Origin of the sequence: Sneathia sanguinegens, assembly GCF_001517935.1 — a bacterium.
Classification (GTDB): Bacteria; Fusobacteriota; Fusobacteriia; order Fusobacteriales; family Leptotrichiaceae; genus Sneathia; species Sneathia sanguinegens.
Genome location: NZ_LOQF01000009.1, coordinates 1 through 57,671 on the forward strand (window position 1 = coordinate 1; position 57,671 = coordinate 57,671).

The 57,671-nt window shown below is 25.3% G+C and carries 70 protein-coding genes and 1 riboswitch (1 of these 71 running past the window's edge); of the genes, 60 read left to right on the plus strand and 10 right to left on the minus strand.

What is annotated here, in order from left to right:
• Positions 1–280 (minus strand): hypothetical protein (locus tag AWT65_RS04575; protein WP_157055056.1); only part of this gene is annotated, 280 nt, incomplete at its 3' end.
• Positions 281–372: 92 nt separating this feature from the next.
• Here AWT65_RS04575 and AWT65_RS04580 point away from each other — a divergent pair.
• From AWT65_RS04580 to AWT65_RS04650, 17 genes are all read left to right on the plus strand, one after another.
• A complete protein-coding gene (locus tag AWT65_RS04580; protein WP_066729818.1) occupies positions 373–1,623 on the plus strand; it encodes a glucose-1-phosphate adenylyltransferase in 1,251 nt (416 codons plus the stop codon).
• Positions 1,620–2,960 (plus strand): glycogen synthase, encoded by a 1,341-nt coding sequence (locus tag AWT65_RS04585; protein WP_066729819.1) that lies wholly within the window; start codon positions 1,620–1,622, stop codon positions 2,958–2,960. The genes AWT65_RS04580 and AWT65_RS04585 overlap by 4 nt, the downstream gene beginning before the upstream one ends.
• Positions 2,961–3,062: 102 nt before the next feature.
• Positions 3,063–4,214, plus strand: a complete 1,152-nt coding sequence (locus AWT65_RS04590) for a DUF819 family protein (protein WP_066729820.1) — start codon at positions 3,063–3,065, stop codon at positions 4,212–4,214.
• Between the two features lie 13 nt (positions 4,215–4,227).
• Complete coding sequence (locus AWT65_RS04595) at positions 4,228–4,590, plus strand: hypothetical protein (RefSeq protein ID WP_066729821.1); 363 nt, start codon at positions 4,228–4,230, stop codon at positions 4,588–4,590.
• An 80-nt stretch (positions 4,591–4,670) separates the two neighbouring features.
• The gene (gene rph / locus AWT65_RS06630) at positions 4,671–5,366 is read left to right on the plus strand and encodes a ribonuclease PH (RefSeq protein WP_066729822.1); all 696 of its coding nucleotides are present in this window, start codon (positions 4,671–4,673) and stop codon (positions 5,364–5,366) included.
• 8 nt (positions 5,367–5,374) lie between these two features.
• Positions 5,375–6,442, plus strand: coding sequence for a dual-specificity RNA methyltransferase RlmN (gene rlmN / locus AWT65_RS06635; protein ID WP_066729824.1), 1,068 nt, complete (start codon positions 5,375–5,377; stop codon positions 6,440–6,442).
• On the plus strand, positions 6,408–8,414 hold the full coding sequence (locus AWT65_RS04610; protein WP_308545147.1) for a transglycosylase domain-containing protein: 2,007 nt from the start codon (positions 6,408–6,410) through the stop codon (positions 8,412–8,414). The genes rlmN and AWT65_RS04610 overlap by 35 nt, the downstream gene beginning before the upstream one ends.
• A gap of 8 nt (positions 8,415–8,422) precedes the next feature.
• On the plus strand, positions 8,423–9,307 hold the full coding sequence (gene era / locus AWT65_RS04615) for a GTPase Era (protein ID WP_066729828.1): 885 nt from the start codon (positions 8,423–8,425) through the stop codon (positions 9,305–9,307).
• 464 nt (positions 9,308–9,771) lie between these two features.
• Entirely contained in the window at positions 9,772–9,996 is a 225-nt protein-coding gene (locus AWT65_RS04620; RefSeq protein ID WP_066729830.1) for a hypothetical protein, read from the plus strand.
• Between the two features lie 28 nt (positions 9,997–10,024).
• The gene (locus AWT65_RS06390; RefSeq protein WP_083497828.1) at positions 10,025–10,120 is read left to right on the plus strand and encodes a polymorphic toxin type 50 domain-containing protein; all 96 of its coding nucleotides are present in this window, start codon (positions 10,025–10,027) and stop codon (positions 10,118–10,120) included.
• Positions 10,121–10,131: 11 nt separating this feature from the next.
• Positions 10,132–10,329, plus strand: coding sequence for a hypothetical protein (locus AWT65_RS04625; protein ID WP_066729832.1), 198 nt, complete (start codon positions 10,132–10,134; stop codon positions 10,327–10,329).
• A 234-nt stretch (positions 10,330–10,563) separates the two neighbouring features.
• On the plus strand, positions 10,564–10,794 hold the full coding sequence (locus tag AWT65_RS04630; protein WP_066729834.1) for a polymorphic toxin type 50 domain-containing protein: 231 nt from the start codon (positions 10,564–10,566) through the stop codon (positions 10,792–10,794).
• 14 nt (positions 10,795–10,808) lie between these two features.
• Positions 10,809–11,018, plus strand: a complete 210-nt coding sequence (locus AWT65_RS04635; protein ID WP_046328580.1) for a hypothetical protein — start codon at positions 10,809–10,811, stop codon at positions 11,016–11,018.
• A gap of 91 nt (positions 11,019–11,109) precedes the next feature.
• The gene (locus AWT65_RS04640; RefSeq protein WP_066729834.1) at positions 11,110–11,340 is read left to right on the plus strand and encodes a polymorphic toxin type 50 domain-containing protein; all 231 of its coding nucleotides are present in this window, start codon (positions 11,110–11,112) and stop codon (positions 11,338–11,340) included.
• Between the two features lie 15 nt (positions 11,341–11,355).
• The gene (locus tag AWT65_RS04645) at positions 11,356–11,553 is read left to right on the plus strand and encodes a hypothetical protein (protein ID WP_066729836.1); all 198 of its coding nucleotides are present in this window, start codon (positions 11,356–11,358) and stop codon (positions 11,551–11,553) included.
• Positions 11,549–11,647 (plus strand): polymorphic toxin type 50 domain-containing protein, encoded by a 99-nt coding sequence (locus AWT65_RS06880; RefSeq protein ID WP_083497835.1) that lies wholly within the window; start codon positions 11,549–11,551, stop codon positions 11,645–11,647. The genes AWT65_RS04645 and AWT65_RS06880 overlap by 5 nt, the downstream gene beginning before the upstream one ends.
• 1 nt (position 11,648) lies before the next feature.
• Entirely contained in the window at positions 11,649–11,843 is a 195-nt protein-coding gene (locus AWT65_RS04650; RefSeq protein ID WP_066729838.1) for a hypothetical protein, read from the plus strand.
• 39 nt (positions 11,844–11,882) lie between these two features.
• On the opposite strand, the gene AWT65_RS06505 is transcribed toward AWT65_RS04650, so the two are convergent.
• The 5 genes from AWT65_RS06505 to AWT65_RS04665 all read right to left on the minus strand — a co-directional run bounded on the left by AWT65_RS06505 (position 11,883) and on the right by AWT65_RS04665 (position 13,511).
• Positions 11,883–12,029 carry a DUF2513 domain-containing protein gene (locus AWT65_RS06505; protein ID WP_157055058.1) on the minus strand — a complete coding sequence of 49 codons (147 nt, stop codon included), beginning with the start codon at positions 12,027–12,029 and terminating at the stop codon, positions 11,883–11,885.
• Between the two features lie 366 nt (positions 12,030–12,395).
• Positions 12,396–12,647 (minus strand): hypothetical protein, encoded by a 252-nt coding sequence (locus tag AWT65_RS04655; protein ID WP_066729840.1) that lies wholly within the window; start codon positions 12,645–12,647, stop codon positions 12,396–12,398.
• Positions 12,648–12,764: 117 nt separating this feature from the next.
• The gene (locus tag AWT65_RS06510; protein ID WP_157055059.1) at positions 12,765–12,902 is read right to left on the minus strand and encodes a hypothetical protein; all 138 of its coding nucleotides are present in this window, start codon (positions 12,900–12,902) and stop codon (positions 12,765–12,767) included.
• A complete protein-coding gene (locus AWT65_RS04660) occupies positions 12,892–13,143 on the minus strand; it encodes a hypothetical protein (RefSeq protein ID WP_066729843.1) in 252 nt (83 codons plus the stop codon). The genes AWT65_RS06510 and AWT65_RS04660 overlap by 11 nt, the downstream gene beginning before the upstream one ends.
• Positions 13,128–13,511: a hypothetical protein gene (locus AWT65_RS04665; RefSeq protein ID WP_066729846.1), complete on the minus strand. Its 384-nt coding sequence runs from the start codon at positions 13,509–13,511 to the stop codon at positions 13,128–13,130. The genes AWT65_RS04660 and AWT65_RS04665 overlap by 16 nt, the downstream gene beginning before the upstream one ends.
• A 577-nt stretch (positions 13,512–14,088) precedes the next feature.
• Between AWT65_RS04665 and AWT65_RS06400 the strand changes: the two genes are divergently transcribed.
• The 16 genes from AWT65_RS06400 (at position 14,089) to thyA (ending at position 24,553) form a co-directional block, all read left to right on the plus strand.
• The gene (locus AWT65_RS06400; RefSeq protein ID WP_083497829.1) at positions 14,089–14,337 is read left to right on the plus strand and encodes a YadA-like family protein; all 249 of its coding nucleotides are present in this window, start codon (positions 14,089–14,091) and stop codon (positions 14,335–14,337) included.
• Positions 14,338–14,502: 165 nt separating this feature from the next.
• Complete coding sequence (locus AWT65_RS04670; protein ID WP_066729848.1) at positions 14,503–15,369, plus strand: substrate-binding domain-containing protein; 867 nt, start codon at positions 14,503–14,505, stop codon at positions 15,367–15,369.
• Positions 15,366–16,217 carry a phosphate ABC transporter permease subunit PstC gene (gene pstC, locus AWT65_RS04675; protein ID WP_066729850.1) on the plus strand — a complete coding sequence of 284 codons (852 nt, stop codon included), beginning with the start codon at positions 15,366–15,368 and terminating at the stop codon, positions 16,215–16,217. Before AWT65_RS04670 ends, pstC begins: the two co-directional genes overlap by 4 nt.
• Complete coding sequence (gene pstA, locus AWT65_RS04680) at positions 16,214–17,029, plus strand: phosphate ABC transporter permease PstA (protein WP_083497830.1); 816 nt, start codon at positions 16,214–16,216, stop codon at positions 17,027–17,029. Before pstC ends, pstA begins: the two co-directional genes overlap by 4 nt.
• A gap of 2 nt (positions 17,030–17,031) precedes the next feature.
• A complete protein-coding gene (pstB, locus tag AWT65_RS04685; RefSeq protein ID WP_066729855.1) occupies positions 17,032–17,778 on the plus strand; it encodes a phosphate ABC transporter ATP-binding protein PstB in 747 nt (248 codons plus the stop codon).
• Between the two features lie 11 nt (positions 17,779–17,789).
• On the plus strand, positions 17,790–18,449 hold the full coding sequence (gene phoU / locus AWT65_RS04690) for a phosphate signaling complex protein PhoU (protein WP_066729857.1): 660 nt from the start codon (positions 17,790–17,792) through the stop codon (positions 18,447–18,449).
• Positions 18,450–18,524: 75 nt separating this feature from the next.
• Entirely contained in the window at positions 18,525–18,656 is a 132-nt protein-coding gene (locus AWT65_RS06820) for a hypothetical protein (RefSeq protein WP_269744843.1), read from the plus strand.
• Between the two features lie 62 nt (positions 18,657–18,718).
• Positions 18,719–19,606, plus strand: a complete 888-nt coding sequence (locus tag AWT65_RS04695) for a hypothetical protein (protein WP_066729859.1) — start codon at positions 18,719–18,721, stop codon at positions 19,604–19,606.
• A gap of 51 nt (positions 19,607–19,657) precedes the next feature.
• A complete protein-coding gene (locus tag AWT65_RS04700; protein WP_066729861.1) occupies positions 19,658–20,089 on the plus strand; it encodes a DUF6705 family protein in 432 nt (143 codons plus the stop codon).
• Positions 20,090–20,480: 391 nt separating this feature from the next.
• Positions 20,481–20,849 carry a hypothetical protein gene (locus tag AWT65_RS04705; RefSeq protein WP_066729863.1) on the plus strand — a complete coding sequence of 123 codons (369 nt, stop codon included), beginning with the start codon at positions 20,481–20,483 and terminating at the stop codon, positions 20,847–20,849.
• Positions 20,846–21,505, plus strand: a complete 660-nt coding sequence (locus AWT65_RS04710) for a peptidylprolyl isomerase (protein ID WP_066729869.1) — start codon at positions 20,846–20,848, stop codon at positions 21,503–21,505. The genes AWT65_RS04705 and AWT65_RS04710 overlap by 4 nt, the downstream gene beginning before the upstream one ends.
• A 164-nt stretch (positions 21,506–21,669) precedes the next feature.
• Complete coding sequence (gene infC / locus AWT65_RS04715) at positions 21,670–22,203, plus strand: translation initiation factor IF-3 (RefSeq protein ID WP_066729871.1); 534 nt, start codon at positions 21,670–21,672, stop codon at positions 22,201–22,203.
• A 13-nt stretch (positions 22,204–22,216) separates the two neighbouring features.
• Entirely contained in the window at positions 22,217–22,423 is a 207-nt protein-coding gene (gene rpmI / locus AWT65_RS04720; protein ID WP_066729874.1) for a 50S ribosomal protein L35, read from the plus strand.
• Between the two features lie 14 nt (positions 22,424–22,437).
• Positions 22,438–22,788, plus strand: coding sequence for a 50S ribosomal protein L20 (rplT, locus tag AWT65_RS04725; RefSeq protein WP_066729881.1), 351 nt, complete (start codon positions 22,438–22,440; stop codon positions 22,786–22,788).
• Positions 22,789–22,833: 45 nt separating this feature from the next.
• Positions 22,834–23,697 carry a bifunctional 5,10-methylenetetrahydrofolate dehydrogenase/5,10-methenyltetrahydrofolate cyclohydrolase gene (locus AWT65_RS04730; RefSeq protein WP_066729883.1) on the plus strand — a complete coding sequence of 288 codons (864 nt, stop codon included), beginning with the start codon at positions 22,834–22,836 and terminating at the stop codon, positions 23,695–23,697.
• Positions 23,684–24,553 carry a thymidylate synthase gene (thyA, locus tag AWT65_RS04735; RefSeq protein WP_066729885.1) on the plus strand — a complete coding sequence of 290 codons (870 nt, stop codon included), beginning with the start codon at positions 23,684–23,686 and terminating at the stop codon, positions 24,551–24,553. The genes AWT65_RS04730 and thyA overlap by 14 nt, the downstream gene beginning before the upstream one ends.
• 20 nt (positions 24,554–24,573) lie before the next feature.
• On the opposite strand, the gene nth is transcribed toward thyA, so the two are convergent.
• Genes nth through rplU form a run of 4 tightly spaced genes read right to left on the minus strand, consistent with a single transcriptional unit; the run spans position 24,574 to position 26,135 of the window.
• Entirely contained in the window at positions 24,574–25,185 is a 612-nt protein-coding gene (gene nth, locus AWT65_RS04740; protein ID WP_066729887.1) for an endonuclease III, read from the minus strand.
• Positions 25,186–25,229: 44 nt separating this feature from the next.
• On the minus strand, positions 25,230–25,514 hold the full coding sequence (gene rpmA, locus AWT65_RS04745; RefSeq protein ID WP_066729889.1) for a 50S ribosomal protein L27: 285 nt from the start codon (positions 25,512–25,514) through the stop codon (positions 25,230–25,232).
• Between the two features lie 2 nt (positions 25,515–25,516).
• Positions 25,517–25,834 (minus strand): ribosomal-processing cysteine protease Prp, encoded by a 318-nt coding sequence (locus AWT65_RS04750; protein ID WP_066729936.1) that lies wholly within the window; start codon positions 25,832–25,834, stop codon positions 25,517–25,519.
• Between the two features lie 4 nt (positions 25,835–25,838).
• Positions 25,839–26,135 (minus strand): 50S ribosomal protein L21, encoded by a 297-nt coding sequence (gene rplU, locus AWT65_RS04755; RefSeq protein WP_066729891.1) that lies wholly within the window; start codon positions 26,133–26,135, stop codon positions 25,839–25,841.
• 156 nt (positions 26,136–26,291) lie between these two features.
• On the opposite strand from rplU, the gene AWT65_RS04760 reads away from it, so the two are divergent.
• The 27 genes from AWT65_RS04760 to nrdE form a co-directional block, all read left to right on the plus strand.
• The gene (locus AWT65_RS04760) at positions 26,292–27,368 is read left to right on the plus strand and encodes a D-alanyl-D-alanine carboxypeptidase family protein (protein WP_066729893.1); all 1,077 of its coding nucleotides are present in this window, start codon (positions 26,292–26,294) and stop codon (positions 27,366–27,368) included.
• Positions 27,369–27,378: 10 nt separating this feature from the next.
• Positions 27,379–29,724: an endonuclease MutS2 gene (locus AWT65_RS04765; protein WP_066729895.1), complete on the plus strand. Its 2,346-nt coding sequence runs from the start codon at positions 27,379–27,381 to the stop codon at positions 29,722–29,724.
• Between the two features lie 13 nt (positions 29,725–29,737).
• Positions 29,738–31,102, plus strand: a complete 1,365-nt coding sequence (gene cysS, locus AWT65_RS04770) for a cysteine--tRNA ligase (protein ID WP_066729897.1) — start codon at positions 29,738–29,740, stop codon at positions 31,100–31,102.
• The gene (mreB, locus tag AWT65_RS04775) at positions 31,099–32,130 is read left to right on the plus strand and encodes a rod shape-determining protein (RefSeq protein ID WP_066729899.1); all 1,032 of its coding nucleotides are present in this window, start codon (positions 31,099–31,101) and stop codon (positions 32,128–32,130) included. The genes cysS and mreB overlap by 4 nt, the downstream gene beginning before the upstream one ends.
• A gap of 1 nt (position 32,131) precedes the next feature.
• The gene (locus tag AWT65_RS04780) at positions 32,132–32,944 is read left to right on the plus strand and encodes a hypothetical protein (protein WP_066729901.1); all 813 of its coding nucleotides are present in this window, start codon (positions 32,132–32,134) and stop codon (positions 32,942–32,944) included.
• Positions 32,944–33,753, plus strand: a complete 810-nt coding sequence (locus tag AWT65_RS04785) for an HAD family hydrolase (RefSeq protein ID WP_066729903.1) — start codon at positions 32,944–32,946, stop codon at positions 33,751–33,753. The genes AWT65_RS04780 and AWT65_RS04785 overlap by 1 nt, the downstream gene beginning before the upstream one ends.
• 1 nt (position 33,754) lies before the next feature.
• A complete protein-coding gene (murI, locus tag AWT65_RS04790) occupies positions 33,755–34,492 on the plus strand; it encodes a glutamate racemase (RefSeq protein ID WP_066729905.1) in 738 nt (245 codons plus the stop codon).
• Positions 34,458–35,045 (plus strand): Holliday junction branch migration protein RuvA, encoded by a 588-nt coding sequence (gene ruvA, locus AWT65_RS04795; RefSeq protein ID WP_066729907.1) that lies wholly within the window; start codon positions 34,458–34,460, stop codon positions 35,043–35,045. Before murI ends, ruvA begins: the two co-directional genes overlap by 35 nt.
• Positions 35,046–35,056: 11 nt before the next feature.
• The gene (locus AWT65_RS04800; RefSeq protein ID WP_066729909.1) at positions 35,057–35,752 is read left to right on the plus strand and encodes a TMEM164-related integral membrane acyltransferase; all 696 of its coding nucleotides are present in this window, start codon (positions 35,057–35,059) and stop codon (positions 35,750–35,752) included.
• Between the two features lie 61 nt (positions 35,753–35,813).
• Entirely contained in the window at positions 35,814–36,368 is a 555-nt protein-coding gene (hpt, locus tag AWT65_RS04805) for a hypoxanthine phosphoribosyltransferase (protein WP_066729911.1), read from the plus strand.
• Positions 36,361–37,131 carry a 16S rRNA (adenine(1518)-N(6)/adenine(1519)-N(6))-dimethyltransferase RsmA gene (gene rsmA / locus AWT65_RS04810; protein ID WP_066729912.1) on the plus strand — a complete coding sequence of 257 codons (771 nt, stop codon included), beginning with the start codon at positions 36,361–36,363 and terminating at the stop codon, positions 37,129–37,131. Before hpt ends, rsmA begins: the two co-directional genes overlap by 8 nt.
• The gene (locus tag AWT65_RS04815) at positions 37,118–37,360 is read left to right on the plus strand and encodes a DUF4911 domain-containing protein (protein ID WP_066729913.1); all 243 of its coding nucleotides are present in this window, start codon (positions 37,118–37,120) and stop codon (positions 37,358–37,360) included. The genes rsmA and AWT65_RS04815 overlap by 14 nt, the downstream gene beginning before the upstream one ends.
• Positions 37,360–37,602 carry a KH domain-containing protein gene (locus AWT65_RS04820; protein ID WP_066729914.1) on the plus strand — a complete coding sequence of 81 codons (243 nt, stop codon included), beginning with the start codon at positions 37,360–37,362 and terminating at the stop codon, positions 37,600–37,602. The genes AWT65_RS04815 and AWT65_RS04820 overlap by 1 nt, the downstream gene beginning before the upstream one ends.
• Position 37,603: 1 nt before the next feature.
• On the plus strand, positions 37,604–38,851 hold the full coding sequence (locus AWT65_RS04825; protein ID WP_066729915.1) for an adenylosuccinate synthase: 1,248 nt from the start codon (positions 37,604–37,606) through the stop codon (positions 38,849–38,851).
• Between the two features lie 38 nt (positions 38,852–38,889).
• Positions 38,890–39,558, plus strand: a complete 669-nt coding sequence (locus AWT65_RS04830) for a deoxynucleoside kinase (protein WP_066729916.1) — start codon at positions 38,890–38,892, stop codon at positions 39,556–39,558.
• Positions 39,546–43,823, plus strand: a complete 4,278-nt coding sequence (locus AWT65_RS04835; RefSeq protein WP_083497833.1) for a PolC-type DNA polymerase III — start codon at positions 39,546–39,548, stop codon at positions 43,821–43,823. The genes AWT65_RS04830 and AWT65_RS04835 overlap by 13 nt, the downstream gene beginning before the upstream one ends.
• 10 nt (positions 43,824–43,833) lie before the next feature.
• Positions 43,834–46,134 (plus strand): ligand-binding sensor domain-containing protein, encoded by a 2,301-nt coding sequence (locus AWT65_RS04840; protein ID WP_066729917.1) that lies wholly within the window; start codon positions 43,834–43,836, stop codon positions 46,132–46,134.
• Positions 46,124–48,808, plus strand: coding sequence for a UvrD-helicase domain-containing protein (locus AWT65_RS04845; RefSeq protein ID WP_066729918.1), 2,685 nt, complete (start codon positions 46,124–46,126; stop codon positions 48,806–48,808). Before AWT65_RS04840 ends, AWT65_RS04845 begins: the two co-directional genes overlap by 11 nt.
• Before the next feature lie 163 nt (positions 48,809–48,971).
• Complete coding sequence (gene uxaC, locus AWT65_RS04850; protein ID WP_066729919.1) at positions 48,972–50,360, plus strand: glucuronate isomerase; 1,389 nt, start codon at positions 48,972–48,974, stop codon at positions 50,358–50,360.
• On the plus strand, positions 50,357–51,409 hold the full coding sequence (gene uxuA, locus AWT65_RS04855) for a mannonate dehydratase (protein ID WP_066729920.1): 1,053 nt from the start codon (positions 50,357–50,359) through the stop codon (positions 51,407–51,409). The genes uxaC and uxuA overlap by 4 nt, the downstream gene beginning before the upstream one ends.
• Positions 51,409–52,218 (plus strand): SDR family oxidoreductase, encoded by an 810-nt coding sequence (locus AWT65_RS04860; protein ID WP_066729921.1) that lies wholly within the window; start codon positions 51,409–51,411, stop codon positions 52,216–52,218. Before uxuA ends, AWT65_RS04860 begins: the two co-directional genes overlap by 1 nt.
• 4 nt (positions 52,219–52,222) lie before the next feature.
• Complete coding sequence (locus AWT65_RS04865) at positions 52,223–53,647, plus strand: MFS transporter (protein WP_198142954.1); 1,425 nt, start codon at positions 52,223–52,225, stop codon at positions 53,645–53,647.
• Positions 53,637–54,437, plus strand: a complete 801-nt coding sequence (locus AWT65_RS04870) for an HAD family hydrolase (protein ID WP_066729923.1) — start codon at positions 53,637–53,639, stop codon at positions 54,435–54,437. The genes AWT65_RS04865 and AWT65_RS04870 overlap by 11 nt, the downstream gene beginning before the upstream one ends.
• 24 nt (positions 54,438–54,461) lie before the next feature.
• Positions 54,462–54,535: riboswitch (Fluoride riboswitch) on the plus strand.
• A 37-nt stretch (positions 54,536–54,572) separates the two neighbouring features.
• Entirely contained in the window at positions 54,573–55,718 is a 1,146-nt protein-coding gene (locus tag AWT65_RS04875; RefSeq protein WP_066729924.1) for a cation:proton antiporter domain-containing protein, read from the plus strand.
• A 99-nt stretch (positions 55,719–55,817) separates the two neighbouring features.
• A complete protein-coding gene (gene nrdF / locus AWT65_RS04880; protein WP_066729925.1) occupies positions 55,818–56,828 on the plus strand; it encodes a class 1b ribonucleoside-diphosphate reductase subunit beta in 1,011 nt (336 codons plus the stop codon).
• A 2-nt stretch (positions 56,829–56,830) separates the two neighbouring features.
• Positions 56,831–57,232: a class Ib ribonucleoside-diphosphate reductase assembly flavoprotein NrdI gene (nrdI, locus tag AWT65_RS04885; protein ID WP_066729926.1), complete on the plus strand. Its 402-nt coding sequence runs from the start codon at positions 56,831–56,833 to the stop codon at positions 57,230–57,232.
• Positions 57,232–57,671, plus strand: partial view of a class 1b ribonucleoside-diphosphate reductase subunit alpha gene (gene nrdE, locus AWT65_RS04890; protein ID WP_066729927.1) — the 5' end (the start) only. 1,690 nt of this gene lie beyond the right edge of the window; only the first 440 of its 2,130 coding nucleotides appear in the window; it begins with the start codon at positions 57,232–57,234; the stop codon falls past the right edge of the window. Before nrdI ends, nrdE begins: the two co-directional genes overlap by 1 nt.

A 57,671-nucleotide genomic window follows, 5' to 3' on the forward strand; every position in this document is an offset into this window, starting at 1 on the left:
AAATAATACCTAATACACAAAATAATAGTAAGAATATACTTCTAAAAAATAAATTTTTTTCTTTTTTTATAATAAAATAAAGCATAGTAATAATAGAAATAAATGACATAAATAAGGCTAAATAAAAGTTAAATGTTGAAAAAATAAGAAAAAAGAAATAGGCAAATCCCATGTATAAGTCAGTTCTTTTATCGGACTTTTTCTTTGAAAAAAGTTCAGAATAATCTCCAGTTGAACAACAAGGACAATGATCTAAATGTTCTTCATGTTTTAATTTCATAATAAACCACCTCGTTAATATTATAACATATATAGACAAAAAATAAATATATGGTAAACTATAATGATAAGTTAATATAGGAGTTGAGAAGTATGGAAATTCTAGTGATGATATTAGCTGGAGGTCGTGGGTCAAGATTGGACATTTTATCAGAGAACAGAGTGAAACCTAGTGTTCCTTTTGCTGGAAAATTTAGAATAATCGATTTTGCTTTGAGTAATTGTAGTAATTCAGGTATGTACAATGTCGCCTTACTAACACAATATTTACCATTATCTTTGAATGAACATATTGGAGTTGGAAAACCTTGGGATTTAGATAGAAGAGATTCACCGATTACTTTATTACAACCTTTTGAAATTGCTGATGGAAGTAGAACATGGTACAATGGGACTGCTGATGCAATAAGAAAGAATATTGAATTTATTGAAAGAAAAAATCCTAAATATATTTTGATTTTATCTGGGGATCATATATATAAAATGAATTATTCTAAAATTTTGGAAACACATAAGAAAAATGGAGCTAGCTTAACAATAGCTGCTCAAGATGTTCCAATTGAAATAGCATCTCGTTTTGGAATATTAGAAGTAAATGATAAAGATGAAATTATTTCATTTGAAGAAAAACCTTTAGAACCTAAGAGTACATTTGCATCTATGGGTATATATATATTTAATACTGAAGATTTAATAAGATATTTGAAAAAGTCAGATAAAGAAGACTTAGACTTTGGTCATGATGTTATACCTGAAATGCTAGAAAATAAGGAAAAAATTTTCATCCATAGATTTAAAGGTTATTGGATGGATGTAGGAACATATGATTCATATCATGAAGCAAATCTTGATTTAATAAAAAAATCTGAAGAAGTAGGTATAGATTTATATGATGAAAATTGGAAAATTTATACTAGAAGTAAAAATTGTGCACCAGTTAGAGTTGGTTTAACAGGTAGTATAATAAATTCTTTAGTTTGTGATGGTTGTAAGATAGAAGGAAGAGTTGAAAATTCTGTTATAGGACCAGAAGTTACAATTCGAGCAGGGTCAACTGTTACAAATTCTATCATATTTGAAGATACCTATATATCTGAAAATTCGCATTTAGATTCAGTTATAATAGATAAACATGTTAAAATAGGAAAATATTGTCTGATAGGACATGGCGATATAAGTATAGCAAATCATGAAAGACCAGATTTACTATATAGTGGGTTAAGTGTATTAGGAAAAAATATAAAAGTAGGAGATAACTCTATTATCGGACGAAATATTAGAATATTTTCTAATAAACAAATTGAAAATAATTCTAAAATAGAAAGTGGAGAAACGATAAAATGAAAATATTATATTTGTGTTCAGAAGCGGCACCTTTTGTTAAGACAGGAGGCTTAGCTGATGTAATGTATTCACTTCCAAAAAAAATGGTAGAGTTAGGTCATAAAGCTATAATTTTTTTACCTAAATATGATTTAATTCCTAAAAAATATCTGGAAGATATTAAATATGTAGATAAAATTGAGCTTTTAAATGAAGAATATAATATTTATTCTTTAATAAGGGAAGGCATTGATTATTATTTTATTGAAAATAGAAGATTATATGAAAGAAATCATCTCTATGGTGATTTAGATGAAGATGTTCAATATGCTAATTACAATGAGGTTATTCTTAAATTTTTAGTTAAATCTAAGATGAAAGTTGATGTAGTACATTGTAATGATTGGCAAACAGGTTTATTTCCATATTTTTTAAAAAAAAGATATAATTTTTTAAATATTAAAGTAATTTATACAATACATAATTTAATGTATCAGGGTAAATTTAACAATTATTCTGTAGCTACTTTGGGCTATGACTATAAATATGACTTGAATTTTATGGAAGTAGGCATCAAATATTCAGATATTGTAAATACAGTTAGTCCAACTTATTCAAAGGAAATACATTATCCATATTTTGCTGAAGGCTTAGAAAATATTATAAATTCTAAAGAAATAAGTGGTATTTTGAATGGTATAGACTATAATTATTACAAGCCAATATATAAGGATATTTTTGAATATAAAAAGAAGAAAAAGAAAGAATTACTTACAAAGTTTGGAATTAAAAATGAAGAATTTATGGTTATTAGTTTAATATCAAGACTTGTTGAAGGAAAAGGAATAGATTTAATTATTGCTAGAGTAGAAGATTTGTTGGAAAATGATAAGGTGATTTTCTTGATACTAGGTAGAGGTGCAAAAGAATATGAAGATTTTTTTGAATATCTTTCAATTAAATATCCTAATAAATGCAAATTTACAAAGGAATATAATGAGGCTTTATCAAAATTAATGTATGCAGGTTCAGACTTATTATTAGTACCTTCAAGATATGAACCTTGTGGATTAACACAAATGATAGCAATGAGATATGGAACTATACCTTTGGTTAGAGAAATTGGAGGCTTAAAAGATACAGTACAACCATTTAATTATATTACTCAAAAAGGTAATGGTTTTGGCTTTACAAATTATAATGCAGACGATATGTTACATGTAATTAGATATGCACAAAGTGTTTATTATACTCAAAAAAAGAATTGGGAAATATTGATAAATAATTGCATAAATACAGATCATTCTTGGAATAAGGCTGCAAAGGAATATGAAGCTTTGTATATAAAACTCTGTTAAAAAAATGCAGTAAACTATTTTAGTTTGCTGTATTTTTATCATAGTTTTTTATTTTAAAATATGTTAAAATTAGTATAGTTTAAATTTGGAAGGAAGAGATAAATGATTAGTGGAACTGATACATGGACAATATGGGCTATACTTTTATTTATAACAGCTGTAAGTATATATTTGGAGAGAACATATACTATAGCATCAAAAATTAGTGGAGCAATAATTGCTTTAGTTTTTGCATTGGCATTGTCAAATTTTGGCTTAATACCTACAGAATCCCAAGTATATGATATAGTTTGGGAATATATAGTACCTTTATCAATACCTTTACTATTATTTAAGTGTGATTTGGTACAAATTTATAAGCAAAGTCAAAGACTTATAATAATATTTTTATTAAGTTCAGTTGGGACTATAATAGGAACTTTTATTGCATATAGTTTACTTCATAAATATATTCCAGAATTAAATCATATAGCTGGAGCTATGTCGGCTTCATATATAGGTGGAGGAGTTAACTTTGTTGCAGTTTCAACAAGTTTTAAAATAAATCCAAAATTAATTTCAGCAACTATTGTAAGTGATAATTTACTTATGGTTTTATATTTCTTGACATTAATTACAATACCAAATTTAAAATTTTTTAAGAAAAATTTTAAAAGAGAGTATCAAGATAATATTGAAATTGATTTGAATTCAGAAAATACAAAATCTTTGCTAGGTTTGAAAGATTTAGCTATTTCTTTTGCAATAACAGCAATAATAGTTACAATTTCTTTTAAATTATCTAAGTGTATTTTAGGTAATTTTAAGGGAGATCTTGCTTTATTTTTAGGAAATAAGTATTTGTTGTTAACTACAATTAGTGTTTTATTTTCTACAATTTTTTCTAAATATTTTTCAAAAATATCTGGTACACAAGAAATTGGAACATTTTTAATATATATTTTCTTTGTTGTTATAGGAATACCAGCTTCAATAAGTTCAATTATTAAAAATTCACCACTATTATTAGTATTTTGCTTTATTATAGTAGTCATAAATATGATAGTAACATTAATATTTGCCAAAATATTTAAATTTACATTAGAAGAAGCAATATTAGTATCAAATGCTAATATAGGGGGACCAACTACAGCGGTAGCAATGGCAATGTCTAAAGGCTGGAAGAAATATATAGCACCTATTATGCTAGTGGGGACTTTAGGTTATGTAATAGGTAATTATATAGGATTATATTTAGGATACCATTTAATTTGATAGGAGTAAGATAATGATAATTATTGAATATTTTTCAATTGTTTTAATATATTTAAAATTATGTCTTGCAATTATATTGTTATTTGGTTTTTTTAATAAGGCGAAAGAAATAAATTCCTTATGTATTTTTACATTGTTTATTGAATTAATAAGTATTTTAATATCAATATTTACAAATAAATTAGCTAGTTTGCAACCATTTTTTTTAACATATTATCAAAAAAATTGGCCATATCCTAATTTGATATTTTTACTTATAGTAAGTATTTTACTATTGTTATATAAAGGTATAGATGATAATTTAATATTTCTACATAAATTCTTAGTAGCTATATATTTGTTTATTTCAGCTTTCCCATATATTTTATTATTGTAAAAATAGTGAATTTTAGCTTTATTGATAAAATGCTTTATATTATGATATAATTAAGACAAACAAGAAAAGGATATAAAATAATGAGAGCAAATAATAGAAAAAATAATGAAATTAGAAAAATAAAAATTACAAATAATTTTACAATTCATGCAGAAGGTTCAGTATTAATTGAAATAGGTGATACAAAAGTAATTTGTAATGCTACAGTAGAAGACAAAGTTCCTAATTTTTTAAAAGGTAAGGGACAAGGTTGGGTTACAGCAGAGTATGCAATGTTACCAAGAGCAACTAATACTAGAAATAGAAGAGAAATACAAGTTGGAAGACAAAATGGAAGATCTGTGGAAATACAAAGATTAATTGGTAGAGCATTAAGAGCAGCTATTGATTTGAAAAAATTAGGAGAAAGAACTATTACAATAGACTGTGATGTTATACAAGCAGATGGAGGAACAAGAACGGCTTCAATTACTGGGGGGTATTTGGCTATGGAATTAGCAATAACAAAGCTATTAAAAAATAATACCTTATTAGAAAATCCAATAATTTCAAAAGTCGCAGCAATTAGTGTAGGAAAAGTACACGGAGAGTTATTACTAGATTTAGATTACTCGGAAGACTGTGTAGCAGATGTAGATATGAATATAATAATGAATGATAAAAATGAATTTATTGAAATTCAAGGAACTGGTGAAAATAGTACATTTAATTATGGTGAATTATTAAAATTCTTGGATTTAAGTAAGATAGCCTTTCAAGACTTATTCTTATTGTAGGAGATATAATGAAAAAAGATATACTAATACTTAGTATTGATGAAATAAAACAAATATTGAGTGAAAATAATATACCCACTTATGTTGCAGGGCAAATATATGATTTTTTACATAAAAAATTAATTTTTTCTTTTGATGAATTTAATAATATAAAAAAGGAAACAAGAGAATTATTAAAAACAATATTCTATATTCCAGATATGGTTAAGATACATACTATAGTTTCAAAAGATAAACAAAGTGAAAAATATTTATTTAAATTAGAAAATAAATACTTATTAGAAAGTGTACTATTAAGTCACAATAATAGAAAGACACTATGTGTTTCATCACAAATAGGTTGTCCTTTAATGTGTGATTTTTGTGCTACTGGAACTATGAAATTTGAAAAGAATTTAAAAGCATCAGAGATAATCTTACAATTTTATCTTATACAAAAGGAATTGAATAAAAGAAATCAAAAAATTTCAAATGTAGTTTATATGGGTATGGGAGAGCCTTTTTTAAATTATTCTTCAGTAATTTTATCAATAAATATTTTAAATAATGCAAAAGGTCAAAATATTTCAAAAAGAAATTTCACAATTTCTACTTCAGGCTTAATTGATAAAATAAAGCAATTAGCTATTGATGAAAAACAAATTCATTTGGCAATTTCATTGCACTCAGCTATACAAGAAATAAGAGACTCTATAATGCCTATCAATAAAAGATATAATTTACAAGATTTAAAAGAAGCACTAAAATTTTATCAAGAAAAAACAAATAATAGAATAACATTTGAGTATATTTTAATTGATGACTTGAATATAGATAAAAAATCTACTAAGGCTTTGATAGATTTTGTTAAGAATTTTAATGCACATGTTAATTTAATTCCATATAATAGGGTCGTTGGTAAACCATATGTTAGACCAAGTAAAGAAGCACAACTTAAATTTTATAATTCATTGAAAAATTATAATATTAATGTAACTTTAAGAGATACTAAAGGTCAAGATATTGCTGCAGCATGTGGGCAATTAAAAATAAAAAAGGAGAATGAAAACAATGGCAAATATGTCAAAAATATTTAAATATATATTTTTAGGAATCTTTGCATTTTTATTTATTTTTTTAGCATATACTATATTTGAAGTAAAAAGACAATATCCTACAGAAATGCTTGAAAATTACGAACCTTTAAAGCCATCAGTTATTTATGATATAAATGGTAAACAAATTGATGTATTAGCAATTGAAAATCGTGATCCCATTTCTATTAATGAAGTACCTAAAGTAGTACAAAATGCTTTTATAGCAGTTGAAGATAAAAGATTTAGAAAACATCATGGAATAGATGTAGTAAGATCATTGAAGGCATTATTTTTAAATGTTACTAAAACTGGTAGACAAGGTGGAAGTACAATAACTCAACAATTAGTAAAAAATGCTTTTTTAAGTTCAGAAAGAACTTTTAAAAGAAAACTTACTGAAGCAATTTTAGCAATAGAAATGGAAAGAATTTATACAAAAGATGAAATATTGGAGTATTATTTAAATACTATAAATTTTGGTAGGGGAGCTTATGGAATCAAAAATGGGTCATTAAAATATTTTGGAGTTTTACCAAAAGATTTAACAATTGCACAAGCTGCAATTTTAGCAAGTATACCAAAATCACCATCTAAGTATTCAAAAATTGAAAATGCTTTAGAAAGACAAAAATTAGTTTTAAGTTCTATGTATTCAGCAGGGTTTATAACAAAAGAACAATATGATAAGGCTTTAAAAGAAAAAATTAATTTTATAACCCCAAAAGAAATGGAAAAAAGAAGTGAAACACAAGAAATATCTAATTCAAATGTATCACCAGAAGTTACAACAGTAGTGTTGGATGAAATGAAGAAGATATTACATATAGAAGATGATGATATTAAATTATTATTTAATGGATATAAAATATATTCTACTATTGATATTAATATGCAAAAAGCAGCATATAAAGCATTTGAAACAAATTCTAATCTTAAAAGAAGGGCTGAATTACAAGGAGCATTAATTTCAATAGATTCAACCAATGGTTTTGTTAAAGCTATGGTTGGAGGTAAAAATTATGTTAAGGGAGATTTTAATAGGGCTTTGTATGCAAAAAGACAACCTGGTTCATCATTTAAACCAGTTGCATATCTTGCTGCTCTTCAAAAAGGAATACCGATGAACACAGTTTTAGAAGATTCACCTACTACCTTTGGAAGTTGGACTCCTAAAAATTATGATTGGAAATATAGATCAAATTTAACAATGTTGAAAGCTTTGCAAGTATCAAACAATGTAGCCTCAGTCAAAGTTTTAGACTTAGCTGGAATAGATGCAGCTAAAAAAATATGGTTGGATGCTGGTGTAACTTCAACACATTTTCCTAATGATTTAACTTTAGCATTAGGTTCAATTACTACAACACCATTAGATATGGCAAGATTTTATGCTGCTTTGTCAAATGGTGGTTATAAAGTAGAGCCTCAATTTATTTATAAAATAGAAAATCGTTATGGTGAAGTTATATATGAAGCAGATGTTAATAAAAAGCAAATATATAATACTGAAGATGTTGCATTAATGACATATATGCTACAAAAAGTTATAGAAAAAGGTACAGGTCAATCAGCAAAATTATTTAAAAATGGTAAATTAATTCCAATGGCAGGTAAAACAGGAACAACAAGTGATTATGTTTCAGCTTGGTTTACAGGTTATACTCCTACATTAGCTACTGTAGTTTATGTGGGAAATGATGATAATAAGACTATGGGTAAAGGTATGTCTGGTTCATCAGCTGCTATACCAATTTGGAAGAACTATATGCAAGCAGTTGTAAATTTACCAAATTATAATAATACAAATTTTGACTACATTTTAGATGGACTAATGAATGGTAGTCTAGAGCAGTATACAATAGATGTTCTTAATGGTATGTTAGATGTTGATGGAGTCAATGCAGAACCGGCATTATTTAAAGCAGGAACAGCACCATTGGAATCTGAAAGTGTAAATATTTTTCAATATTAGGAGAAATTATGAAAGCAGGGTTTATTGCTATTGTTGGTAGACCAAATGTTGGTAAATCAACACTTATGAATAAGTTAATTGATGAAAAATTAGCTATTATATCAGATAAAGCAGGTACAACAAGAGATCAAATAAGAGGTATATCAAATTTAGGAGAAAATCAATATATTTTCTTTGATACACCTGGGATTCATAAGCCACAACATCTTTTGGGTGAATATATGACAACTGTTGCGTTAAATACATTAAATGAGGCAGATTTAATACTTTTTTTAATTGATGGGACTAAAAAAATAGGGTCTGGTGATAAATTTGTTAATGAAAATATTAAAAAGGTTAATAAGCCTTGCATCATATTAATAAATAAAGCTGATAATTTAACAGACGAAGAGTTGGAAGAAAAAAAAGTTGAAATAAAAGAAAATTTGGGAGAATTTGTTGATATTTTAACAATTTCGGCACAGTATTCTATAGGTATACATAAAATTTATGATATATGTTCAAAGTATCTTTCATCAGATGTTTGGTTTTATCCAGAAGACTATTATACGGATATGCCAGTTAATAAAATAGTTGTGGAAGTTATAAGGGAAAAAATATTACATCTAACAAGAGATGAAATTCCACATAGTGTTGGAGTAGAGATAATAAATGTACTTACAAAGCCAAATATTAGACATTATGATGTCAATATTTATGTTGAAAGACCATCACAAAAAGGTATAATAATTGGTGAAAATGGTAAGTTAATAAAGGAAATTGGAATAAGATCTAGAAAAGAAATAGAAAATTTAATAGGTCTAAAAGTTAATCTAAATATTTGGGTTAAAGTTAAAAAGAAGTGGAGAAAAAATAAAAAGTTTTTAGAAGAATTAGGTTATAAACTACAATAAAGAAATAGTACCAAGAATATTTTGAACTGACCGCAGGAGGTCAGTTTTTTTATGTCAAAAAAGTTAAAAAGTGGAATATAAAATATTTGATTCAGTTATAAAATTTTATAGATTTTAATATTTAAAAGTGGTAAAATAAAAAAAATAGCTTACAATGATTTAGATTAAATGGTATTAAAAAAATTTTTAAGGAATTAAATGCAAAAGTTTTACCCACATGAGTGGGGGGTGATCCTCAACACATTTTATATTAAGAATAATAGGGAGTATATAGCAAAAAAGAAATGGTGTTAATTTAGATGATATATATGATGTATTATTAAATGGTAAAGTTGGAACCTTAAGAATAGATAAAAATGGACAAAAAAGTAAAAAATTATTTAATGATAAAGTAAGTGTATCAATTAATCCAGATACAGGGAATTTAATACAAGTTAATCCATACAATAGATAGGAGATTATGTATGAAAATATTAATAACAGAAGAAGAAAAACAAATAATAAGAAAATATATGGAAAATGCAGATAATTATATTGATAAAGAGGTGTCATGGGATGAATATGTAGAATTTCAATTTGAACTAGATGATGTTATTATATCTTTATTTGATAGAAATCAAAATTCAACTAAAGAAAGTGCATTAGTACAAAAGGTGTATGATGATATATATTATAGAAATAAAAAATAGAGCAACTGTATGATGTGGTTTTACCCGCATGAGCGGGGGTGATCCTAAAATTGAAATATATGAAACTAAAAAATTCTTAATACATTATTCTAGAACTGGAGTTCATATAGTACCTCAAAAATAAGGAGATATAAAATGAAAATTTTAGAAAAAATGAAATTATCAGAAAAAAAATATATAAATATATATTTCAACGATGGTAATATTTTGGAAAATGTTTATTGTGATATGTTCCATTGGTCTCAAGATGAAGAAGAAGAGAATATGCTTGAAATAGGAGTATATTTAATAAATGAAAGTGAGATAAAAGACATAGAAATATTAAATGACTAAGTTTTTTTATTGGAAGTTCGTATTATGATATAAGTATTGGAGGAGAGTTATTATGAAACTTGGTTAGCAAAATTTGATTTAAGAACAGGTGGTTTAGAAATTGAAGTAGATGATATAGAATCAATAGAGATATTAGATTAGGGGTAAATATGTCAGACATAAAAAAAGAATTAAGAAGTTTTAACCGCATGAGCGGGGGTAATCCATAAATCATATTTTAAAGATAGTGATAAAATGACTGATAATGAATATAAAGATAAAATTAGGGAGTTGCAAAAGAAAATAAGGGGAAAAGGTGAAATAATTGTTAAAGAAAATAAAAATTCTTATGAATATATTGAAAATTATTCTCACAATAGTGATATAGGAGAAACTTGGGATAGAATAAAATTAATGTATTATGACACTAAAAAGACTAGAACAACATATTCTAAGAAAGGATATCATGTGTATCCTGTATATTAAAAAAGGAGAGATATATGTTAAAAGATGAATTATTAAAAAATATAGGTAAAACTATGAATGTAAATACCAAAATAAAAGCAAAATATGAATATAAAAACCTTAAATTAGTTAAAGTATATTATGATGAGGATTATTATGAAACATGGTTAGCAAGATTTGATTTAGGCACATGTGGTTTAGAAATTGAAGTAGATGATATAGAATCAATAGAGATATTAGATTAGGAGTAAATATGTCAGACATAAAAAAAATTAAGAAGTTTTAACTGCATGAGCGGGGGTGATCCATAAATCATATTTTAAAAATAGTGATAAAATGACTGATAATGAATATAAAGATAAAATTAGGGAGTTGCAAAAGAAAATAAGGGGAAAAGGTGAAATAATTGTTAAAGAAAATAAAAATTCTTATGAATATATTGAAAATTATTCTCACAATAGTGATATAGGAGAAACTTGGGATAGAATAAAATTAATGTATTATGACACTAAAAAGACTAGAACAACATATTCTAAGAAAGGATATCATGTGTATCCTGTATATTAAAAAAAGGAGAGATATATGTTAAAAGATGAATTATTAAAAAATATAGGTAAAACTATGAATGTAAAATCATACCATGAATATCAAAGTATTAAATTAGTTGAAGTATATTATGATGAGAATTATTATGAAACTTGGTTAGCAAAATTTGATTTAGGTCTATGTGGTTTAGAAATTAAAGTAGATAATATAAAATCAATAGAAATATTAGATTAGGAGTAAAAATAAAACTGAAATATATGAAACTAAAAAATACTCAATACATTATTCTAAAACAGGAATACATATAGTGCCTAGAAAGGAAAATTAATATGATTACAATAGAAGAAATGATAAATGCTGAGGGACATCATATAAATTTAACATTAACAAATGGAAATTATTATAAAAATCTATTAGCATTTGAGTATTTTGAAGCTGAAAGCGAAGAAGAAGAAAATAGTCTAGACGTTGAAATTTTTATGATAGGGCAATCAGAAATAGAAAAAATAGAAATACTAGACTAGGAGTCAATATGTCAGACATAAAAAAAGAATTAAGAAGTTTTACCCGCATGAGCTGGGGTGATCCTGGTATTTAATTTCTTCGTCTGTATATCCGTCAATTTCAATGTTATATACTGGCATTTTGTCGTTTCCATTTTCTTCGACATATAATAATATTTGCCTTATTAAGTCTTTATCTAATATCATTTATTTCTCCTTAATTAACTAAAAAAAGCACCCTTAATGAGTGCTTAAAATTGCAATTTATCTAGTACAGCGGTTGTGTTGTACCCGCATTTCCATTCATGCTTTCGCAAGGGTGATAGCAACACAATTCTCTATCTTTGTACCACTACAATTTTACTTCTTTTTTTTATAAAGTCAACTGTTTCTTTTTAATAAATTTTCTAATTGCATTAATTTATTTTTTAATTTTTTATCTGTAAATGGAAATACTGGTTTTACCTTCATGAGTGGGGGTGATCCTAAAATAAATTTATTTAACTAACAAAAAAAGCAACCTTTTACAGTTGCTCTTAATCTAATATCTCTATTGATTTTGCTTCATATAATTTAATAGCCGTATTTAGCTAATACTTTTCTTAACTCTTCATCTAATTTTTTAAAATGTTTAGTTTTATTCCAATATTCTGTATATTCCGTTACTTCTCTAATATCATCTACAAAATATTCTTCATCATAACTTAAATTTTTTGATGGATAATTTGAATCTATCTCCATATAAAACTTAAAATATTCGTCGCATGTTTTATTTGGATTAGATAAATGTTTTTTTATTTTATTTATATAATCTATAAATTTCATTTTTTCTTCCACCTTCCTCTTCTAATCATTCCCTGATTTCTATCTTTATCATCTTTAATTACCATAAGTATTTCTATATTTTCTTCGTTAGTAATAATCCTTACTAAATCATAATACCTATTCAATATAATTAATGGGCTTGTTATAAATTTCTATAATTTCTTTCTTATATTTTTTATTCCAATCTTTCCGTTTAATTGTCTTTATAGTTTCATATTCCCTTTTAAACGAGTCATACTGATTACTATTTTTCATTATATCTTTCTAATATATTTTTTAATTTTTTATCTAAAATTATAAAGTTCTCAATATCTGTCCAAGGTTCTGCCTCTGTTGATAATTCAAAAATTTCATCAGTTACTTTTGCATATTCAATAGGCTCATTATCTTCTAACCAATTATAAAATTCAAAATAATCTTTTGTATTTTTAGGTGGTTTTATTAAATGCCCTTTTACTTTTTCTATATATTCATTTGTTGTTATTTCTTTTTCCATGTTCCATCCCTTTCCGTATCTTTTTCATTTGTAACAACTCTAAATTTATTATAAGTATTAACTATTTCATCAGGAGTAATTTTTTTATCTTGGATTCTTTGAACTATTCTAGAAACTTCGTGGCTAGATATTTCTATTCCTTTTTTTCTAAAATCATCATAAGTTTTTATGGTTTTTCTTTTAAATTTATTATTCCATTTACTTCTTTTGATTTTCTTAATTGTGTTATATTCTCTTTTAAATTCGTCATACTGATTACTATTTTTCATCATAGACATCAAATTATCTATTGTTTCAGGCATTCTTTTATTTAGATATTTTTTATAAAATGAGTAAGACTTTGTTGCTTTATATATAGTTTTCAACACTTAATATTCTTTACTATTGTTATACTTCATATCTACAAAATTTTCAAATAAATTAGGTACTTTGTCTCCTAAAACTTTCTTATATCTTTGATACTGCTCATGACCTTTTAATTGTTCGTGGATTTTTTTGCATACTTTTCTGCCCAGTTTGAATAAGTTTTACCCGCATGAGCGGGGGGTGATCTCTTCTAAGATTATCCCTATTTGTTATTATTCTGTTTTACCCGCATGAGTGGGGGTGATCCCATATCTAATGATAACTCACAACTTTTTTTGGGACACCTCATTTTTTATTAAAGTCTATTTTTTAAAAAAAAAAGAGTCAAATATTATTTGAATAAGAAAAAAGAGTATATCATGAAGAAAATAGCAATAAGCTAAATTTTTTTAATTGCAAAATGAAGAATGTATATTTAAAAAATCAAAAAGAAAATAGAGATTATCTTAAATTTGCATGTGATACAGAACATTTAGTTCATCTAATAAATCGTAAAAATTACATTGATAGATAACTAAAGCGTATCGGTAATACAGGTGATGGTGTTGCTATGGCTAATTTATTTACAGTATCAAGTGAATACGATCGAAATATTTTGCTTCATATGGTACTTATTCTGGTTCTCATTCATTTGCTTTAGGTATTAGTGGGCATATTGATAATGATAGATTGAGTTACAAGCTATCTGGTGCAGTTAATACTAAATGCAATATTGCATTTGGTGCAGGAGTTGGTGTTAATCTAGGTAAGAAGAATCAATCTAATAAAGAATTACTTGATAGAATAGAAAAATTAGAAAATTTAGTTAAACAATTACAGAATAAATAGCTGATAGACTATATACACCCATTAAGTGATTTCAATTATTTTTTTTTAAAATTCTTAAGAAAAAACTTATTTATGGGTGTATTTTTTTCGTTATATGTGAAAATTTTATTTATTCTTTTACAATAAAATATATTTTGGTATAATAAAGCCAAAGAAGGTGATAAAATGCTAAGGAAAATTATTTTTCTATTCAGTATAAGTTTATTCCTTGCATGTTGTATGCATGATAAATTTAATCCCACTAAAGAAATAAATGTCATCACAAGAGAGCAAGGCTCAGGTACTAGAGGTGCATTTATGGATATTTTTAAATTAGAATTAAAAGGTAAAAATCTGAAAAAAGATTTAATTACTAAACAAGCAAGTGTTGAGAATAATACAAACACTATTATTCAGACCATAGAGAATGATAAGCATGCTATAGGGTATGTTTCTTTAGGTTCGGCTAATAAGGATATTAAAATTTTAAAAGTCGATAATATTTATCCAAATATTGAAAATGTTCAAAATGGTAAATATACTGTCGTTAGAAATTTTTCAGTGATTGTTAATAAAAGCGACCACGATAATCCTTTATTCAATAATTTCATTTCATATATTTTTTCAAATCAAGGACAAGAAATTATCAAAAAAAATTCATATATTCCCATTCCAAATCAAATTTTTTCAAATTATCCAACCCAGAAAGTAAAAGGAAAGTTAACTATAGGTGGATCAAGTTCAGTATCACCACTTATGGAAAAAATAATAGAAGAATATTGTAAGGTTAATAAAGATGTAAAAATTGAACTACAAATTAGCGATAGTACAATTGGTATAACTAAAACAGCAGAAAAGGTATATAACCTAGGCTTATCTAGTAGAAGTTTAAAAGATGAAGAAAAAGCAAACCTAGAAGAAATAAAAATTGCATTAGATCCTATTGTATTAATTGTTAATAAAGAAAACACTACAGAAAATCTCACTAAAAATGAAATAAAAAATATCTATTTAGGAAATATAAAAAAATGGATAGAGGTGAATAAAAAATGAATAAAGAAAAAGTAATGTCTTATGTTTTTTTAGCTATTTCAACTACAACAATATTGTGCGTTATATTAATTTGTTCTTTTCTATTAATTAATGGGTTTCCTGTGATAAAACAATTAGGTTTTAGAAATTTCATTTTCAATATTGACTGGGCTCCTACAGATATACCTGCAAGTTATGGTATATTACCTATGATATTAGGAAGCGTTGTAATAACAATAGGTGCTATTATTATTGGTGTACCTATAGGTATTATGACTGCAATATATCTTGCAAAATACTGCCCTAAAAAGATATATCCTCTTTTAAAAAATACTGTTGATTTATTGGCTGGAATACCATCAATAGTATTTGGGTTTTTTGGATTAGTTATGATAGTTCCCTTTGTTAGAACAGTATTTGGATATACTGGAAAAGGGGTATTAAGTGCATCAATACTATTAGGTTTAATGATCTTACCTACAATAATTTGCATAACAGAAACTTCTATAAACACAGTACCCGAATTCTATTATGAAGGAGCACTAGCCCTTGGTGCTAGTCATGAAAGAGCAATATATAGTATAGTATTGCCTGCAGCTAAGAGAGGTATATTTTCAAGTGTAATCTTAGGTATAGGTAGAGCTATAGGTGAAACTATGGCTGTTGTAATGGTCGCTGGAAACCAAACTATTCTACCTACCAATATATTAAAAGGAGCTAGAACTCTGACAACTAATATAGTTATAGAAATGGGCTATGCAACAGGATTTCACAGACAAACACTTATCGCAACAGGATTAATTCTATTTATATTCATATTATTAATTAATTGTACTTTTGTATATTTAAATAGAAAGGATAACAAATGAAGATAAAAGACTATTTATTTAAATTTTTTGTGTATTCTTCAGCACTTTTAGCCTTTGGTATGTTTGTATTTTTAATTATGTACATAGTAATAAATGGAATAAAGAATATAGATCTTTCTATTTTCTCTATCAACTATACTAGTGAAAATAGCTCTATTTTTCCATCATTTGTATCTACTATAGCTATAATATTACTAACATTAATTTTTTCTATACCATTTGGAATAGGGAGTGCAATATATCTGACTGAATATGCAAATAAGAGAAATAGGATTATTCAACTAATCTCTATTACAACTCAAACATTAGCTGGGATACCATCTATTGTTTATGGTCTATTTGGAATGCTTTTCTTTGTTACAAAGCTCAAATTAGGTTTTTCAATAATATCAGGGGCATTAACACTTGCAATAATGATTTTACCAATAATTATGGAAACTACAGAAAATGCATTGAATTCTGTTCCAGATAGTTATAGACAAGGAGCTTTTGGTTTAGGTGCTGGAAAGTTAAGAACTGTATTTTCTATAGTATTACCTGCAAGTATGTCTGGGATACTATCTGGAATAATACTTTCAATAGGTAGAATTATTGGAGAAAGTGCTGCTCTAATTTATACTGCAGGTACAGTAGCACAACTACCTAAAAGTATTTTTTCATCATCAAGAACATTGGCAGTACATGTTTATAGTTTATCTAGCGAAGGCTTACATACTGATAAAGCATATGCAACAGCATTTATACTTTTAATACTAATACTAGGTATTAACTTACTTGCAAAAAAAATTACTAATAATTTGAAAAAGGGGTAAATATGGACAAAATACAAGTAAAAAATTTAAATCTCTATTACAACAAATTTCAAGCATTAAAAAATATTAATATTGCAATAAAAGAGAATAAAATAATGTCCTTTATAGGACCATCTGGTTGTGGTAAATCTACTCTTTTAAAATCTATAAATAGAATGAATGATTTAGTGGAAGATTGTAAAATTGAAGGAGAAATTTTACTAGACTCGAAAAATATTAATGATATATCAGTTAATCAACTAAGAAAAAGAGTTGGGATGGTTTTTCAAAAACCAAATCCTTTTCCTATGAGTATATATGATAATATTGCATTTGGTCCTAGAACTCATGGGATAACTAAAAAATCTGAATTAGATTTTATTGTAGAAAATTCTCTTAAAAAGGCAGCTCTTTTTGATGATGTTAAAGATAGAATACACAAATCAGCACTTGCATTATCTGGTGGGCAACAACAAAGATTATGCATAGCAAGAGCCTTAGCTGTTGAACCTGAAGTTTTACTTATGGATGAACCTACAAGTGCATTAGATCCAATTTCTACTGGTAAAATAGAAGACTTAGTTAGAGTTTTAAAAGAAAAATATACAATAATTATGGTAACACATAATATGCAACAAGCTATAAGAATAAGTGATGATACTGCATTTTTCTTACTAGGTAAAATAATAGAAGTTGGAAAAACTGATGATATTTTTAGTAATCCTCGTGATAAACGAACAGAAGACTATATTACAGGAAGATTTGGATAGGAGTGAATAAAATGAGAGAAAAATATGATGAAAAATTAAAATTACTAAATGATAATCTTGTTAAAATGGGAGAAATGGTAAAAGAACAAATAGCAAATACTATAAGAATTATTGAAACTCAAAATAAAGAAATTGCTAAAGAAATTTTGCAAAATGAAAATGATATTAATTCAATGGAAAAAAATATAGAACGTTTATGTCTTAATTTAATATTACATGAACAACCTGTTGCCAAAGATTTAAGAACAATATCTTCAGCTTTTAAAATGATAATAGATTTAGAGCGTATAGGAGATCATGCAACAGATATTTCAGAAATAATACTTGAAACTAAAAAAACATTGAAAAATATTGAAAACTTTAAAAACTTTATTGCTATGTCTAATAAGACGACTGAAATGATAACTAATAGTATTAATGCATATATTAATAAGGATATTAATCTTGCTAATTTAGTTATTAAATCTGATGATGAAGTAGATGACTTATTCGAAAAAATAAAGAAAGAAATGATACATTTAATAAAAGACACTGATGAAGACGGAGAAAAAATAATAGAAGACCTATTAATAGCAAAATATTTTGAAAGAATAGGTGATCACTCAGTAAATATTGCAGAATGGGCAATATTTTCAATAACTGGAGAACATAAAAATTCAAAAATACTTTAATCAAAAAGCTATCTTTTATGATAAAACATATAAATCATAGGAGGTGGCATTTTAATTTACTAGATCTGTTTTATTATGAAATGGTTTGATAGTTTACCGAATAAATATTATATTTTTGATAACTGTATTGATAATTATGATGATAAAATTGTTGAATATTTATGGGAATATCATGATTACTATGTTGAAAAGTGGAATAATTATTAAATGTATTACTTTTAAATTAATGTAGGGTATAATAAAGTATATAAAAAAGAGAGGTGAAAATCATGATATTAACAAAAGAAGATGTAAAAAATTTTTATGTGGTCGAAGACACAGAAACTGGTGTAATTGTTAGTGATGGTTTGATGTACTATGATGTCAAAATAACAAATGATGATATACTAGATATTTTAATTAAAAAAATCGGGATAAACCCAGCCACCGACTTATTAGGATTATATGAATCACATAAAGATAATGTCGTGAGAGAACACCTGAAAAATAATTTTTGGGACTTCAAAGTAGCTGTTGAAGATTTTTATAGCGATATTAACATAGATTCTTTTGAAGATTTTAATACATGGTGTTATAATTACTGTAATTATGAATTTTGCATGGATAGTGATGAAAGAGGTCTCTGTAGATATCATTTAGAGGAAAATATTGATGGTTTAGATAGCTTTACTGTCTATGAAGATATGCCTATGAGTTATTTTGAAAGCCAACTACACGACTTTGAAGAGTTACTGTATACTTTACAAAAAATTCAAGATAATTTAACAATAAAGGCAGATGATTACAGAGAAAGGCTGTTAGGTAATTTAAATGACAATTTAAAAGACAACAACCTAAAACCTATTCCTGTACAAAAATATAAAGATGAAACAGAAGTAGTAAATACTATTAAAGAACTCAATTCAGATAGTCCAGAAAATTTAAACAAATTTTTAGAAGATTATAACGGCTATAATAACCATATTTTATCTGATGGTGATGATGTATATATTTCTTTAGTGAGAGATAAAGAAGGGGATTATTATACTTTTTATGATTATCACGATAATGGTGATGTTATAGACACTATTAGAGTTGAAATACAAGACATATTGACAACAGATGATATTTTATATCAGCCAGATTTAAAAGAATGCAAAGATAAAATTCTATTATGAAAATAAAAGACATGACTATGATTGGAAAAGATAATTGAAAGGAAGATAAATATGAAAAAGATAATAATGATAATAATGATGATGATGATAACATTTGTAGGATTTGCATCAAACAAACCAAAAGACAATTTCGATTATGATAAGTATGTGGGATATTATACATATGAAGGTGAAGAATCAACATCTATAAAAATTGAAATAAGAAAATTAAAAAATGGTAAATATATATTGATAGATTATACATATATGTATGGTTCAGGGTATAATGGTAAATTACCATATTTTAAATTAATTTCTAAAGATGGAAAATTTTATGATAAAAATAAAATACAATATATTTTAAAAGATAATAAATTAATTATGGATTATGGTAATGAAAAATATTCATATAAAAAAGATTCTAAAAAAGAAATTAAGGAATTTACAAGTGGATATGACTATAAAATAGCAAAATTTTATGATGGAGATATAATACGATATTGAAAACATTAACTAAACGTAGTATAATAAATATGTAATGAAAAACAAAAAAATATGAGAATAAATGTAACTATTAAATTAGGCATCTCGTGTAGGATAACGATTCCTACATGGGGTGCATTTTTGTTTATTTACAAAGAAAGGAGGAAAGATATGAAAAAAATATGGATAAAAGATATACAAAAAAACTATAAAAAATTAATTTTAACTTTATTGATTGAAATATTTACATTATTTGTAATAAAACATATACATTAATGGAAAATATATGGGAAGAATGTTAAAGGGGATACCGACAACATTAGAAGAAAACAATATTGTTTTTTTTATATGATATGTAGTATAATAAATAAATAGAAAAGAGAAAACTAAAAGCAATATAGAAGGAGGAACATTGAAAATTATTAATATAAACAGGGCAAAGAAAATAGAGCCTTTGTTTGGATTAAGAGTGCCAGATTTTGTTTATTCATTATATAAAATTTGTATTAGTCAAGAAGCATTTGAAAAAGCTTTTAAAGAATATCTTAATATGAATCCCAAAAGATTGATCAAAATTGTTGAAGCTGTTGAAGGTGAAAAACAACGGTCAGTATTATTGGTTGTTATTTACGATAAAATTGTTGAAGGTAAAAGCATGCTAAAAGACAAACTAAGAACAAAGGTTCAGGATTTTAATTTTCCAATTTTTGTTTTAGGGATTAATGAACAAACAGATATAGAAGAAGAAATAGAAGAATTTAAAAGAAGGAGATTATTATGAAAAAAATTATAGCAATAATAACATTATGTATTTTAGCAATATCATGTAATAGTGTTCAATTTGCAGATATTACTGAATCTTTTCTTGGTGAAAGATTAGTTAATGTTACAAAAGAACAAAAATATAAGGCAAAAATGGCAAGTTATAAATTAGAAGCAAAAATTATAACTAACAAAGGAGATATAAATGTATTTTTATATCCTGATGGAGCACCAGAAACTGTTGCAAATTTTGTATTTTTATGTAGCAAGAATTTCTATGATAATATGAAATTCCATAGAGTTTTACCAAATAATTTGATACAAATTGGAGATAAAAAAGGAGATACAACAGGTGATGCAGGATATTTTATAAGGGATGAAATAACTAATTGGTTAAATTTTGATAAAGCTGGTATGATAGCAATGGCAAAAAATTCAAATAAAGATAGTGCAAGTTCACAATTTTTCATAACTTTAACTGAAAAACAAGATTTAAATGGAAGATATACAGTATTTGGAAATTTAAAAACAAAACAAGATTTATTGGTAGCAAAATCAATAAGAGTTGGCGATGTGATAAAAGATATACAAATTACAGGTGTTAATGTTAATGACTTTTTGAACAATTTCAAGCCAGAAGTAGAGCAATGGAATAAAAAATTGCTTGACAAATAATAGGATTTATTGTATCATGTATTTAGTATTTGTGAAGAAGAAACATTGATTTCTCACCTTTCCATTTTTAATGAGTCTGGTTATTAAATATAAGGATACAAGTTAGTATTCATTTTTTAGTGAGAAACAAGGTTTTATAATCTTGTTTTTTTATATTTTAGGAGGTGTTCTGTATAAAAGGAACTAATAAATCTGATGGAATTCGTGTTAATGAAGAAATTAGATGTAGAGAAGTAAGAGTAATAAGTGAAAATGGTGATTTATTAGGAGTAATGTCTCCAAAAGAAGCAATGGAAATTGCAATGGAGCATAATTTAGATTTGGTTGAAATTTCACCAAATGCAGTACCACCAGTTTGTAAAGTAATGAATTATGGAAAATTCAGATATGAGAAGACAAAAAAAGAAAAAGAAAATAAGAAAAAACAAAAAAATGTTACAATAAAAGAGTTGCGTATAAAACCTCATATTGATGAACATGATAAACAAACTAAAATAGTACAAATTACAAAATTTCTTGAAAAAGAATATAAAGTAAAAGTAAGCTTAAAATTATCGGGAAGAGAAAAGTTACATATTGAGTCATCGATAAAGATTCTTGATAACTTTGCTGAATATTTTAAGGACTTAGCTATAGTTGAGAAAAAATATGGTAAAGAACAAATACAAAAATTTATAATGTTATCACCTAAAAAATAAGGAGGAAAAGATCATGCCAAAAATGAAAACACATAGAGGTGCAAAAAAAAGAATTAAAGTAACAGGAAGCGGAAAATTTGTTATAAGACATTCAGGAAAAAGTCATATTTTAACTAAGAAAACTCATAAGAGAAAGAAAGGTCTAGGACAAGATTATGTAATTTCTGCAGGTGCAGCTAAAAAAGTATCAAAATTATTAGCAGTGAGTCAAGGAAGATAGGAGAGTGAAAAAATATGGCAAGAGTTAAAACTGGTATTGTTAGAAGAAAAAAACATAAGAAAATTTTAAAAGAAGCTAAAGGATATAAAGGAACAAGAAAAACTAATTTTAGAAAAGCTAATGAAGCTGTTAAAAGAGCTATGGCGTTCTCTACTGAACATAGAAAATTAAAGAAAAGAACAATGAGAGAATTGTGGATTATTAGAATAAATGCTGCATCTAGATTAAATGGTTTATCATATTCTAGATTCATGAATGGTTTGAAGAAGCTTAATATTGAATTAGATAGAAAAGTATTAGCTGACTTAGCAGTAAATAATGCAACAGAATTTGCTAAATTAGTTGAACAAGTTAAAAATATATAATTTTAGTTGGTTCGCATTTATGCGAACTTTTTTTTAGGAGAAAATATGAAATTAATTGATGGTAAAAGAGTCTCTAATGAAATTTTGAAACAATTAAAATGTAAACATGAGGACTTAAATTCAAAATATTATAGACAAGCAACATTGACTGTTATACTTGTGGGAGATGATTATGCTTCAAAAATATATGTAAGAAATAAGGAAAGAGCTTGCGAAAAAGTTGGCATAAAAACTAAAACTGTTATATTAGATGAAAATATAAAAAAAGAAGATTTAATTAATATAATCGAAAAAGAGAATAAAGATGAAGAAGTAGATGGAATATTGTTACAGTTACCTTTGCCAAAACATTTGGATCAATTAGAAATTATGTCACATATAGACTATAAAAAGGATGTAGATGGATTTTCACCTTTTAATATAGGAAAAATGTTATTAAACCAAAGTGGCTTAAGACCTTGTACAGCACTGGGTGTTATAAAATTATTAGAAGAGTATAAAATACCTATTAAAGGCTCAGATGTTGTTATTATAGGAAGAAGTAATATAGTTGGTAAACCTTTAGCTATGATGTTAACTAATAGATCGGCTACTGTTCAATTATGTCATTCAAAAACTGAAAATATAGATGAAAAAATAAAAAGAGCTGATATTTTGATAACGGCAGCAGGATATCCAAAATTAATTAATAAAACACATAAATTGAAAAAAGGTGTATGTATTATTGATGTTGGAATAAATAGATTAGAAGGGAAATTATGTGGCGATGTAGCTATAGATGAAATTAATCTAGAAAATGTGGAATACATTACTCCTGTACCTGGAGGAGTTGGACCTATGACCATTGCTTGTTTATTAGAAAATGTTACGCAAATATATGAAGGAAAGGTAAAAAATGAAAGTATATAAGGATTTAGTGAAATATGTATTAGAAAATGGAGTTTTGAAGAAAAATAGAACTGGAGTAGATACCATATCAGTATTTTCTTATACATATAGGGTTGATTTAAATGAAGGGTATCCCTTGTTAACTACTAAAAAAATGTATTTTAATTCTATGTTACATGAATTATTTTGGTATTTAAGCGGGGAAGAAAATATAAAAGAATTTAGAAAAAAATCTAAAATTTGGGATGCTTGGGCAGATGAAGATGGCTTATTAGAAACAGCTTACGGAAGATTTTGGAGAAGATTTCCAGTGCCTGAACAAAAATTAGATGGTGAAGTTTTTGTTGATGAAACAAATAAGTTTACAAAAAGAGAAAAAAATGGGCAATTGGTTTTTGATCAAATTGCTTATGTAATAGATACTTTGAAACAAATGAAAAAAAATCCTGAAATTTTAAATTCAAGAAGATTAGTTGTAAGTGCATGGCACCCAGCTAATGCAACAATTTCAAAGCTTCCACCTTGTCATTATACTTTTGCATTTTGTGTGATTGGTAATAAATTAAATTGTCATTTAACTCAAAGAAGTGGAGATATTGCATTAGGAATACCATTTAATTTAGCATGTTATTCTTTATTGACAATGATGATAGCAAAAGAATGTGGATATGAATTAGGAGAATTTTCACATACAATTATTGATGCACATATATATGTAAATCACATTGAAGGCTTAAAAGAGCAATTAAAAAGAGAAGAATATCCTTTACCTCATATTGAAATTAGTGATAAACCTTTTGATGAGTTGAAATTTGAAGATATTAAATTGATTGGATATAAGTCACATCCTATTATAAAATTCGATGTAGCTATTTAAAAGTAAAGTTGAAAAAAACTTTACTTTTTTAATTTACATATTTCACAATCTAAATTATTTATTTTACATTTTTTTCTACCATGTAAAATAAAGTATTTTGGAACAAGACCCCAATAATTTTTGGGTACAATTTTCATTAGATCTTTTTCAATTATTTCAGGATTTTTACTATTTGAAAAACCTAATTCATTTGAAATTTTTTTTACATGGGTATCAACTACTATACCTTCAGTTATATTCCAAAGTTCATATAACAAAACATTTGCAGTTTTTCTACCAACTCCTGGAAGAGAAGTTAAGTCCTTTATATTTCTTGGTAAAATTCCTTTAAAAGAATTAATAAGCACTTTTGCATTTTCTTTTAAATTTTTTGCTTTATTATTATAGAAACCACAAGAAAAAATTAATTTTTTCAAAGTACTTTCAGGTAATTCTAACATATCTTCAGGAGTTTTAACGAATTTAAAAAGTTCTTTTGTGGTAGCGTTGACTCTTTCATCTGTACATTGAGCAGATAAAATAACAGCAACCATTAATTGATATTCTGTAGTGTAATTTAAAAATACCTTTGGTTTACCATATTCTTTTTCAAGGATATTAATAATATATTTCATTTTTTCTTTTTTTGACATAAATACCTCATATTATAAAAAGGTGCAAAAGCACCTTTTAATTATTATCTTGATTCATATATACTAACTTTTTTCTTACCTTTACCATAGTTTTCAAATTTTACATATCCATCTATTAAGGCAAATAAAGTATAGTCTTTACCTAAACCCATGTTAGAACCTTTATGAAATTTAGTTCCTCTTTGTCTAACTATAATGTTTCCAGCTTTAACAAATTCGCCATCATATTTCTTTATACCTAAGTATTTAGGGTTAGAATCTCTACCATTTCTAGTAGACCCTTGTCCTTTTTTTGAGGCAAATAATTGTAGGTTTAACTTTAATAACATTTTCATACCTCCATTATTTTTAATTTTAAATTTTTAGGATACTTAATTGCTAATTCCTTTATAAATACAAAATATGAATTTAATAATATCTGACTTTCTTTTGTAAGATTATCACCTAAATTACATAATGTATAACCTTCTTTAACATCATACTCAAAGTTTAAATTTAAAACTTCTAAAAGACCATTTATAGTCATAAGTGTTGTAGAAGATATAGCAGAACAAACAATATCAGTACCAAAAGTTGACATATTGGCATGACCTTTTACTTCAAATTGATATATCATATTTTTTTTGAATTTAAATATAATATTTATCATAGGTCTAACCGTTAATTTCTTTAATTTCAATTAAAGTATATTGTTGTCTATGTCCTTTTTTTCTGTAGTATGTTTTTTTATCATATTTAAAGTTGATAACCTTTTTAAGCTTATCATGAGCTTTAACTGTTGCAATTACTTTAGCACCTTCAACAAATGGAGTTCCAACTTTTCCATCTATCATTAATACTTCATCTAATACAACATCTGAATTAATTTCAGCGGCTAATTTTTCAACTTTTAAAACTGAACCAACTTCTACTTTATATTGTTTACCACCAGTTTTTATTACTGCAAACATAGTGTTCACCTCCGTATAAATTAATCGCTGTTATAGGTATTAGCCACCTATACCATGCAGATAAAATAATACCATAAATAAAAGGAAAAGTCAACTTGAATTATAATAATTACTTATGCTAAAATAGTGTTGTATATATTGAAAGGAAAATTAATAATGAAAAAAGTAGTAATACTAATAATTATGATAATTACTCATATAAATTTTTCATTTGTATCAGCGTATAGTATTACAAATACTGGTTATGTTGCATATAAATATAATGAAAATGAAATTAGACCAATAGCTTCATTAACGAAAATAATGAATATAATGGTAGCGCTTGATGAAGTTAAAAAAGGGCATATTTCTTTGAATGATAAAGTTACAATTACTGATGATATGGTAAAAATAAATGAAACAGGTATAGATATAAAAAAAGGAGATAAGATAAGGCTTGAAGATTTATTAAAAGCACAGGTAGTATATTCAGCAAATAATGCTGCTTATGCAACAGCTTATTATATCTCAAAAAATAATATTGAAAATTACATAGAATTAATGAATGCTAAGGCACAACAATTACAAATGGAAAACACAAAGTTTTATACACCGGCTGGTCTACCAACTAAATATACTAAAAAACCTGTAGATGTATCTACGGCATACGATTTGTCAAAATTAAGTTTAGAAGCTCTAAAATATGATAAACTTATTGAATGGGCAAATTTAAAAACGATTAATATTAAAGGGAAAAAATATATTAATAGAAATATTCTTTTAGGAAAAGATGGAAATTTTGGTTTAAAGACAGGTTATCATACTTTATCGGGCTTCAATATGATAGGACTTTATAAAGTTAAGGGTGTTATTTTAATAAATATTAGTTTAGCCGATGAAACTAATGAAAATAAATTTAAAACTCAACAAAAATTAGCGAACGATTTTAAAAAAAATTTAAAACAATATTTGTATAAAGATCAATTTTATGCTGCTTTAAATTTGGAACATTTTAAACAAAAAAATATAAATACAGCTATAGCTTCAGATTTCTTTTATTATAATACTGATTTTATAATAAAAGAAAAAGTATATAATTTAAATAAAGATATTTCTATAGGCTCTAAAGTTGGAGATATAGAAATATATAGCCTTAATGGTAAAATAATAAAAAAAATAGATATAATAGCGAAAACTGAAGCGAAGAAATTAAATATTTTTGAGAGAATATTGAAATTTTTTGGTATATTATGAAAGGCAGAATATGAAAACTTATGAAGATATATTAGAATATTATAAAATAAAAAATGAATTGATTGATAATTCATTTTTAAATAGCACAAAAGAAAAATTTTTGGATTTGAAGAAATATAAAACTAAGGATGAAGCTGAAGAAGAATTGCTATTAATGAGAGATATGATAGATTTCTATAAATATGATGATGGATTAGAACTTGAAGGTATAAAAAATATTGAAAATGTTATGTCAACATTAGATTTACTAGGAAGTTATCTTGAAATTTTAAATTTATTTTATTTAAAACAAAATATAGAATTATATAGAAAATCTAAGAATCGTGCTAAAAATGTAAGAGATAAATATAAGAGAATATATAAATTATTTGATACTAATGTTGAAACAAAGGAAATTGAAGGTGTTTTGGCTGAATTAATAGATGATAAGGGAGAAATTTTAGAAACAGCCTCACCTTTGTTAAAAGATATTAAAAAGCAAAAACATATAATCAATGAAAATATAAAGGAAAAGTTAAATTCAATTTTAACTGATTCTAAATTTGCAAATGCAATTTCTGAAAAAATAATAACCACAAGAAATGAAAGATATGTTTTAGCAATAAAAACTGATTTTAAAGGTTTAATAAAGGGAATAGAACATGATAAATCTTCAACAGGAAATACTGTATATATAGAGCCTTTATCTGTAGTTTCATTAAATAATAGATTAAGAGAATATGAGGCTAGAGAAAGGGAAGAAATAAGAAAAATTTTAATTAGAGTTACTGAATATCTAAGAACAAAGAAAAATGAAATATTAGTTATATATGAAACTCTAAAAAGATTAGACTTTTTGAATGCAAAGGTTCTATTTTCTATAAAATATTCTTGTAATATTCCTACTATTGTTAATAAAGGAATAATTAATTTTGTTGAAGCAAGACATCCTTTTATTGATAAAGATGTTGTTGTACCTTTAACATTTAGCTTAGATGACGAAAAAAGATTAATGCTAATTACAGGACCAAATACTGGGGGAAAAACTGTAACATTGAAAGTTGCAGGACTTTTATCTATAATGGCTTTATCTGGAATTCCAATTCCTGCAAAAGAAACAACACAAATAATGTTTTTTGATAGAATATTAGCAGATATAGGTGATGAACAAAGTATAGAACAAAATTTATCATCATTTTCTTCACATGTTAAATCAATTTCACAAATAATAGAAAAAGCTACTTCAAAATCATTGGTACTTTTAGATGAACTTGGTTCAGGTACAGATCCAATTGAAGGAGCTGCTTTTGCGATGTCTATTATAGATTATTTAAATAAAAATAGATGTTATGGAATAATTTCAACTCATTATAGTGAAGTTAAAGCACATGCATATAACAATGAAGGAATAAAAACATCTTCAATGGAATTTGATATTAAAACTTTAGCACCAACATATAGATTAATTGAAGGGATACCTGGTGAAAGTAATGCATTGATTATAGCTAAAAAATATGGAATTTCTGATGAGATTATTCAAAATGCTAAGAGCTATATCAGTGAAGATAATAAAAAGGTTGAAAAAATGCTACAAGCCATAAAGCAAAAAAATGAAGATTTGGAAATAGCTAATGAAAAGTTAAGAATCTTAAAAGAAGAATTAAATGATAAAAAAATAGAGTATGAAAATAAGCTTTATGATTTAGAAAGAGAAAAAACGCAAATTCTAGATGAAAGTATGAAAAAAGCAGATGAATATATTAAAAATATGCAGGCAAAAGCAAAGTCATTAATTGAAAAACTTAATCAAGAAGATGCAAATAAAGAAAGTATAAAAGAAACTCAAAGAAGTATGAATAGACTGTATAGTTCAATAGTTGAAGATAAAAAGAAAAATAAGAATAAGAATAATCAGATTAAAACTATGCAAAAAGACGGCTTTGAGGTAGGAGAAGAAATAATAGTTAAATCTTTGAATAAAAATGCTAAAATTTTAAAAATAATAGAAAATAAAGATTCTTTACAAATACAAGTAGGAATATTAAAAATGTTAATACCTTTTACAGATGCAAAAAAAATTAATACTAAGTATAAACAACAAAAGAAGGGAACTATTATATATAATCAAGCAAATGCAAAAACTGAAATTGATGTTAGAGGTAAAACAGCAGATGAGGCAATACATCAAATAGAACTTTTTCTAGATAAAGCTATTTTGGCAGGGTATAATTTTGTGTATATTGTACATGGTAAAGGAACTATGGTTTTAAGAAAAAAAATAAGAGAATATTTAAAAGATTCACCATATGTAGCTTCATATAATGATGCTGATCAAAATGAAGGCGGACATGGTTGTACAGTTGTAACATTAAAATAAAAAAAGGGGGATTATTATGAAATTATACAATACTTTGACTAATAAACTTGAAGATTTTGTTCCAATTGAACAAAATAAGGTTAAGATGTATGTTTGTGGACCTACGGTATATAATTATATTCATATAGGTAATGCAAGACCTATAATAGTATTTGATGTTTTAGCTAGAATTTTTAAATATAAAGGATATACTCTACAATATGTACAAAATTTTACAGATATAGATGATAAGATAATAAAAAAAGCAAATGAAGAAGGTAAAACTTGTGATGAGATAAGTGAAAAATATATAGAAGCTTTTTTAGAAGATATAAAGGAAATGAATGTTATTCCAGAAATAATAAGACCTAGAGTAACTGAAAATTTGGATGAAATAAAACAACTTATCAGCAACTTATTAAAAAAGGGTTATGCATATAAAAAAGGAGAAGATGTAATATTTTCGATAAATAAATATAAGGATTATGGTAAATTATCTAATCAAGATTTAAATTCTTTGACTAATGGAGTTAGAATAGAAGTTGATGAAAAAAAAGATAATCCGAATGATTTTGTTTTGTGGAAGGGAAGAAAGGCTAATGAACCTTATTATGAATCAGATTTTGGTTTAGGTAGACCAGGTTGGCATATAGAATGTAGTGCAATGATACATAAATATTTAGGTAATAATATAGATATTCATGCAGGTGGTCAAGATTTAATATTCCCTCATCATGAAAATGAAAGGGCACAAAGTAATTGTGGATATGATGTAAACAATGAATTTGTAAATTATTGGTTGCATAATAGTTATATTACAATTAATTCAGAAAAAATGAGTAAGTCTTTAGGAAATTTTAAATTATTAAGAGATATTCTAAAGAGTTACAATGGAAATGTAATAAGACACTTTATTTTAACTTGTCATTATAGAAAAAATTTAAATTTTTCTACAGAAGATTTAGAAGTTTCTAAAAAAACTTTAGAAAAAATATCAAAATCTATATCAACATTTAAAATGTTAAATAAGGGTAAAGAAGATGAAGCACTTGAGGCTATTTTAAAAGAATTCAAAACTAATTTCATTTTAGCCTTAGAAGATGATATAAATACACCTAAAGCTTTAGCTTGTGTTTCAATTTTAATAAAAAAAGTAAATAAATTACTTGCAACAAAAGAATCAAATGTTGAAAGAGTATATTTTGAAATAAAAGATAAAATGGAAAATATTTTAGGTATAAAATTAAATGAAGATAAAATAGAAAATGATAAAAATAAAATATTGGAAATATTATTAAATATTAGAGAAAAGTTAAGACAACAAAAGAACTATGAATTAGCAGATAAAATAAGAGAGGAGTTAGCTATTTTAGGAATAGATATTAGTGATAAAAAATGAAATTAAAAAATTTATTCAGAATATTCAGATTAAAAAGAAGTATATCTATTGATTTGGGTACAGCAAATGTACTTATTTATGATAGACAAAAGGAAAAAATTGTATTAAATGAACCTTCAGTTGTAGCTTTAGATAAGAAAACAAGAAAAGTAATAGCAGTGGGGCATGATGCAAGAGAAATGTTAGGTAGAACTCCAAATAATATTTTAGCAATTAAACCATTAAAAGATGGGGTTATTGCAGATTTAGATGTTACAAAAGAAATGCTTAATTATTTTATAACAAAAATTTATGGTAGAACTTTATTTAAACCTGAAGTAATGATATGTGTACCTTTGGAAGTTACAACGGTTGAAAGAAAAGCATTATTTGATTCAGTTGTTGGTGCAAAAAAGATATATATTATTGAAGAAGGAAGGGCAGCAATAATAGGATCAGGCATTGATATTTCAAAACCAATGGGACATATGGTAGTTGATATAGGCGGAGGTTCAACCGATGTTGCTATATTATCACTTAATGAAGTTATTTCTTCAAGATCGATAAGAGTTGCTGGAAATACTTTTGATAATGATATAATTAGATATATAAAGAATAAATATAATTTACAAATAGGAGAAAGAACAGCTGAAAATTTGAAAAAAAATTTAGCTACAGCAATACCAGTTTCAGAACCTAGACAATTAGCAATTAAAGGTTTGAATGTTGAAACTGGAAGTCCTCAAAGTATAGAAATAACAGAAAATGAGATATATGAAGCTATGAAAGGGTCATTAGATGCTATTATTAATGCAGCAAAGGAAGTATTAGAAAAATGCCCACCTGAATTGTCTGCAGATTTGCTTGAAAATGGAATAATAATGACAGGTGGAGGAGCTTTAATAAAAGATTTTACAACCTTATTAGAAAAAGAAGTTTTAGTAAAAGTTTTTGTATCAAAAAATCCTTTAGATTCTGTTGTTTTAGGTGGGGGATTAGCATTTGACAATAAAAAATTATTGCAAACTTTGCAAGTGAAGGAATATTAAGATGTTAGCTAAAACTTATTTGCTTTATTCTGATAATAGAGTGGATTTAAAAAAAGAAGCATTAATATTTAGTGAAGAAATATTTAAAAATTTGAATATTAAAATGTTAAAAAAAGATATATTTTACTATGAAAATATTAAAATTGATAATGTAAGAGATATAATCTCAACAGCTTCGCAATCTTCATATTCAGGAATAAAAATTTTTATTTTAAATTTAGAAAATATAAGAAATGAGGCAATAAATGCCTTGTTAAAAATTATTGAAGAACCTTGCATGGATACATATTTTATTTTATTAGTAAAAAAGATAAGCTTGTTGCCTAAGACTATAATTTCAAGAGCAATAAAAAAATATGTTAAGTCTAAAAAGTATAAGATTGATTCTAAAATTTATGATTTTTTTGATGGTAATAATTTGTACTTAGATGAATATATTGAAAAAAATTTGGATATTTCAAAGTATAAGATAAATGATATTTTAGAAATAAAACAAAATTTATTAGCATATTTAGAAGATAGTGAAAATATTGAAAATAAAATAAAATATGAATTATCAATTAGATATATAATTAATATGCTTAAATTTGAAAAAATTAATGCAAAATTAGAATTGATAGAAAATATAAAAGAAGTGTATTCAAATAAAAGAGAAGAAATATATAAGTTTTTAACTAGAATTTTAATTTTATCAAAAAATATTTTAACAGATAATCAGTATATTTATCTAGTTCGCTTGAAAAATAGTATAAAAAATAATGTATCAATAAAAAGTTGTATTTATATATTTTTTAATATTTTATTGGAGGTTTAATGTATAAATTAATTATTTCAGATTTAGATGGAACTTTATTAAATTCTAATCATAAAATGGATAGCTTTACTAAGGATATTTTACATCAAATACATTCTAAGGGTGTTAATTTTGTAATAGCTACTGGAAGGACTTTTTTAGATGCAGTCAGAGTAAAAAATGATTTGGGATTAAATGTACCCATGATTACAACTAATGGAGCAGCTTTATATGATGAGAATAATAAAGAATTATATAGATATGATTTACCAAAGGAATTTATAGCTAATATACTAAAATTACAATATAAGAATTTTGGAAAAGATATTGTAATGAATAGTATTGCAGAAGATAAGTGGTATATTCATGACTCAATAGATGCTAATCATAAATTACATGAATGGGAAGAAGAAAATTGGAAATTTGAATATAGAAATAAAGAAAAAATAGGGGATTTAAGGGTTTCCAAAATATTTTTCATAGGTAAACATGAAGAGTTAGAAAAAATAGAAAAATATATTTTAAATAACTATTCAGATATTGTAAATTTTGCTTTCACTTTACCTTTTTGTTTTGAAATTTATTCAAAATATGCAACAAAGGGAGAAGCATTAAAAAAATTAGCAGAAATAAAAAAATATAATTTAAAACAAGCTATTGCATTTGGAGATGGTTTAAATGATTTAGAAATGTTAGCTCTTGTAAAAAAGGCTTATACCATGAAAAATGCAAGTCCAAAATTAAAAAAAGCCTTGAGTAATTCTGAAGAAATAGGAGTGAATTATGAAAGTGCAGTAGCAAATAAATTAAAGGAGTTGTTCGAAATATAAAATGGCAATAGGAATTTTTGATTCAGGTCTTGGTGGCTTGAGTGTATTAAAATATGTTTTGAAAATGTATCCAAATAAAAAAATGGTGTATTTTGCTGATACTGAACATTTTCCTTATGGTACAAAAAATAAAGAAGAACTTATTAATTATGCAGATAAAATAGTTGATTTCTTTATATCAGAAGGAGTGACTGAAATTTTAATAGCTTGTAATACAGCAACAGCACTTACACTTGATTATTTGAAAAAAAATTATAAATTAGAAATTCATGGTATTATAACACCTGTTTGTGATTATATCTTAAAAAAAGATATTAAGAATATTACATTAATTGCAACAAGTGCTACAATTAAATCAAAAGTATATAATGATATTTTAAAGGATAGAATAATAAATAATATAGAAGCACCTTTATTAGTACAATGTGCAGAAAATATGGAAGAAGAAAAAGCAAAATTAGTAATACAAAATTATTTTAAAGATATAATGCCCATAAATATTATTTTGGGGTGTACGCATTTTCCATTATTAATTCCTGAATTTAAAGAAATATTTCCAAAGGCAAATTTAATAGATCCTGCCTTAGAGTTAGTTAAAAAAATAAAACTTACACATGAAGATGGGAATATAGTTTTATATTGTTCAAAAGATTTGGAAAAATTTAAGAGAAAAGTCTATAAAATATTAAAAAGGGAGGATTTGGATGTACGATTACATAAGTGGGAAATTAACTGTTAAGAATTTAGAATATGCTTGTATTGATATAAATGGTTTGGCATATCTTTGTTATATTCCTTTTAAAACTTATGAAAATTTAGTTGCTATTAATGAAAAAGAAAAATTATATACATATATGTATGTGAAAGAAGATTTAATAAAATTATATGGTTTTAAAACAATAGAAGAAAGAAAAATTTTTAAATTAGTTATTTCCGTAAGTGGAATTGGACCAAAAATAGCTCTTGCAATATTATCGGTGTATTCACCTAATGAAATAATTAATATAGTTAAGATTAATGATGCTAAAATGCTCTCAAAAGTTAATGGGTTAGGATTAAAAAAAGCACAAAAACTTATTATTGAATTAAATGATAAGGTAGAAGATATTGAAATTTCAGAAACACAAGATTTTAATATCTTACTTATTAAAAATGAATTAAAACTTGCTTTAGAATCTTTAGGTTATAATAAAATTAAACTTGAAGATTATTTATCGGATGAAGAAATAATGAATTATAAGGATAGTGCAATATTGATGAAATTAGTATTAAAGAAATTAGCTAAAAAATAAAGGAGGAAAAAATGTACTCATTTAAATATTTTGAACCTATACATATTCATGCACTAGTATTTTGGTTTATCATTTCACTTATTTTGATAATTATACCGGTATTTAAAAAGAATTTTGAAAAGGGTATTTATACAACAATAATAGGATATTTTTTTATTTTTGCAAAAATATTTGATATTTATTATAGAATAAAATTTGAACATGAATTATGGTATACAACTTTTCCACTAAATTTATGTAATATTTCTTTAATATTTGCAGGGATTTATTTTATAACTAGAAAAAATATATTATTTAATTTTGTGTATTTTTATTTTACAGGAGCTATATTAGCTATATTATTGCCAAATATAAATCCATATTACACAAAAGCTTATGTATATGTTTTTATTGGTACACATATTTTAGAGATTATGTCTGTAATTTATGCTTTTTATCATTTGAATGCAAGAGTAACAAAAAAAGGTTTATATACTTCGTTAATAGGTTATTTATTTTTCACTTTTGTTGCAAAGGTTGTAAATGCACACTTTGGAACTAATTATATGTATGTCAGTGATTATATTATAAGTGCAGTTAATTTTATTAAACCACTTAGTCTATATTTTGTACTATTTACAATTTTATTCATGTTGTCAATGATAATGACCTATCTTCCATTTATGTATGTTGATAATGATGAACCAAATGAATACAGTATAAAATAACTATTTTTTTTTATTCTTTTGTGCTATAATGTACAAAAACATATGAGAAACGAGGGAAAAAATGTCAAGAAATTGGGAAGAACATATAGTAAAAACTTTAATATCTAAAGAAGAAATTAGTAAAAGAGTTAAAGAATTAGGTGCTGAAATTACAAAAGATTATATTAATGATGATGCACCTTTTGTTGTAGTTGGAATACTTAAAGGTTCTGTTGTATTTATGTCTGATTTGGTTAGAGAAATACACTTGCCCTTAACTATGGATTTTATGGAAGTATCAAGTTATGGAAATGATTTTGAAACTTCAAGAGAAATTAAGATAATTAAAGACTTAGAACATAGTGTAAGAGGTAAGAATGTTCTTGTAGTTGAAGACATAATAGATTCTGGTTTAACATTGAAAAAAATATTAAAAATGATAGGAAAAAGAGAACCTAAAAAAGTTATACTTTGTACTTTGTTAAATAAAGAAGAAAGAAGACAAACAGATGTAGATGTACAATATATAGGTTTTGATATTCCAGATGAATTTGTATCAGGTTATGGACTTGATTATATGCAAGAATATAGAAATATACCATATATATGTGTGCTAGATGTGAATAAAGATGAGTAAAATTATAGCCAAAAAAAAATATGGGCAGAATTTTTTGGATGATGAGGAAATTTTAAATAAAATTGAGCAATTAATTAATATAAATAAGGATGAAAGTAAGGTAATAGAAATAGGACCTGGTAGGGGCTTTTTAACTGAGATGTTAGTTAAAAATTCGAAAAAATTAATAGCATATGAAATAGATGAAGATTTAATTAGTAATCTAAAAAATAAATATTTGAAATATCCAAATTTTATTTTACATAATACAGATTTTATGACAGCAAATATTGAAGATACAAATGTTAAAGTAGTTGCTAACATTCCTTACTATATTACCAGTCCAATTATCCAAAAATTACTTGATAATAGAGAAAAAATAGATGAAATTTATTTGATGGTACAAAAAGAGGTTGGTATTCGTCTATGTACAGATAAAGATATCAGTGTATTTACGCATTTTGTCAATTTTTATTGTGAAACTGAATATTTATTTACTGTTAAAAAAGAAAAATTTCAACCTATACCCAAGGTAGATTCTGCATTTATAAAGTTAAAGATTAGAAAAGATAATAAATATGAAAAATTAATTGATGAAAAAGTATATTTTAATTTTGTAAAATTAGCCTTTTCTAATAAGAGAAAAACCCTATATAATAATCTAAAGTCTATAGCTAATAGGGAAGAATTAGCAAAGTATATAGATATTAATAAAAGAGCAGAGGAATTAAGCATTGAAGAATTTATACAATTAATTAAGGAGCTAAATTATGGAAGAATATGAGTATATACTAGAAGTTGGTAGAGAAAATATTGATATTATTAATAAAATTACAGAAGCATATGAGGGTATAGGAAATGTAAGAACTATTGATAAAAAAAGAGGCTTAATAAAGATATTAACAATTTCATATTTTTTAGATGACCTTGATGAAATGTTAGAAAAAATAAAGAAAAAATTTAATATTAATATAAAAATAGTATCAAAAGAAGAATGGCAAGGTGTAATATAATGAATAAATATTTGAACATAGTTTCATTTTGGGTTGACGAATTAGTTAATGATAAAGAAAAATATAATATAACAAGTGAAGAAAATGGTAAAAATATTACTATTTTTGTAGATGTTGAAGAAGATTGTATAGGTAAAGTAATTGGAAAAAATGGTAATATAATTACTTCAATAAGAAATTTAATTAATTCAATATCAAAAATAGATAAAAAGAATATAAAAATTATTGTTAAAGGTATTTAAAATGAAAGAAAAATTCAACACTTTTGTAATTTTAGGCTTACAATGGGGAGATGAAGGAAAAGGTAATATTATTTCTGAATTAGCAAAAGATGCAGACTATGTTGTTAGATATCAAGGTGGAAATAATGCAGGACATACAGTATATTTAAATGAAAAAAAATATACTTTGGATATGTTACCTTTAGGAATATTAAACACAAAAGGAAAATGTATTCTTGGTGCAGGAGTTTCAGTAAATTTAGATACTTTCTTTGATGAAATAAGTGTACTAGAAAATGAAGAAAAGAGTATTACTAATATTTTTATAGATGGTAGGGCTCAATTAATTATGCCATATCATAATAAAGTAGGAAAAAATAAAACTTCAGATAATATAGCCTATTGTTATATGGATAAAATTTTAAAAAAAGGAATAAGAGTATCTGATTTACTTAATTTAGAAACTTTCTCAACTAAATTAATGAATAATTTAAAAGAAAAAAAAGATATATCTAATGAAATAACAGATGATATTCTTAATTTTGAATATATTTATCCAAAATATGAAGAATATGCTAAGAGTATAAAGAATATAATAATAGATTCTACTTCAGAAATAAATAAGGCTATTTTAGAAGGCAAAAAAATATTATTTGAATCTTCTGAATCAATAATGCTAGATACAACATTTGGAACTTATCCAAATGTTTCGCCTAATTTAACAACTGTTGCAGGTGTATGTGCAGGGGCTGGAATACCACCTAAGTATATTAATAATATTATAGGTGTTTTTAAAGCGTATAGCACTAGGGTAGATCAAGGAATTTTCCCAACAGAAATTGTAGGACAAGATGGAAATTTTTTAAGAAATAAGGGAAATGAATATGTAAGCAAAACCGGAGTAGCAAGAAGATGTGGTTGGTTAGATTTGGTAATATTAAGATATGCTTGTATAATAAATGGAATTACAGAATTATGCCTTACAAAATTAGATGTCTTATCAGGTCTAAAAAAAATAAAGGTAGCTATAGGTTATGAAATTAATGAAAGAATATATCAAGTATATCCAATAAACTATGACGATAGCAAAGGAATTAATATATTATATAAAGAATTTGAAGGTTGGGATGAAGATATAACTGAAATTAAAGATTATGAAGATTTACCATATAATTGCAAGAGATTTGTTGAATATATTGAAGGTTATTTGGAAACTAAAATAACTTCAATATCAGTAGGAGAAAAATCAGATCAAACTATAAGAAAATAATAAAAGCCTCGTAAAAGGGCTTTTTTTTAGGAGAAATTATGTCATATTATAAAGAATTTTTTAATAAAGTAATAATAAAGGGAGGTACTATGGAAGGAATAATTTGTGTTGATGGAGTAGTTGGAGTAGGAAAAAGTACATTAAGTGAGTTAATTTCTAAAAGATATAATATAAAACTTTATGAAGAACCTGTAACTGATAATCCTATATTAGATAAATATTATCATGATAGAAAAAGATGGAGTTTTCCTTTACAAGTTTTTTTCTTGAATAAAAGATTTAAAATTATTAAAGATGCTTCAAAATTACCAGCCTGTGTTTTAGATAGATCTATATATGGGGATGTAATATTTAGTAGAATGCTAGTTCATGATGGCTTAATGACAGAAGAAGAATTTAAACTTTATGAAGAATTGTTATATAACATGCTAGAACATATAGAAAAGCCTAAATTAATGATATATTTGGAAACAAGTGTTGATAATGCAATAAAAAAAATAAAAAAAAGAGGAAGAGATTATGAACAAATTGTTCCAAGAGAATATTGGGAAAATTTAGATAAAAATTATAGAGAATATTTTGAAAATTATAACTTATCGGACTTACTAAAAATTAATGTTGATGAAATTGATTTTGTTGAAAATGAAAAAGATAGAGAATATATATTTAATTTAATAGATGAGAAATTAGGACTATGCAAAAAATAAAAGATATAAAGCCTTATGAAGGTATTGAAAATAGTTTTGAAATTAAAAGTATAAGTATTGAAAATGTTAGAATAATACCTGCGAAGCTCAGAGAATTATTAATAAAAATTAGAGTTCTTGATGCAAAAGAAATAGATGATTTTAAAAAATTAAATAAACTTATCACTAATTATTTAAGTGAATTTACAAATTCATATAAATTAATCTATGATATAAATTTTGAAAATAAAAGTAATTTATATAATATATTGAATTATTTAATAGTACAATTAATTTTTGAAAGAAAAGGTTTACTTACTTTACTATTAAATTATGAAGTACATATAAATAATACTGAAATAACAATTAAATTACCCTCAGAATTACAGGTTAAAGAGTGTAATAATTCAAAAATTTCCATGGAAATATTAAAAAGATTGAATAAAATTTTCCCAGATACAAAATTTTCATTAAAATTTGGGCTTATAAATGCAGATAATATACCTGTTAAAAATGAAAATAAAGAAGTAAAAGAAATAGTTATTGTAGATTTAGAATTAGGAAAATTTATGGAAATAACTGGAGAAATTTTTGAAGTAGCTGTAAAAGAAATAAAGACAAAGACAGGTTTAGAAAAGAAAATATTTACTTTTTATCTTACAGATTATAAAAAATCAGTGTGCTGTAGAAAATTTTACGATGCAAAAGAAAATGTTGATATTTCTATAGGAGATTTAGTTAAGGTTAGGGGAATATATAAAAAAGACGAGATATATACAAAAGAATTCTATATTGATACAAAAAGCATAAGTAAAATAGGCGTTGCAAATCATGAAATTGTTGATGATGCTCCAATAAAAAGAGTGGAACTTAATTTAAAAACTAATATGAGTGAAATGTATTCTAATATAAATCCAAAAGCCTTGTCAGGATTTTTGAAAAAAATAGGATATAAGTCGTATGCAGTAGCAGATTTGGGTGTGGTACATGCTTTTCCATTTTTATATAATAATAGCGATGAAGATATGAAGGTTATTTTTGGAATAGATGCTTTTATAGTTGATGATACTGCAAATTTAGTTATTAATGCCAAAGAGAATACTCTTATTAAAGATGAAACCTATGTTGTGTTTGATATTGAAACAACAGGATTATCACCATATAATGATAAAATAATAGAAATAGGAGCAGTAAAAGTAAAAAATAATGATGTTATTGATACTTTTTCAGTTTTTATTAATCCAGAAATACCTATTTCAGAATTTACAACAAATTTGACAAGTATAACTAATGAAGATGTAGAAAATGCAAAAAAAATTGATGAAATTTTACCAGAATTTTTTGAATTCATTGGGTCAGCAACTTTGGTAGCTCAAAATGCAAAATTTGATATAGGATTTTTAACTGAAAAAAGTAGACAATTAGGAATTGAAAGAAATTTTTCATATATTGATACAATACAGTGGGCAAGACTTGTTATACCAGATCAAAAGAAATTTAATTTAGATGCTTTATGTAAAAGATTTGGTCTTATTAATGAACATCATCATAGGGCAATTAACGATGCTGAAGTAACTGCAAAAATATTTAATTGTTTAATGAAATTAATTCTTTCTAAAGATGTAAAAACACATGAGGATATAAATGAAAAATTAAAAATAGATCTTAAAATAGCTCCTTTAAATAAGACAACAATACTTATAAAAAATAAAAAGGGCTTAAAAATTCTTTATGAATTAGTAAGTAAATCATTCTTGGATTATTATGGTAATTCTAAGCCAAGAATACCTAAAAGTTTAATTGAAAAATATAGGGAGTATTTTTTCATTTCTCCTTCGCCTAGTTATGGTTTTAATGAATCAGGGGAATTAATAGATTTCTATTTTAGAGGCTTATCTAAAAAAGAATTAGAAGAAAAAATGAAATTTTATGACTATATTCAATTATTACCAAGAAATTGCTATGAAAAAGAAATTGGAGAAGGCGAAGTTACAGATCTTAATAGTATAGAAGAAATGAATAAATACTTTTATCAAGTGGCAAAAAAATTAAATAAACTTGTTGTTGCAGTAGGAAATGTAATGTATTTGCATGATTATGAATATAAGTCAAAATCAGTTTTACAAGTTGCTAATGCAGATTATAGATCAGCAAAATATAATTCTAATGCATATTTTAGAACTACAGGACAAATGCTAGAAGAATTCAAATATTTGGGTGAAGAAGAAAGTTATGAAGTAGTTGTTAAGAATACAAATTTAATTTCAGATAGTATAGAAAGAATACAACCTATTCCTAGTGGTTTCTATCCTCCAAAAATTGATGGTGATAGAGAAATGGTAAAAAAACTTACATATGACAAAGCTCATGAGTTATATGGTGAAAATATACCAGATTTAATAAAAAAGAGAATAGAAAAAGAATTAAATTCAATAATTAATAATGGTTTTGCTGTCCTATATTTAATAGCACAAAAATTAGTTAAAAAATCTGTAGATAATGGATATTTAGTTGGTTCAAGAGGATCTGTAGGTTCATCTATAGTTGCATATTTAATGGGTATTACAGAAGTTAATGGTTTATCGCCACATTATAGATGTCCTAATAAAGAATGTAAAAATATAGAAATTTTTGATTTAGAAAAATCTGGAGTTGACTTACCTGAAAAATATTGCCCAAAATGTAATACTAAATATATAAGGGATGGTCATGCTATACCTTTTGAAGTATTTATGGGATTTAATGGAGAAAAAGTTCCAGATATAGACTTGAATTTTTCAAGTGAATATCAAAGTGAAATACATAAATATACTGAAGAAATTTTTGGAAAGAAATTTGTATTTAGAGCTGGAACAATTTCTACAACAGCAAAGAATAATGCAATAGGTTATGTAAAAAAATATTTTGAAGAAAATTTGAAAGACTTTTTAAAGAAAGAATCTATAAAACAATTTGGTGTTTTTGATAAAGATCCAACACAGGAACATTTTAGAGAAAACTTATTAAAAAATGAATTAAATAAAAATAGTGCAGAAATTATTAGATTAGCAAAATTAATTGAAGGTACAAGAAAAACAACTGGACAACATCCAGGAGGAATGGTAGTTATTCCTAATGATATGTCGGTATTTGATTTTACTCCAATACAAAAACCAGCAAATGATTTAACATCTGATTCAACGACAACACATTTTGATTATCATGTTATGGATGCCCAATTAGTAAAATTAGATATATTAGGTCATGATGATCCTACAACTTTGAAAATTTTAGAAGATTTAACAGGTTTAAGTCCTTATACAATACCATTAACTGATGAAAAAGTTTTAAGCCTATTTACTTCAACAAAGGCTTTAGGTGTTACACCTCAACAAATTGGAACAGAACTTGGAACAAATGGTATACCTGAATTTGGTACTAATTTTGTTAAAGAAATGCTTAAGGATACAAAGCCAACTACTTTTACGGAATTAGTTCGTATATCTGGTTTGTCACATGGAACAGATGTTTGGTTAAATAATGCAAAAGATTATATAAATGCAAATGTAGCAACCCTAAATGAAGTAATTACTGTTAGAGATGACATAATGAATTATTTGATTTTACAAGGTATGGATAAAAGTTTAGCATTTAAAATAATGGAATTTGTTAGAAGAGGAAAACCTTCAAAGAATAAAGAACAATGGGAAATATATAAGGAAGAAATGAAAAAGGCAGGAGCTAAGGAATGGTATATAGAATCTTGTGAAAAAATTAAATATATGTTTCCAAAAGGACATGCAGTAGCCTATGTAATGATGGCGATAAGAATTGCATATTTTAAGGTATATTATCCTTTAGAATTTTATACAGCTTATTTAAATAGAAAGCTTTCATCATTTACCTTTAGTAAAATGTTTAAACCAATTGATAAATTAAAACAAAGACTTGCTGAGTTGGAAATATTAGCTAGTAAAAATGTAAATGAAAAGGCAGAAATGGCTTTGCTAGAAATTCTAATTGAAATGCATTATAGGGGAATAGAGCTAGCAAAAGTTGATATTGAAAAATCTGAAGCTAAAACTTTTATTATAGATAATGGAAAAATATTGATTCCTTTTGTCGCAATTGATCAATTGGGAGAAATAGCAGCGAATAATATAGTTAAGGCAAGATTGATTAGACCATTTAGTTCACAAGAGGATTTGATGAAAAGAGCAGGCTTGAATAATAGTGTAATGGAAACACTAAGAAATTTTAAAATAATTTCTAATTTATCTGCAACAGATCAACAAACATTATTTTAAGAGGTGAAATATGATAGAGTATGAATATTTTGATATTGATGAAAAGTTAGTTGTTGCACAGGAAGATGAAAAAATAATATATAATAAACAAGAATTTTATGATTTTTTGGATAGATGTTTTTTAACAGATAAAATTATTCTTAAGGAAGAAAAAGAAGTAATATTTTTCTACAATATTTTATCTGATGAAGAAAAAAAAATATTTGGTATAAATGAATATTTTGATTGTATTGATATTGCATATAATTATTATGGTTTGATTTCAGACTTAGAAGCTCAAAAAATATCAAAACAAGAAATTTTAGATATTTGCTATGATTGGCAAAAAAACTATATTGAGGCTATATTCTCTATAGATGAAAAAATGAAAAAATCTAAGTCATATTATCCAAGATATTTAAAGTATTATAATAATATTCTTAATAAAAAATATTTGAAAACATTAAAAAAAATTAAGATTGTTAATGTTTTTTCTATTTCTAAGCAGGAAAAAGACTTATTGAATTCTTTGAATATACCAATAACTTTTTGCTTATATAGTAATAAAGCAGATTATGACGAAGAGAATAATATACTGAAAAATATAAGTTATAAAAAATTAAAAAATGTTCGTGCTAAAAGTTTTAAAGATAAAACAAGTTTTTTAATTTATTTTACTCAATATTTGAAAGACATTGAAAAAAATAAGGAAAATGTGAAAATACTAGATATTTCTAAGGATAAGAAACAATATAAACAAATAAATGAACAAATTTTTAATTATAAAAAAAATACAAAATTTAATTCTTCAAAAATTTTTAGTATATTAAGCTTATACTATGAAATTTTAAAAGAACCTAAATTAATTTATCCTATATATAAGGCTGTTCAAAATGAAAATTTTAAGAGTTTTTTTGAAATTAGTGAAGACGAAAAATTAGAAATAAGAAAAGGAATGGAAGTATCACTTAAATATATTAATACTCCCTTAGTTACAAGGCTATTAGAATATAATTTGGAAGATATTTACACAAATTTGATAAAAAAATATAAAGATGAAGCAGCAATTTTTGTTGAAGCATTAAGTGAAGTACAAATTATAAAAGAATTTGAAAATTTTGATATACTAAGAGATGAGAGAGATGAACTTAAATTACTTATAAAATATTTGCAAGATAAACCTTTTACCATTAAAATACCAGAGGCAAAATATGAAATAAGTAATAATTTTTATGATGTAGAAAAAAAACATTTAATTATTTTAAATATACAGGAAGATTTATTAAAAAAAGAGAAAAATTTTATCTTATCTACTATACAAAAGAAAAAACTTGGTTTAAAAATTAATTTGGATTATAAATATATAGAATATTATCCATATATTCGCTCTATTTATGAAGCGGATAAAACTGACTTATTTTATATAAAAAATGTAGAAAATGATATTGATATTTTTTCAATATTTAAGGATTTTATATATAAAATGGAGTTAAAAGTTGAAAATATTGAATATACACCTTTTGAGAAAATAAATTTTTTTGATAAGGCATTTAAACCTAAAAAGGTAAAAGAAAATGGGATATTTTTGACTAAAAGAGATGGTATAAAGCTAGAAAATGAATTTCAAAATATTAATATTAATGGATATAATTTTGCAGAATTTATGCTTTCAGATATAGAACTATATTTTAACCTTATTTTAAAAAGAAATCATTATACTAATTTTAGTACTGATGAAAAATCTATTGGAGCCAATATAATTGGGAATATAGTACATAATATTTTTCAAAGAGCTATAGAACAAAATGAATTTAAAAATTTAGAAAAAATTAAAGATGAGGTTTTAGAAAATTATCGGTCATATATTTTAAAAGACTATTATAAAAGCTATAATATTTTACTTTTTACTGATATTTTAGTAAATATAAAAAGATTTTTTGAAAAACAGAAATATGAATTAATAACATCTGAAGTTGAAATGAACTATAAATATAAAAATTTAAATATTAACTTAAGAGAAGATATTTTTGCTGATAATGAAATTATAGATATAAAAACAGGGGCTAAGAAGTTTAAAATATCTACTATACTGAAATATCAATTAATAGCTTATCGTCTATTTAGTGAATTAAAGGGTATAAAAATAAATAAAACATATTTTTATTATCCTTTTTCAAATGATTATGAAGAAGAAATTGAAAATCTAACAAAAGAAGAGTTAGACAATAGAATAAAAGAATTAATTTCTTGCAGATATATAAATCCTGATACAAATAAAAAAATAAATTATGATTTAAATAATATTTTGAGAGGTTCAGACTATGAATTGTGAAATAATAAGTGCTAGTGCTGGGACTGGTAAAACTTATACAATGGCAATAAAATATTTGAGTGCATTAAATAATGGAGTTAATTTTGAAAATATACTTGTAATAACATTTACCAAAAAAGCTACTTCTGAAATAAAGGAAAGAATAATTGTTTTTTTAGAAAAAATATTAGAAAAAAAAGAGGGATATATTGATATAATTTCTAGTATGAAAGTAGATGTTAATGAAGAAAATTTAAGATTAGCCTATGAAGATATGATAAAAAATTCTGAAAATATTAAGATTTTTACTATTGATAGCTTTATAAATAAAATTTTTATGAAAGCATTAGCACCAAGAAAGAATATATATAATTATGAAATAATAGAAAATAATACAGATAAATATATAAATAAAGTTATCTTAGAACTTTTATCTGATAAAAAATATTTTAAAATTTTTAAAGATTTTTATGATTTAGATTCTTCATCAAAAGAAATTGATAAATATAATAGTATAATTTCAAATATTTTAAATGATAGGGCTAGTGTATATAGATATTTAGATAATTTTGAAAATTTAAAAAAAGAAAAAACAAGAAATTTCAGCGATATAAAAAATGAAATTTGCGAAGCCCTAAAAGATAAAAAAAGTTTAACAAAAATGGGTAGTAGCTTTATTAAAGCAAATAAAATTACAGATCTTGAAGACTTTGCAAAGGTGATTAAATTAGTTAAGAGTAAGGATGAAATTAATGAATATTTTTTATCAATCAAAGAAGAGCTTGCAAATATTTATGTTAATGAAGTGATAATTCCATATAATATTGCATATAAAAAATTAGCTAAAATTTGTTATGAAATAGATGAAAAATTAAAATTTAAGGATAATAAATTTACTTATAGTGATATTAATTTTTATACAAATAAATATGAAATTGATCCTAGTGAAGTATTTCCGAATATTGATATAATAATGATAGATGAATTTCAAGACACAGATAGAATACAATTTAATATAATTTTAAAATTAATAAAAAAATGCAAAAAATTATTTATAGTAGGTGATGATAAGCAAGCAATTTATGGATTTAGAGGGGGAGATGTAAGTTTATTTAGAAATATTGAAAAAATATTAAAAGAAGCAATACCTGATATTTCTATAAAAAAATTAGAACTTAATACTTGTTATAGAAGTAAAAAAAATATTATAAATTATATAAATCAACTTTTTTCAAATTTAAATGATTTTAAATATAATAATGTAAATTGTATAAAAGATGGTGGTTATGTAAAGGCTATTTCTTATGAAAAGGATAATAATTTTGTAATTAATAGTATTGTTGAAAATAATTTAACTAAGAGTACAGCTATATTAGCAAGAAAAAATGATGTATTAGATAAATATAAAAAAGAATTAGAAATTAATAATATAAAATTTGAATCAATACAAAGTTTAAAGTTAGCAAATGATGTTAAAATAAAGGCTTTATTAAAATTAATTGACTATTTGATTAATGAAAATATGTATAGCTTATTAGAATTTTTGCGTTCTGATCTTGCTACATATACTTTAGAACAAATTAGTGCCGTTATTAAAGGTGAAAAAATAGATGAAATTTTAAAATTAAAAAAATGTAAGGGCAATTTTAAGAAAACATATTTAAAATTATTTGGTTATGGTATAAATGCAACAAATGACGATAAGTTAAATATAAATAAATTTCTAGATTTAGTAGATATGTACTACAATTTACAAGATTTTGTTGACTATTTTAATGAAAAAGCAAAAAATATATTAAAAGAAAATGCTAGTATAGAAAATTGCGTTAGTTTATTAACAATACATAAGTCAAAAGGTTTAGAATATGATACTATTTATCTTCCTTTACAAATAAAAAATGAACCTTTTGCAAAATATGTCAAGGTAGAATTGGAAGATGATATAATTTTATTGAAGAAAAAGTCTTATTTATCTTTGAGTAAATTTAAAAAATATATTGATATATTTATGGAAAAAGAAAAATTAGAAAATTTGAATCTTCTATATGTAGCTTTAACTAGAGCAAAAAATAATTTGTTCATTATTTTTGAAAGCGAAAAAATGGATCAAATACTTTCTGAATTTGAAAATGGCGAAATTATTAATAATATTGAAAAAAAAGAAGAGGAAGAAGAGTTAGTTACTGAATTTACTAATGAAGAATACTTTAGTATCTGTGATGAAGAAATAGAAATTGAAAATTTTGATGAAACAAGTTTAGAAAAAGAATTAAGTAGAAAAAAAGGTTTAGCATTACATTATTTTATGGAAAATATTAAAACTGCTGATGATATTGAATATGCCTATTCGATGTTTTTAAGAAAATATGCAAATTTAGTTGGTCCAAAAATTTCAAATAATATCTATAATTCTTGTGTAAAATATATAAAAAATAATCCACAAATTTTTTCATCTAAATTTGTTGTTAAACAAGAATATGAAATTATAGATGAAAAAACACAAAAAAAATATAGAATAGATAGAATGAATATAGATATTGAAGGTAAGAAAATTATTATTTATGACTATAAAACAAAGCATGATGCAAAAACAGATGAAAAATACATAAAGCAAATTGAAAATTATGTAAGAATTGTAAAAGAGTTACCAGAATTTGAAAATTATGAAATTTCATATGAAATATTACCAATTTAAAAAATAAACTTTAGCACCATAAAGGTGCTTTTTTTGTATATGTAAGAATATATTTTTAAAAGACAACATAGACAAAAAACAAATTTAACTATTGACTTTAATAGTTTTTGAGATACACTTTATAGTGTATGACAACGAAGACAAAACGAAAGGGGAGGTTGCAATGAAATTAGAAATGAAAAATTTCATGTTACAAAATGAAACAGCAAAAAAATTATATTTCTCATATGCAAAGGATATGAAAATATATGATTATCATTGCCATTTAACAGCTGAAGATATATTTAAAAATAAGGAATTTGAAAATATAGCAAAACTTTGGTTGGAAGGTGACCATTATAAATGGCGTGCAATGAGAGCAAGTGGTATTGATGAAAAGTATATAACTGGAGATTCAACAGATTATGAAAAATTCTATAATTGGGCAAAAACATTGGATAATTGTATAACAAATCCTTTGTATCATTGGAATGCTTTGGAATTAAAAAAATATTTTGATATAGATGAAATTTTAAGTAGTAAAAATGCAGAAGCTATTTGGAATAAAGTCAATAGTAAAAAATATAGACCACAAGATTTGATAAATATGTCAAATGTTGACACAATTTGTACTACAGACAGTCCATTAGCTGATCTATATTATCATAAAGAATTGAAAAAAACTAATTTTAAAACTAAGGTAGTTCCAGGATTTAGACCAGATGAAGCTTTATCTATAGGTACAGAAAAATTCTATAACTTTATAAAAGAAATAAAAAACATAGTTGGTTTTGAAATTAAATCATATAGTGATTTAATAAAAGCTTTAAGAGAAAGAATAAAATATTTTGATGAAAATGGTGGATATATTTGTGATCATGGTTTAACATATATGCCATTTGAAAAAGCTAGTCTTTCTGAAATAGAAAATATATTTAAAAAAGCACTTAATAAAGAAGAATTAAGTGAAGTAGAAGTAAATAAATATTTAACAAAATTATTAGTTGATTTGGCAAAAGAATATAAGAAATATTCATGGACTATGCAAATACATTTCGGAGCAATAAGAGATACAAATAAGAAGTATTTCAAGGAATTAGGGCATGATGCAGGCTTTGATTCTATCGCAGACGATACAAAAGTTGCTGAAAAATTAAATGGACTTTTGAATATGATGGTTGAAAATGATAGTTTACCAAAAATGATAATATATAATTTGAATCCTGTGTACAATGATTTAGTTGCAACAACAGTAGCTAATTTCCAAATTAATAATGGAAAAATGCAATTTGGTGCTGCATGGTGGTTCAATGATACTAAATGTGGAATGTTAAAACAAATGAAAACACTTTCAAATCAAGGTTTATTATCAAAATTTGTAGGTATGTTAACTGATTCAAGAAGTTTTCTATCATATATAAGACATGATTATTTCAGAAGAATTTTATGTAATTTCATAGGTACTTTAGTTGAAAATAATGAAATTCCAAATGACGAAGAAATGTTAAAAGAATTAATTCAAAATATTTGTTTCAATAATGCAAAAGAATACTTTAAGAAGGAGTCAAAATGAAAATAGGTTTTAGATGGTACGGAACTGAAGATACAATACCAGTTGAATACATTAGACATATTCCTAATGTTAATACAGTTGTTACAGCTGTATATAGTGTTAAGGTTGGTGAAGTGTGGCCTATGGAAGATATATTACATCTTAAAGAAGAAGCTAATAAAGTAGGCTTAGAATTTAAGGTAGTAGAAAGTATTCCAGTTCATGAAGATATTAAGTTAGGTAAGAGAGATTATTTAAGATATATTGAAAATTATAAAGAAAATATAAGAAGATGTGCCAAAGCAGGTGTAAAGGTTATTTGCTATAACTTCATGCCTGTATTCGATTGGACAAGAAGTGAATTAGACCATGTCAGAGAAGATGGTTCAACTTGTTTGGTATTCTATAAGGATCAAATAAAGAAATTAGATCCTACGAAATTAGCATTACCAGGTTGGGATTCATCATATTCAGTTGAAGAAATGGCAAAATTAATAGAAGAATATAAGGAATTAGGTGAAGAAGGACTTTGGAAAAATCTTGAATATTTCTTAAAGGAAATAATACCAGTAGCTATAGAAAATGATGTTTATATGGCTATACATCCTGATGATCCTCCTTATTCTATTTTTGGTATTCCAAGAATAATAACAAATAGAGATAATCTTAGAAGATTCCTTGATATATACAATGATAAACATCATGGTTTGACAATGTGTGCAGGTTCACTTGGTTGTGATCCAAGAAATGATTATATTTCAATGGTAAGAGAATTTGGTCCTGAAGGAAGAATACATTTTGCTCACTTGAGAAATATTAAAATATTAGAAGATGGTAGTTTTGAAGAATCTGGACATCTTAGTAAAGAAGGAAGTTTGGATTTTGCAGATATAGTAAAGGAATATCATAAATTTGGGTATAAAGGATATTTCAGACCTGACCATGGCAGAATGATATGGGGAGAAAAAGGGAAACCAGGCTATGGACTATATGACAGAGCTTTAGGAGTTGCATATATAAATGGTTTATGGGAAATGTGTGAAAAAATATATGGAAAGGTAGATGAATAATGAAAGACAAGGTAGTAGTAATTACAGGTGCAGCAGGTGTAATTTGTTCAATAATAACAAAGTTTTTTGCCAAAAAAGGAGCAAAAGTTGCAATGCTAGATCTTAATTATGAAAAAGGTTTAGAATTAGAAAAAAAATTTACTAATGAAGGTCTAAAGGTTAAAGCATATAAATGCGATGTTTTAGATAAGAAAAATGTTGAAGAAGTTTATGAAAATATAAAAAGGGATTTAGGAGCAGTTGATATTTTAATTAATGGTGCAGGAGGAAATTCACCCCGTGCTACGGCTGATCAAGAAATATATGATATAAAGGCAAAAGGAACAAGCTTTTTTGATATAGATCCAAAAGGTATAGAATTTGTATTTGATTTAAATATTTTAGGTACAATAATACCTACACAAGTAATAGCGAAAGATATGAAAAAAGGTTGTAGCATAGTTAATATTTCAAGTATGAATGCATATACACCATTAACAAAAATCGTAGCTTATTCAGGAGCAAAAGCAAGTGTTAATAATTTTACACAATGGTTAGCAGTACACTTGGCAAAAATTGGTGTAAGATGTAATGCAATAGCACCAGGTTTTTTAGTAACTAATCAAAATAAGGCTTTATTATTTAATGAAGATGGTAGTCCAACAGCAAGAACAGGTAAAATATTAAGAAATACACCTATGGACAGATTTGGTGAACCTGAAGAAATGCTAGGAGCTATAGAATTTTTAGTTGATAATGAAAAAGCAAGTTTTGTAACAGGTATAATAATACCTATTGATGGTGGATTTAGTGCATATTCGGGGGTTTAATGTTGTGAAAGTAAATAGAAAATTTGGTTTAATAGATAAATTAGCATATATGTCAGGGGATCTTGCAAATGATTTGTCATTTATGTTTGTAATGATGTACCTTATGGTATTTTATACAAAGGTACTTGGGGTATCAGGTGCAGTTGTAGGTATATTATTCTTGATTGCAAGAGTAGTTGATGCATTTACAGATATAGGTATGGGAAGAATAGTTGATGTTATTTCTCCTAAAAAAGAAGGTAAATTTAGATTTTGGATTAAATATGTAGCACCTTTTGTATGTCTTGCAGCATTTTTACTTTTTGTGTATGTTGTAAAAGACTTTTCAATGCCAGTAAAAATTGCATACATATTTGTAACTTATATACTATGGGGAAGTATTTGCTATACAGCAATTAATATTCCATATGGTTCAATGGCTTCTGTTATTTCAACTGATACAGTTGATAGAGCATCATTGTCAATATATAGAACAGTAGGGTCTCAAATTGCAACATTATTAATTGCATATGCAGTTCCTAAAGTTATATTTGTTGAAAAAATTATTAATGGTAAGGCAGAAAATATTATTTCACCTCAAAAATTCACAATGATAGCTGCAGTATTTGCAATTTTAGCCTTCATATTTTATATGCTTTGCTATAAATTCTCTATAGAAAGAGTTGAAATTTCAGTTTCTGAAGCTAAAAATAGTGAAAAGAAGAGTATAATAACTGAAATAAAGAAAATAGCTAGGGGCTTAAAAATTAATAAATCATTACAAGTGTTTTTAATTTTCTCAATTATTTATCTATTAACTACTATGTTGGGAAATGCATTATCTGCTTATTTATACATTGACTATTTCAAGAGTAAAGAAGTTTTAGCATACTCTGGAATGGTAGGTGCAATATTAACATTTATAATATCTCCAATTGCAGGTATAATAGTTCAAAAAATAGGTAAAAAGAATTCAGGAGCTATAGGTTTATTAATTTCAGGGATAATATATTTAATACTATATGTAGTTAAATTAACCAATGTTTGGACATTCTTTATATGCTTTGTTCTTTGCACAATTGGAATTTCATACTTTAATATTATTGTTTGGGCATTTATAACTGATATAATTGATGACCAAGAAGTTAGAACAGGTTGTAGAGAAGATGGGACAGTATATGCAGTTTATTCATTCTCAAGAAAATTAGGACATGCTCTAGCAGGTGGTATGACAGGATTTGCATTAAGTTATATAGGATATAATTCAGGTGCAATATTACAAACTGCTTCTGTTGAAAGAGGTATATATTCTGTATTTACTTTAGTAGGTGGTTTAGGTTGTGTAATATGTGGATTAATCTTATTCTTTATATACCCATTAGGTGTTAAACAAGTCAAAGAAAATACAAGAATATTGGAAAGTCGTAGAGAGGAAAAAAGTGCAAAATAGAAAAATTGTTTGCATAGATTCAGATGGTTGTGCTATGGATACTATGGATTATAAGCACAAACATTGTTTTGGTCCTATTGCAGCAGAAGTATGGAAAGTAGAAGAAAAAGAAAAGTTTTTTAAATTATGGAGCAAAATAAATCTTTATTCAAAGACAAGAGGCGTGAATAGGTTTAAAGGCTTATGCTTAGTTTTTGAAGAAATGAATATGAGATTGACTGAAGTTGAAAAATGGCTTTCTAATACAAAAGAATTATCAAATAATTCTTTAAAAAAAGAACTAGAGAAAAATAAAAATAAAGAGTTAGAAAGAGCTCTTATCTGGAGTGAGAGTGTAAATGCTAGGATAGAAACTCTAAAAGATGAAGTGAAACCTTTTTTTAATGTAGGTGAAGTAATAAAAAAAATAAAAAAATATTGTGACATTGCAATAGTATCTTCTGCAAATAAAAATGCAATAGAATACGAATGGACTAAATTTGACTTATTGAAATATGTGGATATAGTTATGGGACAAGAAAAAGGTACAAAACAAAAGTGTCTTTCTAGTCTAATTAAGCAAGGTTATAAAGCAAAAAATATAATAATGTTAGGTGATTCACCCTGTGATATTGAGGTAGCAAAAAATAATGATTGTAAATTTTATCCTATAATTGTAGGTCAAGAAGAAGAAAGTTGGAAAATTTTTGGTGAAAAAATTCTTTATATATTTCTAAATGATAGATATGATGATAAAGAATATATAAAAAGGTATGAAAGAATAATAGAAGATTTGAATAACAAAAATTGACAAAAATAAATAAATATTGTAGAATATAAAAAAGGAAATGAAGTTCTTCCTTGATAAATATATCAAAACTGCAAAATGCTGATGACTTCTATACTATTTTTAGTATAGAAGTTTTTTTTTGGAAATGGAGGTAATATGTTACAAAGTATAGCATTAATTTTGCTTGTAGGTTTAATTGCGGGGAGCATATTGAAAAAAATTAAAATGCCAAGTTTAGTTGGTTGGATTATAGCGGGTATTATTATCAGTCCTTTTATGGATAAAAAATTAATAAGTATCTCAGGTGATTTAAGACAAATTGCATTAATTATCATTTTAACTAGGGCAGGATTAGCACTTAATTTAGATAATTTAAAAAAAGTTGGGAAAAGTGCAATTTTAATGAGTTTTGTTCCAGCAAGTATTGAGCTTTTAGCATGTACAATATTTGCACCATATTTTCTAGGGCTTAGTGTCTTAGATTCAGCTCTTCTTGGTTCAGTGTTAGCTGCTGTTTCACCAGCTGTAGTTGCACCAAGAATGATAGATTTAATTGAAAAAAATATAGGTACAAAAAAGGGTATACCTGAAATGATCCTAGCTGGTTCTTCTGTAGATGATGTTTATGTAATAGTTTTCTTTTCTACATTTTTATCTTTAGAAATTTCAAAAAAAATGAATATTTTATCATTCGTTTTAATACCAGTAAATATTATAGTAGGAATAGTTGTCGGTTTAGTGCTAGCCTATCTTTTGTTAAAACTTATGAAATATATTAAATTATCTAAAGAAGCAAAATTAATACTTTTGCTTTCGCTAAGTTTTTTAATTTTAATTTTACCTAAATTCTTCCCTATAGCTCCACTATTATCTATTATGACATTGGGAGTATATATTAATAAAAAGGATAGTGTTTTATGTGAACAAATGAAAAAAAATTATGAAAATTTGTGGAAGATATTTGAAATAATACTTTTTGTATTGGTAGGTGTAAGCTTGCATGTTAATTTAACTAATATTAATTTATTTAAAGTTATTTTATTGATTTTTGTAATTCAAATTTTCCGTGCATTGGGAGTTATGCTAAGTCTTAGTGGAACAAAATTGAATATTAAAGAAAAAATCTTTTGTGTTTTCTCTTACATACCTAAGGCAACAGTTCAAGCGGCTATAGGCTCTATACCTTTAATGTCAGGACTTGACTGTGGAGTTATTATACTTTTTGTATCAGTTGTTGCAATACTTACAACAGCACCTATAGGAGCATATTTAATAGATAAAAGTAAAAAATTATTACTTTGATTATGTATGTTTTTTCACAATATACTGTGTCAATTTTAATTGACTTGCAATATATTTTGTGATATAGTTAAAATATCAATTTAAAGAAGGAGAATAAAGATGTCTACATATTATGAAAATTCAGTTTCGCCATTAGAACATGCTTTAAATCTTGGTACTAAACCTATGCGATCTGTAAATTGGAATAAAATAGATGATGAAAAAGATTTAGAAGTTTGGAATAGAATAACACAAAATTTTTGGTTGCCAGAAAAAATACCTGTTTCAAATGATCTTCAATCTTGGAATAGTTTAGATGAAAATTGGCAAAGATTAATAACAAGAACATTTACGGGGTTGACTTTGTTAGATACAATACAGGCAACTATAGGGGATGTCGCACAAATTAAGAATTCATTAACTGATCATGAACAGGTTATATATACAAATTTTGCTTTTATGGTTGCAGTACATGCTAGATCTTATGGTACAATATTTTCTACACTTTGTACAAGTGAACAAATAGAAGAAGCACATGAATGGGTAATTTCAACAAAAAGTTTACAAAAAAGAGCAGAAATATTAATACCATATTATACAGGGGAAGATCCATTAAAATCTAAGGTTGCTGCAGCACTTATGCCTGGTTTTTTACTTTATGGAGGTTTTTATTTACCATTTTATCTATCTTCAAGAGCGAAATTACCTAATACATCAGATATAATAAGATTAATATTAAGAGATAAGGTAATACATAATTATTATAGTGGATATAAGTATCAACAAAAAGTAAAAAAATTATCTGTAGAAAAGCAAAAAGAAATGAAGGCTTTTGTTTTTGATTTGCTATATAAATTAATTGATTTAGAAAAAGACTATTTAAAAGAACTTTATGATGGCTTTGATTTGGCAGATGATGCTATTAAATTCAGTGTATATAATGCAGGTAAATTTTTACAAAATTTAGGTTATGATTCACCTTTTACTGAAGAAGAAACAAAAATTAAACCAGAAGTTTTTGCTCAATTATCAGCAAGAGCAGATGAAAATCATGACTTTTTCTCAGGTAATGGTTCTTCATATATAATGGGAGTAACTGAAGAAACTGAAGATGAAGATTGGGAGTTTTAAAAATGAAAGTAGTATTTTTTTCATCTATTTCAAATAATACAAAGAGATTTATAGATAAGTTAGAAATTTCAGCTTTGAGAATACCTATAAAATTAAAAGAAAGTATAAGTGTAAGTGAAGAGTATATTTTAATAACACCAACATATGGTGGAGGAAATGGAGATTATAAAGGGGCTGTTCCTAAACAAGTAATACATTTTTTAAATGATGAAAATAATAGAAAATTATGTAGAGGAGTTATTTCATCAGGAAATACAAATTTTGGAGATACCTATTGTATTGCAGGTCCTATTATATCAAAAAAATTAAATGTTCCTTTGCTATATCAATTTGAATTATTAGGTACACAAAAAGATGTAGAAGAAGTAAAAAAAATATTAAAAAATTTTGAAAGGGAAAATTAATGAAAGATATTTCACAAGAATATATATCGCTAAATGCAGTAACTAAAATACAAAATCAAGACAAAACACATAATTTTTTTGCAGACGAACAGGCAGTCAAACTATATTTTAAAGAACATGTAGAACCAAATTCAAAATCTTTTGAAAATATTGAAGCAAAATTAGAATATTTGTTGACTGAAGGATATTATGATAAAGATTTAATTGAAAAATATAATTATTCTGATATAGTATCACTTTTTAAAAAAGCATATCAATATGGTCATAAATTTTTAAATTTTATGGGAGCTTTTAAATTCTATAATGCCTATTGTTTAAAAAGTTTTGATGGTAATTTTTATTTAGAAAATTATGAAGATAGAGTAGTGATGAATGCATTGTTACTTGCAAATGGAAATATTGAAAAAGCATATGATATTTTAGATAGTATGATGAAGGG

Bases quoted from the DNA above. Each gene is read 5' to 3' on its own strand.
- AWT65_RS04580 (WP_066729818.1), top strand. From the start codon at position 373: ATGGAAATTCTAGTGATGATATTAGCTGGAGGTCGTGGGTCAAGATTG.
- AWT65_RS04585 (WP_066729819.1), top strand. From the start codon at position 1,620: ATGAAAATATTATATTTGTGTTCAGAAGCGGCACCTTTTGTTAAGACA.
- AWT65_RS04590 (WP_066729820.1), top strand. From the start codon at position 3,063: ATGATTAGTGGAACTGATACATGGACAATATGGGCTATACTTTTATTT.
- AWT65_RS04595 (WP_066729821.1), top strand. From the start codon at position 4,228: ATGATAATTATTGAATATTTTTCAATTGTTTTAATATATTTAAAATTA.
- rph (WP_066729822.1), top strand. From the start codon at position 4,671: ATGAGAGCAAATAATAGAAAAAATAATGAAATTAGAAAAATAAAAATT.
- rlmN (WP_066729824.1), top strand. From the start codon at position 5,375: ATGAAAAAAGATATACTAATACTTAGTATTGATGAAATAAAACAAATA.
- AWT65_RS04610 (WP_308545147.1), top strand. From the start codon at position 6,408: ATGAAAACAATGGCAAATATGTCAAAAATATTTAAATATATATTTTTA.
- era (WP_066729828.1), top strand. From the start codon at position 8,423: ATGAAAGCAGGGTTTATTGCTATTGTTGGTAGACCAAATGTTGGTAAA.
- AWT65_RS04620 (WP_066729830.1), top strand. From the start codon at position 9,772: ATGAAAATATTAATAACAGAAGAAGAAAAACAAATAATAAGAAAATAT.
- AWT65_RS06390 (WP_083497828.1), top strand. From the start codon at position 10,025: ATGAGCGGGGGTGATCCTAAAATTGAAATATATGAAACTAAAAAATTC.
- AWT65_RS04625 (WP_066729832.1), top strand. From the start codon at position 10,132: ATGAAAATTTTAGAAAAAATGAAATTATCAGAAAAAAAATATATAAAT.
- AWT65_RS04630 (WP_066729834.1), top strand. From the start codon at position 10,564: ATGACTGATAATGAATATAAAGATAAAATTAGGGAGTTGCAAAAGAAA.
- AWT65_RS04635 (WP_046328580.1), top strand. From the start codon at position 10,809: ATGTTAAAAGATGAATTATTAAAAAATATAGGTAAAACTATGAATGTA.
- AWT65_RS04640 (WP_066729834.1), top strand. From the start codon at position 11,110: ATGACTGATAATGAATATAAAGATAAAATTAGGGAGTTGCAAAAGAAA.
- AWT65_RS04645 (WP_066729836.1), top strand. From the start codon at position 11,356: ATGTTAAAAGATGAATTATTAAAAAATATAGGTAAAACTATGAATGTA.
- AWT65_RS04650 (WP_066729838.1), top strand. From the start codon at position 11,649: ATGATTACAATAGAAGAAATGATAAATGCTGAGGGACATCATATAAAT.
- AWT65_RS06505 (WP_157055058.1), bottom strand. From the start codon at position 12,029: ATGATATTAGATAAAGACTTAATAAGGCAAATATTATTATATGTCGAA.
- AWT65_RS04655 (WP_066729840.1), bottom strand. From the start codon at position 12,647: ATGAAATTTATAGATTATATAAATAAAATAAAAAAACATTTATCTAAT.
- AWT65_RS06510 (WP_157055059.1), bottom strand. From the start codon at position 12,902: ATGAAAAATAGTAATCAGTATGACTCGTTTAAAAGGGAATATGAAACT.
- AWT65_RS04660 (WP_066729843.1), bottom strand. From the start codon at position 13,143: ATGGAAAAAGAAATAACAACAAATGAATATATAGAAAAAGTAAAAGGG.
- AWT65_RS04670 (WP_066729848.1), top strand. From the start codon at position 14,503: ATGCTAAGGAAAATTATTTTTCTATTCAGTATAAGTTTATTCCTTGCA.
- pstC (WP_066729850.1), top strand. From the start codon at position 15,366: ATGAATAAAGAAAAAGTAATGTCTTATGTTTTTTTAGCTATTTCAACT.
- pstA (WP_083497830.1), top strand. From the start codon at position 16,214: ATGAAGATAAAAGACTATTTATTTAAATTTTTTGTGTATTCTTCAGCA.
- pstB (WP_066729855.1), top strand. From the start codon at position 17,032: ATGGACAAAATACAAGTAAAAAATTTAAATCTCTATTACAACAAATTT.
- phoU (WP_066729857.1), top strand. From the start codon at position 17,790: ATGAGAGAAAAATATGATGAAAAATTAAAATTACTAAATGATAATCTT.
- AWT65_RS06820 (WP_269744843.1), top strand. From the start codon at position 18,525: ATGAAATGGTTTGATAGTTTACCGAATAAATATTATATTTTTGATAAC.
- AWT65_RS04695 (WP_066729859.1), top strand. From the start codon at position 18,719: ATGATATTAACAAAAGAAGATGTAAAAAATTTTTATGTGGTCGAAGAC.
- AWT65_RS04700 (WP_066729861.1), top strand. From the start codon at position 19,658: ATGAAAAAGATAATAATGATAATAATGATGATGATGATAACATTTGTA.
- AWT65_RS04710 (WP_066729869.1), top strand. From the start codon at position 20,846: ATGAAAAAAATTATAGCAATAATAACATTATGTATTTTAGCAATATCA.
- rpmI (WP_066729874.1), top strand. From the start codon at position 22,217: ATGCCAAAAATGAAAACACATAGAGGTGCAAAAAAAAGAATTAAAGTA.
- rplT (WP_066729881.1), top strand. From the start codon at position 22,438: ATGGCAAGAGTTAAAACTGGTATTGTTAGAAGAAAAAAACATAAGAAA.
- AWT65_RS04730 (WP_066729883.1), top strand. From the start codon at position 22,834: ATGAAATTAATTGATGGTAAAAGAGTCTCTAATGAAATTTTGAAACAA.
- thyA (WP_066729885.1), top strand. From the start codon at position 23,684: ATGAAAGTATATAAGGATTTAGTGAAATATGTATTAGAAAATGGAGTT.
- nth (WP_066729887.1), bottom strand. From the start codon at position 25,185: ATGTCAAAAAAAGAAAAAATGAAATATATTATTAATATCCTTGAAAAA.
- rpmA (WP_066729889.1), bottom strand. From the start codon at position 25,514: ATGTTATTAAAGTTAAACCTACAATTATTTGCCTCAAAAAAAGGACAA.
- AWT65_RS04750 (WP_066729936.1), bottom strand. From the start codon at position 25,834: ATGATAAATATTATATTTAAATTCAAAAAAAATATGATATATCAATTT.
- rplU (WP_066729891.1), bottom strand. From the start codon at position 26,135: ATGTTTGCAGTAATAAAAACTGGTGGTAAACAATATAAAGTAGAAGTT.
- AWT65_RS04760 (WP_066729893.1), top strand. From the start codon at position 26,292: ATGAAAAAAGTAGTAATACTAATAATTATGATAATTACTCATATAAAT.
- AWT65_RS04765 (WP_066729895.1), top strand. From the start codon at position 27,379: ATGAAAACTTATGAAGATATATTAGAATATTATAAAATAAAAAATGAA.
- mreB (WP_066729899.1), top strand. From the start codon at position 31,099: ATGAAATTAAAAAATTTATTCAGAATATTCAGATTAAAAAGAAGTATA.
- AWT65_RS04780 (WP_066729901.1), top strand. From the start codon at position 32,132: ATGTTAGCTAAAACTTATTTGCTTTATTCTGATAATAGAGTGGATTTA.
- AWT65_RS04785 (WP_066729903.1), top strand. From the start codon at position 32,944: ATGTATAAATTAATTATTTCAGATTTAGATGGAACTTTATTAAATTCT.
- murI (WP_066729905.1), top strand. From the start codon at position 33,755: ATGGCAATAGGAATTTTTGATTCAGGTCTTGGTGGCTTGAGTGTATTA.
- ruvA (WP_066729907.1), top strand. From the start codon at position 34,458: ATGTACGATTACATAAGTGGGAAATTAACTGTTAAGAATTTAGAATAT.
- AWT65_RS04800 (WP_066729909.1), top strand. From the start codon at position 35,057: ATGTACTCATTTAAATATTTTGAACCTATACATATTCATGCACTAGTA.
- hpt (WP_066729911.1), top strand. From the start codon at position 35,814: ATGTCAAGAAATTGGGAAGAACATATAGTAAAAACTTTAATATCTAAA.
- rsmA (WP_066729912.1), top strand. From the start codon at position 36,361: ATGAGTAAAATTATAGCCAAAAAAAAATATGGGCAGAATTTTTTGGAT.
- AWT65_RS04815 (WP_066729913.1), top strand. From the start codon at position 37,118: ATGGAAGAATATGAGTATATACTAGAAGTTGGTAGAGAAAATATTGAT.
- AWT65_RS04820 (WP_066729914.1), top strand. From the start codon at position 37,360: ATGAATAAATATTTGAACATAGTTTCATTTTGGGTTGACGAATTAGTT.
- AWT65_RS04825 (WP_066729915.1), top strand. From the start codon at position 37,604: ATGAAAGAAAAATTCAACACTTTTGTAATTTTAGGCTTACAATGGGGA.
- AWT65_RS04830 (WP_066729916.1), top strand. From the start codon at position 38,890: ATGTCATATTATAAAGAATTTTTTAATAAAGTAATAATAAAGGGAGGT.
- AWT65_RS04835 (WP_083497833.1), top strand. From the start codon at position 39,546: ATGCAAAAAATAAAAGATATAAAGCCTTATGAAGGTATTGAAAATAGT.
- AWT65_RS04840 (WP_066729917.1), top strand. From the start codon at position 43,834: ATGATAGAGTATGAATATTTTGATATTGATGAAAAGTTAGTTGTTGCA.
- AWT65_RS04845 (WP_066729918.1), top strand. From the start codon at position 46,124: ATGAATTGTGAAATAATAAGTGCTAGTGCTGGGACTGGTAAAACTTAT.
- uxaC (WP_066729919.1), top strand. From the start codon at position 48,972: ATGAAATTAGAAATGAAAAATTTCATGTTACAAAATGAAACAGCAAAA.
- uxuA (WP_066729920.1), top strand. From the start codon at position 50,357: ATGAAAATAGGTTTTAGATGGTACGGAACTGAAGATACAATACCAGTT.
- AWT65_RS04860 (WP_066729921.1), top strand. From the start codon at position 51,409: ATGAAAGACAAGGTAGTAGTAATTACAGGTGCAGCAGGTGTAATTTGT.
- AWT65_RS04875 (WP_066729924.1), top strand. From the start codon at position 54,573: ATGTTACAAAGTATAGCATTAATTTTGCTTGTAGGTTTAATTGCGGGG.
- nrdF (WP_066729925.1), top strand. From the start codon at position 55,818: ATGTCTACATATTATGAAAATTCAGTTTCGCCATTAGAACATGCTTTA.
- nrdI (WP_066729926.1), top strand. From the start codon at position 56,831: ATGAAAGTAGTATTTTTTTCATCTATTTCAAATAATACAAAGAGATTT.